Origin of the sequence: Frigoribacterium sp. Leaf8 (genome assembly GCF_001421165.1) — a bacterium.
In the GTDB taxonomy this organism is placed as follows: domain Bacteria; phylum Actinomycetota; class Actinomycetes; order Actinomycetales; family Microbacteriaceae; genus Frigoribacterium.
The window spans coordinates 838,317-879,867 of the sequence record NZ_LMKB01000005.1 but is presented as its reverse complement, the minus strand read 5'-3'; the positions used below and the strand labels follow the sequence as shown (position 1 = coordinate 879,867).

38 protein-coding genes and 1 pseudogene (1 of these 39 running past the window's edge) are annotated in these 41,551 nt (G+C 71.4%); 20 read left to right on the top strand and 19 right to left on the bottom strand.

All coding sequences use genetic code 11. The features are described 5' to 3' along the window. Positions 1 to 58 precede the first annotated feature (58 nt). The 7 genes and pseudogenes from ASL10_RS08790 to ASL10_RS08760 all read right to left on the bottom strand — a co-directional run bounded on the left by ASL10_RS08790 (position 59) and on the right by ASL10_RS08760 (position 7,078). Positions 59 to 1,405 (bottom strand): MFS transporter, encoded by a 1,347-nt coding sequence (locus ASL10_RS08790; RefSeq protein ID WP_056046434.1) that lies wholly within the window; start codon positions 1,403 to 1,405, stop codon positions 59 to 61. A 218-nt stretch (positions 1,406 to 1,623) separates the two neighbouring features. Then, positions 1,624 to 2,244: pseudogene (ribA, locus tag ASL10_RS08785) on the bottom strand (GTP cyclohydrolase II); the annotation flags it as partial. 17 nt (positions 2,245 to 2,261) lie between these two features. After that, complete coding sequence (ribD, locus tag ASL10_RS08780) at positions 2,262 to 3,263, bottom strand: bifunctional diaminohydroxyphosphoribosylaminopyrimidine deaminase/5-amino-6-(5-phosphoribosylamino)uracil reductase RibD (protein ID WP_082460417.1); 1,002 nt, start codon at positions 3,261 to 3,263, stop codon at positions 2,262 to 2,264. Between the two features lie 38 nt (positions 3,264 to 3,301). After that, a complete protein-coding gene (locus ASL10_RS16200; RefSeq protein WP_056046430.1) occupies positions 3,302 to 4,006 on the bottom strand; it encodes a GNAT family N-acetyltransferase in 705 nt (234 codons plus the stop codon). 2 nt (positions 4,007 to 4,008) lie between these two features. Continuing rightward, positions 4,009 to 5,013: a tryptophan--tRNA ligase gene (gene trpS / locus ASL10_RS08770; protein ID WP_082460299.1), complete on the bottom strand. Its 1,005-nt coding sequence runs from the start codon at positions 5,011 to 5,013 to the stop codon at positions 4,009 to 4,011. A 48-nt stretch (positions 5,014 to 5,061) separates the two neighbouring features. After that, on the bottom strand, positions 5,062 to 5,907 hold the full coding sequence (locus ASL10_RS08765; RefSeq protein WP_056046429.1) for an exodeoxyribonuclease III: 846 nt from the start codon (positions 5,905 to 5,907) through the stop codon (positions 5,062 to 5,064). A 10-nt stretch (positions 5,908 to 5,917) separates the two neighbouring features. After that, positions 5,918 to 7,078, bottom strand: a complete 1,161-nt coding sequence (locus ASL10_RS08760) for a YihY/virulence factor BrkB family protein (RefSeq protein WP_056046426.1) — start codon at positions 7,076 to 7,078, stop codon at positions 5,918 to 5,920. 164 nt (positions 7,079 to 7,242) lie between these two features. Between ASL10_RS08760 and ptsP the strand changes: the two genes are divergently transcribed. Further along, complete coding sequence (gene ptsP / locus ASL10_RS08755; RefSeq protein WP_082460298.1) at positions 7,243 to 8,892, top strand: phosphoenolpyruvate--protein phosphotransferase; 1,650 nt, start codon at positions 7,243 to 7,245, stop codon at positions 8,890 to 8,892. Positions 8,893 to 9,029: 137 nt separating this feature from the next. Here ptsP and ASL10_RS08750 read toward each other — a convergent pair whose 3' ends face one another. Beyond that, positions 9,030 to 9,773 carry a hypothetical protein gene (locus ASL10_RS08750; RefSeq protein ID WP_056046425.1) on the bottom strand — a complete coding sequence of 248 codons (744 nt, stop codon included), beginning with the start codon at positions 9,771 to 9,773 and terminating at the stop codon, positions 9,030 to 9,032. Positions 9,774 to 9,962: 189 nt separating this feature from the next. Between ASL10_RS08750 and ASL10_RS08745 the strand changes: the two genes are divergently transcribed. After that, positions 9,963 to 11,171: a DUF6177 family protein gene (locus tag ASL10_RS08745; protein ID WP_157485342.1), complete on the top strand. Its 1,209-nt coding sequence runs from the start codon at positions 9,963 to 9,965 to the stop codon at positions 11,169 to 11,171. Beyond that, positions 11,171 to 11,518 (top strand): hypothetical protein, encoded by a 348-nt coding sequence (locus ASL10_RS08740; protein WP_056046421.1) that lies wholly within the window; start codon positions 11,171 to 11,173, stop codon positions 11,516 to 11,518. The genes ASL10_RS08745 and ASL10_RS08740 overlap by 1 nt, the downstream gene beginning before the upstream one ends. Positions 11,519 to 11,619: 101 nt before the next feature. On the opposite strand, the gene ASL10_RS08735 is transcribed toward ASL10_RS08740, so the two are convergent. From ASL10_RS08735 to ASL10_RS08715, 5 genes are all read right to left on the bottom strand, one after another. Further along, the gene (locus ASL10_RS08735; protein ID WP_056046419.1) at positions 11,620 to 12,375 is read right to left on the bottom strand and encodes a succinate dehydrogenase iron-sulfur subunit; all 756 of its coding nucleotides are present in this window, start codon (positions 12,373 to 12,375) and stop codon (positions 11,620 to 11,622) included. Position 12,376: 1 nt separating this feature from the next. Beyond that, on the bottom strand, positions 12,377 to 14,185 hold the full coding sequence (gene sdhA, locus ASL10_RS08730) for a succinate dehydrogenase flavoprotein subunit (protein WP_056046417.1): 1,809 nt from the start codon (positions 14,183 to 14,185) through the stop codon (positions 12,377 to 12,379). Positions 14,186 to 14,243: 58 nt separating this feature from the next. Next, on the bottom strand, positions 14,244 to 14,693 hold the full coding sequence (gene sdhD / locus ASL10_RS08725) for a succinate dehydrogenase, hydrophobic membrane anchor protein (protein ID WP_056046415.1): 450 nt from the start codon (positions 14,691 to 14,693) through the stop codon (positions 14,244 to 14,246). A 4-nt stretch (positions 14,694 to 14,697) separates the two neighbouring features. Then, the gene (sdhC, locus tag ASL10_RS08720; protein WP_082460414.1) at positions 14,698 to 15,150 is read right to left on the bottom strand and encodes a succinate dehydrogenase, cytochrome b556 subunit; all 453 of its coding nucleotides are present in this window, start codon (positions 15,148 to 15,150) and stop codon (positions 14,698 to 14,700) included. A gap of 186 nt (positions 15,151 to 15,336) precedes the next feature. Further along, positions 15,337 to 16,479 (bottom strand): glycosyltransferase family 1 protein, encoded by a 1,143-nt coding sequence (locus ASL10_RS08715; protein WP_056046412.1) that lies wholly within the window; start codon positions 16,477 to 16,479, stop codon positions 15,337 to 15,339. 96 nt (positions 16,480 to 16,575) lie between these two features. Between ASL10_RS08715 and ASL10_RS08710 the strand changes: the two genes are divergently transcribed. The 10 genes from ASL10_RS08710 (at position 16,576) to ASL10_RS08665 (ending at position 27,002) form a co-directional block, all read left to right on the top strand. Continuing rightward, positions 16,576 to 17,694, top strand: a complete 1,119-nt coding sequence (locus tag ASL10_RS08710) for a mannose-1-phosphate guanylyltransferase (RefSeq protein WP_056046410.1) — start codon at positions 16,576 to 16,578, stop codon at positions 17,692 to 17,694. 167 nt (positions 17,695 to 17,861) lie between these two features. Continuing rightward, entirely contained in the window at positions 17,862 to 18,947 is a 1,086-nt protein-coding gene (locus tag ASL10_RS08705; protein WP_056047703.1) for a BMP family protein, read from the top strand. Between the two features lie 157 nt (positions 18,948 to 19,104). Beyond that, positions 19,105 to 20,625 carry an ABC transporter ATP-binding protein gene (locus ASL10_RS08700; protein WP_056046408.1) on the top strand — a complete coding sequence of 507 codons (1,521 nt, stop codon included), beginning with the start codon at positions 19,105 to 19,107 and terminating at the stop codon, positions 20,623 to 20,625. Continuing rightward, entirely contained in the window at positions 20,622 to 21,896 is a 1,275-nt protein-coding gene (locus tag ASL10_RS08695; RefSeq protein WP_056046406.1) for an ABC transporter permease, read from the top strand. The genes ASL10_RS08700 and ASL10_RS08695 overlap by 4 nt, the downstream gene beginning before the upstream one ends. Further along, positions 21,893 to 23,182, top strand: a complete 1,290-nt coding sequence (locus ASL10_RS08690; RefSeq protein ID WP_056046404.1) for an ABC transporter permease — start codon at positions 21,893 to 21,895, stop codon at positions 23,180 to 23,182. The genes ASL10_RS08695 and ASL10_RS08690 overlap by 4 nt, the downstream gene beginning before the upstream one ends. Continuing rightward, positions 23,179 to 23,616: a cytidine deaminase gene (locus ASL10_RS08685; protein WP_162234605.1), complete on the top strand. Its 438-nt coding sequence runs from the start codon at positions 23,179 to 23,181 to the stop codon at positions 23,614 to 23,616. The genes ASL10_RS08690 and ASL10_RS08685 overlap by 4 nt, the downstream gene beginning before the upstream one ends. Before the next feature lie 83 nt (positions 23,617 to 23,699). Beyond that, entirely contained in the window at positions 23,700 to 24,995 is a 1,296-nt protein-coding gene (locus ASL10_RS08680) for a thymidine phosphorylase (RefSeq protein ID WP_056046402.1), read from the top strand. Between the two features lie 132 nt (positions 24,996 to 25,127). Beyond that, positions 25,128 to 26,249 carry an adenosine deaminase gene (locus tag ASL10_RS08675; protein ID WP_056046400.1) on the top strand — a complete coding sequence of 374 codons (1,122 nt, stop codon included), beginning with the start codon at positions 25,128 to 25,130 and terminating at the stop codon, positions 26,247 to 26,249. A gap of 2 nt (positions 26,250 to 26,251) precedes the next feature. Beyond that, positions 26,252 to 26,698 carry a PTS sugar transporter subunit IIA gene (locus tag ASL10_RS08670; protein ID WP_056046397.1) on the top strand — a complete coding sequence of 149 codons (447 nt, stop codon included), beginning with the start codon at positions 26,252 to 26,254 and terminating at the stop codon, positions 26,696 to 26,698. A 31-nt stretch (positions 26,699 to 26,729) separates the two neighbouring features. Beyond that, positions 26,730 to 27,002: a PTS sugar transporter subunit IIB gene (locus ASL10_RS08665; protein WP_056046395.1), complete on the top strand. Its 273-nt coding sequence runs from the start codon at positions 26,730 to 26,732 to the stop codon at positions 27,000 to 27,002. A gap of 114 nt (positions 27,003 to 27,116) precedes the next feature. Here the strand turns inward: ASL10_RS08665 and ASL10_RS08660 are convergent, their stop codons facing one another. The 4 genes from ASL10_RS08660 to ASL10_RS08645 all read right to left on the bottom strand — a co-directional run bounded on the left by ASL10_RS08660 (position 27,117) and on the right by ASL10_RS08645 (position 32,250). Next, positions 27,117 to 28,820, bottom strand: coding sequence for a phospho-sugar mutase (locus ASL10_RS08660; protein ID WP_200922602.1), 1,704 nt, complete (start codon positions 28,818 to 28,820; stop codon positions 27,117 to 27,119). 8 nt (positions 28,821 to 28,828) lie between these two features. After that, the gene (locus ASL10_RS08655) at positions 28,829 to 29,662 is read right to left on the bottom strand and encodes a purine-nucleoside phosphorylase (RefSeq protein ID WP_056046393.1); all 834 of its coding nucleotides are present in this window, start codon (positions 29,660 to 29,662) and stop codon (positions 28,829 to 28,831) included. Between the two features lie 61 nt (positions 29,663 to 29,723). After that, positions 29,724 to 31,481, bottom strand: a complete 1,758-nt coding sequence (locus ASL10_RS08650) for a biotin carboxylase N-terminal domain-containing protein (RefSeq protein ID WP_056046390.1) — start codon at positions 31,479 to 31,481, stop codon at positions 29,724 to 29,726. 79 nt (positions 31,482 to 31,560) lie between these two features. Next, positions 31,561 to 32,250: a nucleoside triphosphate pyrophosphatase gene (locus tag ASL10_RS08645; protein WP_056046388.1), complete on the bottom strand. Its 690-nt coding sequence runs from the start codon at positions 32,248 to 32,250 to the stop codon at positions 31,561 to 31,563. Between the two features lie 26 nt (positions 32,251 to 32,276). Between ASL10_RS08645 and ASL10_RS08640 the strand changes: the two genes are divergently transcribed. From ASL10_RS08640 to ASL10_RS08625, 4 genes are all read left to right on the top strand, one after another. Continuing rightward, positions 32,277 to 33,518: a class I SAM-dependent RNA methyltransferase gene (locus ASL10_RS08640; protein ID WP_056046386.1), complete on the top strand. Its 1,242-nt coding sequence runs from the start codon at positions 32,277 to 32,279 to the stop codon at positions 33,516 to 33,518. 77 nt (positions 33,519 to 33,595) lie between these two features. After that, positions 33,596 to 34,300 (top strand): response regulator transcription factor, encoded by a 705-nt coding sequence (locus ASL10_RS08635; protein WP_056046385.1) that lies wholly within the window; start codon positions 33,596 to 33,598, stop codon positions 34,298 to 34,300. Next, positions 34,290 to 35,597: a sensor histidine kinase gene (locus ASL10_RS08630; protein ID WP_148053629.1), complete on the top strand. Its 1,308-nt coding sequence runs from the start codon at positions 34,290 to 34,292 to the stop codon at positions 35,595 to 35,597. The genes ASL10_RS08635 and ASL10_RS08630 overlap by 11 nt, the downstream gene beginning before the upstream one ends. Next, complete coding sequence (locus ASL10_RS08625; RefSeq protein ID WP_056046380.1) at positions 35,594 to 36,640, top strand: hypothetical protein; 1,047 nt, start codon at positions 35,594 to 35,596, stop codon at positions 36,638 to 36,640. The genes ASL10_RS08630 and ASL10_RS08625 overlap by 4 nt, the downstream gene beginning before the upstream one ends. A 273-nt stretch (positions 36,641 to 36,913) precedes the next feature. Here the strand turns inward: ASL10_RS08625 and ASL10_RS08620 are convergent, their stop codons facing one another. Next, positions 36,914 to 37,195 carry an acyl-CoA carboxylase epsilon subunit gene (locus tag ASL10_RS08620; protein ID WP_056046379.1) on the bottom strand — a complete coding sequence of 94 codons (282 nt, stop codon included), beginning with the start codon at positions 37,193 to 37,195 and terminating at the stop codon, positions 36,914 to 36,916. Then, a complete protein-coding gene (locus ASL10_RS08615) occupies positions 37,192 to 38,805 on the bottom strand; it encodes an acyl-CoA carboxylase subunit beta (RefSeq protein ID WP_056047698.1) in 1,614 nt (537 codons plus the stop codon). Before ASL10_RS08615 ends, ASL10_RS08620 begins: the two co-directional genes overlap by 4 nt. A 107-nt stretch (positions 38,806 to 38,912) precedes the next feature. Between ASL10_RS08615 and ASL10_RS08610 the strand changes: the two genes are divergently transcribed. The 3 genes in view from ASL10_RS08610 to ASL10_RS08600 are tightly spaced (at most 28 nt apart) and all read left to right on the top strand, a layout consistent with a single transcriptional unit that may run on beyond the window. After that, positions 38,913 to 39,692 carry a biotin--[acetyl-CoA-carboxylase] ligase gene (locus tag ASL10_RS08610; RefSeq protein ID WP_056046377.1) on the top strand — a complete coding sequence of 260 codons (780 nt, stop codon included), beginning with the start codon at positions 38,913 to 38,915 and terminating at the stop codon, positions 39,690 to 39,692. Between the two features lie 4 nt (positions 39,693 to 39,696). Then, positions 39,697 to 40,245, top strand: a complete 549-nt coding sequence (locus ASL10_RS08605) for a PH domain-containing protein (RefSeq protein WP_235452612.1) — start codon at positions 39,697 to 39,699, stop codon at positions 40,243 to 40,245. Between the two features lie 28 nt (positions 40,246 to 40,273). Then, positions 40,274 to 41,551 carry the 5' portion of a UDP-glucose/GDP-mannose dehydrogenase family protein gene (locus ASL10_RS08600; RefSeq protein WP_056046373.1) on the top strand. 27 nt of this gene lie beyond the right edge of the window, so 1,278 of the gene's 1,305 nt are visible here — the first part of the coding sequence; its start codon is at positions 40,274 to 40,276; the stop codon falls past the right edge of the window.

The following is a 41,551-nucleotide window of genomic DNA, read 5'->3' as shown; positions in this document are numbered from 1 at the left end:
CCGGCCCGCGCCTCCGGTCAGGAGGCGCGGGCCGGCCGGCAGGGCACGTCGCGTCCGGTCAGCCGGCCGTGTCGTAGTCGACGTCGCGGGTCTCACGGCTGAGCACGAGCGCGATCAGGGTCAACACCGCCATCGAGGACAGGTAGAGACCCACGAGCCAGGTGCTGCCGCCCGCGGCCGTCCAGAGCGCGACGGCGATGAACGGGGCCACGGCGGCACCGAGGATGCTCGCGACGTTGTAGCTGATCGCCGAACCGGTGTAGCGCACGCTCGTGGGGAACAGCTCGGGCAGCACGGCCCCCATCGGTCCGAAGGTCAGCCCCATCAGGACGAAGCCGATGATGAGCAACGCCTGCGCGCCGAGGGCCCCCGCGGCGAACAGCGGGGCGAACGTGAAGCCGAAGACGAGGATGCCGGCCGTCACGCAGATGAGCATCGCGCGGCGACCGTACTTCTCGGCCAGGGGCCCCGACACGAGGGTGAAGACGCCGAAGAACACCACGCCGAGGATCAGCATCCAGAGGAACTGCGTCCGGGGGATGCCCAGGCCGGCCGGGTCGCCCGCGGCGTCGGCCGTCCCGAAGGTCAGCGTGAACGTCGTCATCAGGTAGAAGAGCGTGTAGGTCGCCAGCATGATGAACGTGCCGAGCAGCAGGGGGCGCCAGCTCGACCGGAACACGCGGGCGAGCGGAAGGGTCGCGACGTTGCCCGAGTCGACGACCTTCTGGAACGCCGGCGTCTCGATCAGCTTGAACCGGACGTAGAGGCCGATGATCACCAGCACCGCGCTCGCCAGGAACGGCAGGCGCCATCCCCAGGCCATGAACTGCTCCTCGGTGAGGGTCGTGTTCAGCAGCACGAAGAGCAGGTTGGCGATGATGAAGCCGATGGGCGCACCCAGCTGGGGGAACGTGCCGTAGATCGCGCGGCGGTTCGCCGGCGCGTTCTCCGTCGCGAGCAACGCGGCACCGCTCCACTCGCCGCCGAGGCCCAGGCCCTGGCAGAAGCGCAGCACGACGAGGCAGGCCGGGCCGGCGACGGCCCAACCGGGCGTGGTGCCCGCCGGGATGCACCCGATCAGCACCGTGGCGATGCCCATCGTCAGCAGCGACGCCACGAGGGTGCCCTTGCGGCCGATGCGGTCGCCGAAGTGGCCGAAGACGATCGACCCGACGGGCCGGGCGATGAACGCGACGCCGAAGACCGCGAACGAGGCGAGGCGGGCCACGGCGGGGTCGTCGTTGGCGAAGAAGATGGTCGGGAAGACGAGCACCGCGGCGGTCGCGTAGACGTAGAAGTCGTAGAACTCGATCGAGGTGCCGATGAGGCTCGCGACGATGACGCGCGAACGCTTGTTGGTGGCGGGGACGGACGACGTCGACGGGTCGACGGTGGGGGCAGACACGGGGGCACTCCGAGGCAGGGGTCGAGGTCCCGGCGGACGTCGACGACCGGGCGCATGGTGCGGCGCAACGGGTCGGACGGAGGCGCGGTGCAGGGATCTGCGGATCGCTCGGCCGGGTGAGACGGTGGCCGCTCGTGACAGCCGTCGTCCATCGTACCCCGGCGTGTACCCCGGTGGGGACGCACGTCGGGGCCGCGGGAGCGGGGGCCGCCGCGGACTCAGTCGTCGGAGCCGAGGTGGCCGGGCAACTCGTGGCCCATGCGGTCGCGCTTCGTGTCGAGGTAGCCCTCGTTGAAGGCACCGACGCCGACGACGAGGGGCACCAGTTCGGTGACCTCGATGCCGTGCTCGCCGAGCTGACGCCGCTTCTCGGGGTTGTTGCTCAGCAGCCTGACGCGGCTGAGCCCGAGGTCGCGCAGCACGTCGGCCGCCGCCCCGTAGTCCCGGGCGTCCGCCGGCAGCCCCAGGGCGAGGTTGGCGTCCAGGGTGTCGAGTCCGTCCTCTTGCAGGCGGTAGGCCCGGAGCTTGTCGACGAGGCCGATGCCCCGACCCTCGTGTCCGCGCAGGTAGACGACGGCCCCGCCGTGGTCCCGGATGGTGTCGAGCGCGGCGTCGAGCTGCGGGCCGCACTCGCACTTGAGGGAGCCGAACGCCTCGCCGGTGAGGCACTCCGAGTGGACGCGCACGAGGGCACCGTCCGCCGGGGGGAGGCCGGCCGGGTCGCTCGCGATGATCGCCACGTGGTCGGCGCCGGTGAGGGTGTCGCGGTAGGCCCTCATGCGGAACGTGCCGTGACGGGTGGGGACCGTGGTCTCGACCTCGAACGACACCTGGGACGATGCGGCGGGCGTGGTGGTCATGCGGGGCTCCTGGGGGTGTCGCGGGCGACGACCACCAGGTCGTCGCCGAGGGGGTGCGCATCGGTGACGCGCAGTCGTCGTTGCCCGTCGATGTGGTCCACACCGAGGTCGTCGAGGGCCGTCCGGGGGCCGCCGAGCAGCGTGGGCGCGAGGTACACGACGTAGTCGTCGACGAGCCCGAGCCGGACGAACGCGCTGGCCACGGTCGGTCCGCCCTCGACGAACACGCTGCGGACCCCGCGGGCGCCGAGGTCGTCGAGCACGGCCTCGAGGTCGTGCGTCCCCGTCTCGACGATGTCGCGGGGGTGCCGACGCAGGGCGGCGTCGGCCGGCACGGTGCGCGTGCCGACGACGACGGGCAGGGGCTGGTCGGGGAGCAGTTCTCCGCCGTCGCCGCGGGCGGTCAGGCTGGGGTCGTCCGCCAACACGGTGCCCGTGCCCACCAGGATCGCGTCGTGGGCCGCTCGCTGCTCGTGAACGTGCTGCCGTGACGCCGTTCCGGTGATCCAGCGGCTGCTGCCGTCGGACGCCGCCGTGCGACCGTCCAGGCTGGACGCCCACTTGAGCGTCACGAACGGTCGGCCCGTCCGGGCCGTCACCAACCAGCGGCGAGCCATCTCGGTGGCCTCGTCGGTGAGCACGCCGTCGACCACCTCGACGCCGGCGCGGCGCAGCCGCTCGGCCCCGCCTCCGGAGGACGCGCCGGGGTCGGCGACGGCGTGGACGACGCGGGAGACGCCCGCCTCGATCAAGGCGACGCTGCACGGACCGGTGCGGCCCACGTGGTCGCAGGGTTCGAGCGTGACGACGGCGGTCAGACCCCGCGCCTCGCCGGGGGAGAGGTGCGAGAGGGCGTCGACCTCGGCGTGTGGCGTGCCGGCGCCCCGGTGCCATCCCTCGGCCGCGACGCTGCCGTCGGGACGCAGGAGGACGCAACCGACCTGGGGGTTGACGCCGCGGACCGGCCCACGTCGCGCGAGCGTGACGGCCCGGCGCATGGCGCGTTCGAGGACGTCGTGGTCGATCGGATCGATGCTCACTGTGCCTCCGGGACGGAACGGTCGCGCGCCGGGGCGTGCGCGGTGGGGGACGGGCGGGCGACGCCGTCGACGGCATCGGTGAGGGAGTCAACGCCGTCGGCCACGGGGTATTCCGCCGAGCCGCCGGGACGGACCCCGGGGCGCCCCAGGTCGGGCCAACCGGCTCGCGCCGACCGAGCGTCGCCCGGTCGTAGGCGGGCCTTCCAGCAGAGGGGGTGGCCTCCGTCACGGTCCGGGTGGAGCCCCGGACCGACGCCCTGGTAGGTGAACCCCGTCCGGCGGGCGACGGCCGCGGAGGCGTCGTTGCCCACGTAGCCCTCCCAGAAGAGTTCTCGGAGCCCTCCGGCGCCGAACGCCCAGTCGGCCACCAGGCCGAGCGCCTCGGTCATCATCCCCTGACCCCGCGAGGCGGGGGCCGTCCAGAAGCCGACGTCGGACGACCGGAGCCGAACGCTGACCACGCCCTCGAGCAGACCCGAACCCGAGCGGCGCAGCCCCCAGGTGAACTCGCGTCCCGTCGCCCACCCGTCGTCCACGATGCGTCGCAGGAAGAACTCGGCGTCGGACCGTCCGTACGGCACGGGCACCGTGGTGAAGCGCTGCAGGGTCTCGTCGCGGCAGGCGTCGACGATGGCCGGCACGTCGGCCGCGCTCGGCACCCGTAACTCGAGGGTCGGCGACGCGAGCACGAACGGCAGCACGATCAGGCCTTGCGGACGAAGCCGATGCGGTCGTACACGGTGTCGATCGTGGCCTGGGCGATCTCGTTCGCCCGATCGGCGTTGACGGCGAGGATGCGGTCGAGCTCGGCCGGGTCGTCGAGGAGTTCGAGGGCTCGGGCGCGGACGGGCGCGAAGGTCTCGACGACGACCTCGGCCACGTCCTTCTTGAGGTCGCCGTAGCCGCGACCCGCGTAGCGCTCCTCGAGGTCGGCCACGCTGGCGCCCGAGAACGACGACAGGATGGTGAGCAGGTTGGAGACCCCCGCTTTGGCCCCGCGGTCGAAGCGGATCTCGCGCTCGGCGTCGGTGACCGCCGACTTGATCTTCTTGGCGGTGCGGCCCGGTTCGTCGAGCATCCACACGACTCCGGAGTCGGTGGCCGCCGACTTGCTCATCTTCGACTCGGGTGACTGCAGGTCGTAGATGCGCGCGGATTCTTTCTGGATCACCGCCTCGGGCACGACGAAGGTCTCGCCGAAACGGGAGTTGAACCGGGTGGCGAGGTCGCGGGTGAGCTCGACGTGCTGACGCTGGTCGTCTCCGACGGGAACCGTCTCGGCCTGGTAGAGCAGGATGTCGGCGGCCATCAGGGTCGGGTAGGCGAACAGGCCGAGCGAGGCCGCGTCGGACCCCTGCTTGGCCGCCTTGTCCTTGAACTGCGTCATGCGGCTGGCCTCGCCGAAGCCGGTCAGGGTGTTGAGCACCCAGGCCAACTGCGTGTGTGCCGGCACGTGCGACTGGATGAACAGCGTCGACTCCGCCGGGTCGATGCCCGCGGCGATGTACTGGGCGGCGGTGCCGCGGATCTGCGCACGCAACGCGGCGGGGTCTTGGGGGACGGTGATGGCGTGCAGGTCGACGACGCAGAACAGGGCGTCGTGCGTCGCCTGCAGCGACTTCCACTGCTGCAGGGCGCCGATGTAGTTGCCGACGTGGAGCGAGTCGGCGGACGGCTGCATGCCGGAGAAGAGACGGGGCTTGGTCATGAGGTCCTCGGTCGGGGTGGTGCGAGAAGAGAAGGGGTGGGACGCGGGTCAGAGCCGGTAGTCGACGACGACCGGGGCGTGGTCCGACCAGCGCTGGTCGTAGGCGGCCGCCCGGTCGACCACGTAGTGCTCGACGGTCTCGGCCAGCGCCGGGGTGGCCAGCTGGTAGTCGATGCGCCAACCGGCGTCGTTGTCGAAGGCCTGACCTCGCCAGGACCACCACGAATAGGGCCCCTCGACCTCGCCGGCGAAGCGTCGACCCACGTCGACCCACCCGAGGCCTTCTCCGCCGGTGCCGTCGACGGTCACGACCTGCTCGCCCGCGGGCCCCAGGAACCGGTCGAAGTACGACCGTTCGCGCGGGAGGAAGCCGGCTCGCTTGACGTTGCCCTTCCAGTTCTTGATGTCGAGTTCGCGGTGGCCCACGTTGAGGTCGCCCGTCACCACCGAGAGCTCGTTGTGGGCGGCGAGCTCGGGGAGCCGCGCCGACATGGCGTCGAGGAACTTCCACTTCTCGTCCTGCTTGGGGGTGTCGACCTCGCCCGAGTGGACGTACGTGCTGACGACGGTCACGACGGTGCCGTCGATCTCGTAGTCGGCCTCGAGCCACCGCCCGGCACTGTCGAAGTCGTCGGGGCCGAGCTCGACGCGGTGCACGTGGGCCTTGCCCCGGCTGGCGATGGCCACACCGGCCCGCCCCTTGGCGGTGGCCGGGTCGTGCACGACGTTCCACTCGGGGCCGAGCAGGCCCTCGAGGTCGTCGGTCGAGGCGCGCACCTCTTGCAGCGTGAGGACGTCCACGTCGCGAGCCGAGAGCCAGTCGCCCATGCCCTTGCGGAAGGCGGCACGGACGCCGTTGACGTTGACGGTGGCGAGACGGAGGCGCGTGGACATGGGCTCCAGACTAGCGGCGGGCACCGTCACCGGGGTCGTCGGGAGACCCCGTGCCCGGGGCGTCGGACGGGTCACCCCGACGGACGGCCCGCAGCGACCGCGAGAGCAGCCCGCGGGCGCCGTCCACCAGACGACCGCCCCGCGACCGGGCCCGCGCCTCCTGGGCTCGCCGTTCCTCCTCGAGGCGGCGGAGGCGGGCCGCCTCCTGATGCGGGTCGGCGAGCACGCCGAGGTCGTCCATGCCGACGGCGATCCAGCCGGCGCTGAGCAGCAGGACCTGGCACAGCAGGTTGATCACGATCAACAGTCCGACGACGGCCGCGAACGAGGCGACCAGGGGGTTCGACCCCGTGGCGCGGAGCACGACGCCGCCGACCACGGTCAGCGAGACGAACCCGGCCGCTCCGAGCATCGCCCCCGCGAGCAGTCGACGGAAGGGGATGTGCAGCCCGGCCAACACGCGGAACAGGACGGCCAGCACCGCGGTCTCGAAGACGAACACGAGCACGATGCCGACCCCGCGCAGGGTCGCCTCGCCCGCGATCGACCGGGTCGAGACGCCCACCCCGGACAACAGGCCCGAGACCGCCGTGGTGCTGAGCAGCGACAGCGTCGCCGACACGACGACCGCGGCCCCGAATGCGAGGGCCAGGCCGAGGTCGCGCACGATCAGTCGGCCGAGCGGCGTGACCGGTTGCGGTGCCCGGAACACGATGCGCACGCAGTCGCGCATGCTGCCGAGCAGCGTGACGGACGACACCAGCAGGCCGAGCAGGGCGACCGCGCCGGTCCAACCGAAGACCGACGCGTCGAGCAGCAACTCGGGGTCGACGACGCCCGTGCCGTCGACGTCCTGGATGAGCCCGGGGACGGCCGAGCGGATGAACACGATCAACTCGTCACGGAGCACCTGGTCGCCCGAGACGACGAACCCCGCGACCGAGAAGCCCACCCACAGGGCCGCGAACAGGGCGAAGAGCGCCTGGTAGGTCAACCCGGCCGCGAGCAGCGGCCCCTTCGCCGTGACGTGCCGCGCCAGCACCCGGGTCGGCCGCGACCCCACGACGCGTGAGCCGGCCCGCCGGGCGCGTCCGGACGGGCGTCCCGCCGCGGAGGCGCGGATCGCCTCGGCCGGGTCGGGCGTCGGTTCTCGGGTCCACGGCGCGCGCATGCGTCCAGGGTAGGGGTGGCCGGGCGACGCGGCCCGGCCACCTCGGTCGAGCCCGGGATCGGCGCTGACCGGACGTCCGGACGTTCCGTCTACGATGGACCGACCGTGGGCGTGCCCGGCGTCCTGCCGCACGTCCCCACCATCGAGACTCGAAGAGGTTCACCGTGGCACTACAGGGCGTTGGCGTCGGACGTGGAGTGGCCGTCGGCCCCGTCAAGAAGATGCCCGATCCGCTGCCCGAGCCGGGCACCGACCCCCGCACCGCCGACGCGGCTCTCGAGTACGACGCCGTGCTCACCGCCCTCTCCGCGGTCGCCGCCGACCTCACGGCCCGCGGCGAGAAGGCCGGCGGCGAGGCGAAGGACGTCCTCGACGCCCAGTCGCTGATGGCCCAGGACCCCACCCTCACCGACGACGTGAAGGCCCGCATCGACGACGGTCGCACCGGTGAACGCGCCGTGCACGAGGCGTTCGCCGCCTTCCAGGACCTCCTGATCGGCATGGGGGGCTACATGGCCGAACGCGCGACGGACCTCGGCGACGTGGCGCAGCGCGTCATCGCCTCGCTGCGAGGCGTCCCGGCTCCCGGGGTGCCCGAGAGCGACACCCCGTTCGTGCTCGTCGCGCCCGACCTCGCGCCTGCCGACACCGCCCTGCTCGACCTCGACAAGGTGCTCGCACTGGTCACGCGTGATGGCGGACCCACGTCGCACACGGCCATCCTCGCCCGGTCCAAGTCGATCCCCGCGATCGTCGGGGTGACCGGTGCCCTCGACCTCGCCGACGGCACGATCGTCGTCGCCGACGCCGCGACCGGCGTCGTCACGGTCGACCCTTCCGCCGACGAGGTCGCCGACGCCGAGAAGCGCATCGCCGACCGCGCCGCCGCCGCTGCCGCGCCGCTCACCGAGGGCGCGCTGGCCGACGGCCACACCGTCCCGCTGCTCGCGAACCTCGGCGCGCCGGCCGAGGCGGCCGGGGCCATCGAACTGGGTGCCGAAGGCGTCGGACTGTTCCGCACCGAGTTCCTCTTCCTCGGCAATTCCACCGCGCCCACCGTCGAGAGCCAGACGGCGAGCTACACCGCCCTGCTCGAGGCCTTCCCGGGCAAGAAGGTCGTCGTGCGCGCCCTCGACGCGGGCGCCGACAAGCCGCTCAGCTTCCTGAACGACGCCCACGAGGAGAATCCCGCGCTCGGCCTGCGCGGCCTCCGCGCCCTGCGCGTCAAAGAAGACATCCTGCGCGACCAGCTCACCGCCTTGGCGCAGGCACAGGCGGCGACCACCGCCGACCTGTGGGTCATGGCGCCCATGGTCAGCGACGCCGAAGAGACCGAGTACTTCGTCGCCCTCGGCCGAGAACTCGGCCTGAAGACGGTCGGCGTGATGGCCGAGGTCCCCTCGCTCGCGGTGCTCGCGGACCAGATCTTCGCCAGCGCCGACTTCGTCAGCGTCGGGACGAACGACCTCACCCAGTACACGATGGCGGCCGACCGCATGCTCGGCTCCGTGGCCGCCTATCAAGACCCCTGGCACCCCGCCGTGCTGCGTCTGGTCAAGTCGCTCGGCGACGCCGGTGCCGCAGCCGGCAAGCCGGTCGGCATCTGCGGCGAGGCCGCGGCCGACCCCCTGCTGGCCGTCGTGCTCGTCGGTCTGGGGGCGACCACGCTCTCGATGACGCCGGCCGCGTTGGCCGACGTGCGCCTCGAGCTCTCCCGGTACACCCTCGACCAGGCTCGCGAGCTCGCGGCCGCCGCCGTCGCGGCGACCACCGCCGCGGGCGCGCGACAGGCAGCCGAAGCCGTCACCGTCTGACGGTCGGGATGGCGTCGCCCCTCCCGGGGGGCGGCGTCGTTCGTCGTCCGTCCGACCTCGGGGCCGTCGGGCCTCGGGGCGTTCCGGCCTCAGGACGGTCGGGCCTCAGAACGGTCCGGCCTCAAGACCGTCCGGCTTCAGCGTGCCCCGGTCTCAGCGCGTCGTTCGTCGAGGTGGTCGGCCAGTTCGCCCCAGGCCACGACCACGTCGCGCAGCGCACCGGCCGTGCTCTCGTCGAGCACCGAGACGAGGCCGCGAGGATCGTCGACGAGGACGAGTGCGCTCGACCTCGACAGCACCGCGTACGACGACGACCGGTCGCCGACGGGTGCGTTCGTGCCCCGCAGTTCGAGGTGCAGGCGACCCGACGACCGCGTGAGACGTGCCCGCACCGGATCGCCGTCCGAGGCGAAGAACTCGGCCAGCGCCTCTCGGTCGTCCGAGAGGACGTCACGCTCCCACCCGTTCTCGGCGAGCCGCGAGTCGGCACCGGCCACCGACTGCCAGAGGACGACCGACCTCTCGGTCGGGGATGCTCCCGCACGCAGGCCGAAGCGCGCCTCCAGGTTGTCCGCGACGGCGGCGGACACCGCCGCGCGGTCGACCGACGGCGGCGGATCGAGCCGGTCCACCACGACCGCGACGACGGCGTCCAGTTCGCGAGGCCAGGTCGACACCCGCGTCTCGTCGAGCAAGCGGTCGTGGTCGCCCGAGAGCAGGACCTTCTCGACGAGCTCGTCGAGGCGCGCGAGAGCCCGACCGAACTCCCGGTCGGCGGTGGGTCGGAGGGGCGGCCTCGTCCGGACGGCTGCCGCGAACGCTCGTCGGCGTTCCCGCTGGTCGAGGGGGCGTTCGCCGTTGCGGTACGGGCGTCGTCTCACGAGATCGCTCGCGGAGCGGGCCTACAGGGCCGTCGGTCGAGACGTCGGACGTCGTTCATGGCAGGCCTCTCGAGGGTCGTTGGCGATGACGGGGACCCAGCCTAGGCCGCGCGGGCCGTCTCGGGCCGGGCTGGTCCGAGTCCGCCGTGCATCCGGTCACGGCCCTCCGCCACGGAGCAGAATCGACGGGTGGGCACCCCAATCCGACACCCGTTGGTCGACGCGATCTCGTCGCGCGCCGTCCGGGTCGACAGCAGGGCCCGCGTCGTCCGACTCAGTCGTCCGCTCGCGGACCTCCTCGGTCGACCCCCGACGAGTCGACGTGTCGTGCTCGTCACCAGCGAACGGTCGCGCCTCACCGTCGGCCTCCGGGCCGCCCTGGTCGCCGCCGGGGGCGTCTGGGCCGTGCACGACGACCAGGACCGTCTCCGGGACGGCCTCACGGGCCTGCCCTACGCCGACGTCGACGCCGCGGCCACCGAGCCCGACGCCTCGGTGCCCGCCGCGCCGTCCGCCGGGTGGCTGCCCCTCATCGCCGACGCCGTCGACACCACCTGCCAGCTCAGCGTCGACCTCACGGTGCTCCACAGGGCGTCCCACGACACGAGCCTGGGAGGTGCGGTCGAGACCCTGGGAGCGGCGGTCTCGGGCACCGTCCCGACCCGATGGGGGGCGACCGAGCCCCTGGGCCACGGCTGGGACCGCTGGGTCCTCACCCAACACGCCCGTCACCAGGCTCCCGAGACCGTCCGGGTCGTCGTCGAGGGGCCGCACCTGTCGGCGACGATCACCGCACGGGTCACCGACCACGGCATCGAGGAGACCACGGCGTTGACGGTCGACGTGACCGAGGGGACGCTCGACGAGGCCATCGCCCGGCTGACCGACGCTCTCGGCCACATCGCCGAGTCGTCCCTGCCGACCTTCGCCCTCGTCATCGCCCGCGAGGGCGAGTCCGATCGGTGCGTCCGGGCCGTGACCTACCCCCCGCCGAACCCGGTCGCCCTCTTGATCGGCGCACCGTCCGTGCGTCGGCTCGGCCTCGAACGCTCCGCCCTCGACGCCGGACGTCCGGTCGTCGTGGTCGGCCGACCGCGCCTGCCCGCCTACGTCGTGCCGCTGGGTGACGAGGCCACGTCGGGCTGGAACGCCCTGCACCGCACGCTGGAGGCGGTCGGCCCCGAGAGGCTCGCCCAGCTCGTCGCCAGCCCTCTGCTCCAGGCGTGGGAGGAAGACCTGCACGAACTGGACCTGCTGCACGAGAGCACGGCCGAGGCCGAGGCCGAGGCCATCACCGAGGCCGATGCCGGGACGGGCAGCCGGTCCGGCGGCCAGACCGACGGCATCGAGTCCCAGGCCGGAACCGAGCGTCCGCGTCCGGCCGAGGACGAGAGCTGATGCCCCGCGACATCACCATCCTGAGTCCGCACGTCTACGACCAGCTCGACCTCGCGACGGCGGCCCACGCGGTCGACGGTTCGCTCGGCGTGCGCGAGATCGACGGCGGCGACGCCCTCCAGGTGTTCGGGGCGGGTGGGGTTCCGCTGCTCACCGTCTACCAGGCGGCCGAACTGACCGAGGCGGACGAGGTCCACCGTCTGCTGCCCGACCCGCCCTCGGTGCCCCTACCGGTGTTCTGGATCGACGCCGTCGCCCCGATGGGCGACGAAGGCGAGACCGGGGTGTCGGTCGCGCTACGACTCGCCCTCGGCCTCGAGGCCGCCTGCATCGTCGAGGACGACTGACCAGGTCGTCGACGTGCGTCCATGCGCCGCCGCGACCCGTCGTACGAGAGAGGGCCCGACCACATGGTGGTCGGGCCCTCTCTCGTGGAGGTGGCTCGGTGTCAGGCCCGTCCGCGCAAGACGGCCTGCTTGACCTCGGCGATGGCCTGCGTCACCTGGATGCCGCGCGGGCAGGCCTCGGTGCAGTTGAAGGTGGTGCGGCAGCGCCACACGCCTTCTTTGTCGTTCAGGATGTCGAGGCGCACCTGCGCACCCTCGTCGCGCGAGTCGAAGATGAAGCGGTGCGCGTTGACGATGGCGGCCGGACCGAAGTACTGGCCGTCGGTCCAGAACACCGGGCAGCTCGACGTGCAGGCGGCGCAGAGGATGCACTTGGTCGTGTCGTCGAAGCGCTCACGCTGGGTGGCGCTCTGCAGGCGCTCCTTCTCGGGCTTGGACGAGGCCATGAGGAACGGCTGGATCTCGCGGTACGACTGGAAGAAGGGCTCCATGTCGACGACGAGGTCCTTCTCGAGGGGAAGCCCCTTGATGGCTTCGACGTAGATCGGCTGCGAGATGTCGAGGTCCTTGATCAGCGTCTTGCAGGCCAACCGGTTGCGACCGTTGATGCGCATCGCGTCGGAGCCGCAGACGCCGTGGGCGCACGAACGACGGAAGGTCAGCGAACCGTCCTGCTCCCACTTGATCTGGTGCAGGGCGTCGAGCACCCGGTCCGTCGGCAGCACCTGGACGTCGAAGTCCTGCCAGCGGGGCTCGTCGTCGACCTCGGGGTCGAACCGGCGGATGATCAGGGTCGCCGTGAACGTGGGGACGGCGTCGGCGCCCTGGGGCTTGTTCTCGAGGACAGCGGTGCTCATGTCAGTACTTCCGTTCCATCGGCTGGTAGTTCGTGATCACGACGGGTTTGGTGTCGAGGCGGATGTGGTCGCCGGCCAGGGACGAGTGGGCGTCGCCCGTCAGGTACGCCATCGTGTGGACGAGCCAGTTCTCGTCGTCGCGCGTGGGGTAGTCCTCGCGGAAGTGCCCCCCGCGGCTCTCCTGACGCGAACGAGCCGAGTAGACGACGACCTCGGCGAGGTCGAGCAGGAAGCCCAGCTCGATGGCCTCGAGCAGGTCGGTGTTGAAGCGCTTGCCCTTGTCCTGCACCGAGATGTTCTTGAACCGGTCGCGGAGGTCGGCGATCACGTGGGTGACCTCGTCGAGGGTCTCTTCGGTACGGAACACCTGGGCGTTGCGGTCCATGCTGTCTTGCAGCTCCTTGCGCAGCGTCGCGATGCGCTCGGTGCCCGTGGCGTTGCGGACGTCCTCGACGAGACCGCGCACGAAGCCGGCCGGATCGTCGGGCAGCGGCACGAAGGGTGCGTCCTTCACGTACTCGACGGCGTTGTTGCCGGCGCGCTTGCCGAAGACGTTGATGTCGAGCAGCGAGTTCGTGCCGAGGCGGTTCGAGCCGTGCACGCTGACGCAGGCGCACTCGCCGGCGGCGTAGAGGCCCGGCACGACCGTCGTGTTGTCGCGGAGCACCTCGGCCTTGACGTTCGTCGGGATGCCACCCATGGCGTAGTGGGCGGTCGGCAGCACGGGGACGGGCTCGGTGTAGGGCTCGACGCCGAGGTAGGTGCGGGCGAACTCCGTGATGTCCGGCAGCTTGGCGTCGATCACGGCCGGGTCGAGGTGGGTGATGTCGAGGTAGACGTAGTCCTTGTGCGGTCCGGCCCCACGGCCCTCGCGGATCTCGGTCGCCATGCAGCGCGCGACGATGTCGCGGGGCGCCAGGTCCTTGATGGTGGGGGCGTATCGCTCCATGAAGCGCTCGCCCTCGCTGTTGCGCAGGATCGCGCCCTCACCGCGGGCGGCCTCGCTCAGCAGGATGCCGAGCCCGGCGAGGCCGGTCGGGTGGAACTGGAAGAACTCCATGTCCTCGAGCGGCAGGCCCTTGCGCCAGATGATGCCCACGCCGTCGCCGGTCAGGGTGTGCGCGTTGGACGTCGTCTTGTAGATCTTGCCGAAGCCGCCGGTGGCGAAGATGACGGCCTTGCCCTGGAACACGTGCAGGTCGCCGGTCGAGAGCTCGTAGGCGATCACGCCGGCCGGGCGCTCTTCTCCGTCGATCTCTCCCATGATGAGGTCGAGGACGTAGAACTCGTTGAAGAAGTTGATGCCGTGCTTGACGCAGTTCTGGTAGAGCGTCTGGAGGATCATGTGACCGGTGCGGTCGGCCGCGTAGCAGGCTCGCCGGACGGGGTTCTTGCCGTGCTCGGCCGTGTGGCCGCCGAAGCGACGCTGGTCGATCTTGCCCTCGGGGGTGCGGTTGAACGGCAGCCCCATGTTCTCGAGGTCGAGGACGGCGTCGATCGCCTCCTTGGCGAGGATCTCGGCGGCGTCCTGGTCGACGAGGTAGTCGCCGCCCTTGACGGTGTCGAACGTGTGCCACTCCCAGTTGTCGTCCTCGACGTTGGCGAGGGCCGCGGCCATGCCGCCCTGGGCCGCACCGGTGTGCGAACGGGTCGGGTACAGCTTCGAGATCACCGCGGTGCTGGCGTTCGGGCCGGCCTCGATGGCCGCCCTCATGCCCGCACCCCCGGCCCCGACGATGACGATGTCGTGCTGGTGGTAGTGGACGCCGTCGACGACGGTGCTGGCGGGGGCGGGGGAGGGTGTGGTCACGGTTCTTTCCGGTGGGGGACGTGCGGCCGGTGGCCGGAGTGGACGGTGGGCCGGGTGGCTAGCCGGCGGTGCAGAACGACGGCAGCAGGTCGGCCGGGGCGTTCGCGGGGCACGGGTCGAACGTGTAGATCACGAGCGTGCCGAGGACGAGCAGGACGACGGTCGAGGTGACGAGCGTGACGAGCAGGACCTTGCGCACCGTCGGCTTCGAGACGTAGTCGTTGACGATCGTCCGCATGCCGTTCGTGCCGTGGATCAGCGCGAGCCAGAGGAGGAGGGTGTCGTAGACCTGCCAGAACGGGCTGGCCCACTTGCCGGCCACGAAGGCGAAGTCGATGGCCTTGACGCCGCCCTCGCTCGCGAGCAGGTTGATGAACAGGTGGCCGAACACGAGCACGACGAGCAGCAGGCCGCTGGCGCGCATGTAGATCCAGCCCCACTTCTCGTAGTTGGTGGAGCGCTGGGCCGCACGGGCCGAGCGCGGGGCTTCGACGGTCTGGGTGGTCATGGCTCTACTCCGAGAAGACGTTCATCAGGTGGCGCGGGGCGAAACCGGCGAACAGGACCACGGCGAGGCCGATGACGACCCAGAACATGACGCGCTGGTACTTGGTGCCGGGGCCCCAGAAGTCGATGAGGATGATCCGCAGGCCGTTCAGGGCGTGGAACAGGATCGCGGCGACGAGGCCGGTCTCGCCGAGCCCCATGATCGGGTTCTTGTAGGTGCCGATCACCGCGTTGTAGGCCTCGGGGCTGATCCGCACCAGGGCGGTGTCGAGGATGTGCACCAGCAGGAAGAAGTAGATGCTCACGCCGGTGATGCGGTGGAGGACCCACGACCACATGCCCTCACGGCCCCGGTAGAGGGTGCCGGCGATCTTCCCGGGCGCCTTGGGCGCACTGATCTTCGGTGCACCCGGTCTGCCTGCCGGTGATGCGACCGTTCGCGTCGACTGCTCGGCCATGAGCACTTCTCCTCGCGGATGGGGCGGACGACGCTCTCGCTCGATCGGTACGAGGGACAGCCGTGTCCGCTGGTGGCGTTCTCAGAACCTGTCCAGTCTATGTTCCCGCCGAGTGCGGACGCGGCCCCGCCCCTCCGAAGTCGTTCGACGTCGAGACAAGACGGACCCGTCGGCCCGGCCCCGCGATCAGCGGACGGAGGCGCGCTCAGCCCCGTCGCGGACGCTCGCCATCGCCCGTCGGTAGTGCTCGACGAGCTCGTCGCCGAGCGTCTCCCACGTGCGTCCGACGACCGCCCGCCTGCCGGCCTCGCCGAAGCGGGCCCGCAGCTCGTCCGACGCGACCAGGGTGCGGACGCTCCGGCGGAGCGAGTGGTCGTGGCGGGGCTCGAAGAGGAACCCGTCGACCCCGTGCCGCACCAGGTCGAGGGGCCCGCCCGCGGCCGGGGCCACGACCGGCAGTCCGCTGGCGTGGGCCTCCTGGACGGTCTGACCGAAGGTCTCGGTCGAGCCGGTGTGCACGAACACGTCGAGCGCCGCATAGGCGTCCGCGAGGTGCTCACCGTGCAGAGGGCCGGTGAACACCGGGTCGAGCTGTCGCAGGCGGCGGCGGAGGGCGGGCAGTGAGGGGCCGCCCCCGACGACCACGAGGCGGGCCTCCCGCAGGGGGCGCAGGGCGGCCAGCCGCTCGACCTGTTTCTCGGGGGCCAGCCGGCCCACGTAGCCGACGAGCACCTGATCGGGTGCGCCCCAGGACTCCCGCAGGGCGCGCACCGCGTCGCCCGACTTGCGGTTCGGGTGGAACAGGGCCGAGTCGACTCCACGCCCCCAGGTCGCGAGCCGGCCCACGCCGGCCGTCTCGAGGTCCCGCAAGGAGGCGCGCGAGGGGACCAGCGTCGTCGTGGCCTGGTCGTGGATCCGGCGCACGAGCCGCCAGGCGACGGCCGAGCCGAGCCCGAGGCCGTTCGTCCCCGCGTACCGGGCGACGTCGGTCTGGAAGACGGCGACCGAGGGCACGCCCAGGCGTGCCGCCGCGGCGATGGCCTGGGCGCCGAGCAGGAACGGCGAGGCGACGTGCACGACGTCGGGTCGGAACCCGGCGATGGCGGCCGCGACCTGCGGGTTCGGCAGACCGACCGGGAACTGGCGGTAGGCCACGGACGGCACCCGGTGGACGGGGAAGCCGGCGTAGCTCGTGGTCCCGCGGCCCGCCGGGGCGATGACCATGGCCTCGTGTCCGCGTCGGGCCAGGTGGTCGAGCACGCGCAGCACGCTCGTGGTGACCCCGTTGACGGTGGGTAGGAAGCTCTCGGTCACGATCACGACTCGCATCGGTCCTCCTCGGACTGCTCGTGCTGCGAGCCTCGACGGCGACGGTGGCGCGAGGGGATCGGAGGCATGGAGGAGGGGCGTCGATAAGGTGAACTCATGACGATCCAGGAAAGCCTCGACCGGTTCTACAGCATCATCCCGGCGGGTGGCATCGGGTCCCGTCTCTGGCCGCTCAGCCGCGCCGACGCGCCCAAGTTCCTGCACGACCTCACCGGCAGCGGGTCGACCCTGCTGCGCGGCACCTGGGACCGCCTCGCCCCGCTCAACGGCGACCAACGCATCATGGTCGTCACCGGGCGGGCACACCGAGCAGCGGTCGAGTCGCAGCTGCCCGGCCTCGCCGACCACAACGTCGTCCTCGAGAGCGAGCCGAAGGACAGCACCGCGGCCATCGGCCTCGCCGCCGCCGTCCTCCGTCGTCGTGAGCCGGACGTCATCATCGGCTCGTTCGCCGCCGACCACGTCATCGCCGACACCCGCGGTTTCGGTCGGGCCGTCCGCGAGGCCATCGTCGCCGCCGACGAGGGCTACATCGCCACGATCGGCATCACCCCCACCGAACCCGCGATCGGGTTCGGCTACATCCATGTCGGCGCACCGCTCGACATCGAGGGCGCACCGAGCGCCCGCACGGTCGAGTCGTTCGTCGAGAAGCCCGACCTCGAGACGGCCGAGCGCTACGTCTCCGGCGGCGACTACCTCTGGAACGGCGGCATGTTCATCTCGCGGGCCGACCGGTTGCTCGAGCAGCTGGGCGAGACCCGTCCCGACCTGCTCGAGGGCATCGAAGAGCTCGCGGCGGCGTGGGACACCCCGAAGCGCGGCACCGTCGTCGACAAGGTGTGGCCCGGCCTCGAGAAGATCGCCATCGACTACACCGTGGCCGAACCCGCCGCCGCGGCGGGCCGGCTGGCCGTCGTGCCCGGCGACTTCGACTGGGACGACGTCGGCGACTTCGCCTCCATCGCCAAGCTGCACGCCGGCGGTCGCAAGAGCGACCTGGCCATCCTCGGCGAGAACGCCCGCGTGCTCGCCGACAGCTCGAGCGGCATCGTCGTCGGCAACAGCGGCCGGCTGATCTCGCTGATCGGCGTCAACGACATCATCGTGGTCGACACCCCCGACGCCCTGCTCGTCACGACGACGGCGAACGCCCAACGCGTCAAGGGCGTCGTGGACGCCCTCAAGCTGAGCGGTCGCAGCGACGTCCTCTGACCCGCTCCGGGCCCGTGGACGTTTCGTGCTCGTTACGTCGTGGTCGCGACTGTGTAACGCCTCGGCATCACTACCACCCGTCGGTCGGAGGCGCTCGTCACAGTAGGTAACCTGTCAGCCATACCCACCCGGCGCGCCTCGTGCCGGGCTGCACCCTGGAGGACAACTTGACTACAACTGCGCGCAAGGCCGTGCTCAGCGGCCTCGCCCTGGCGAGCACCGCCGTCATCCTGGCCGGCTGTGCCTCGGCCCCCGAGAGCGGCTCTGGCTCGACCAGCGGCGCCTCGAGCGACTTCGTCCCTTGCATGGTCTCCGACGCCGGCGGCTTCGACGACAAGTCGTTCAACCAGCTCGGCTACGAGGGCCTGACCGAGGCCGCGAAGACCATCGGGTCCACGCCCAAGACGGTCGAGTCCGCCGACGAGACGGTCTACGACGCCAACCTGTCGAACCTCGCCGACCAGGGCTGCAACCTGATCGTCACGGTCGGCTTCGCGCTCGCCGACGCCACCAAGTCGGCGGCCGAGGCGAACTCGGGCATCAACTACGCCACCATCGACGACTCGTCGATCACGGCCGACAACGTGCAGCCGATCACCTTCAACACGTCCGAGGCCGCGTTCCTCGCGGGCTACGCGGCGGCGAGCTACTCGAAGACCGGCGTCGTCGGCACCTTCGGCGGCATGCAGTTCCCGACCGTCACCATCTTCATGGACGGCTTCGCCGACGGCGTGAAGTACTACAACGAGCAGAAGAGCAAGGACGTCAAGGTCGTCGGCTGGGACGTTGACGCCCAGAACGGCACCTTCACCGGTGGCTTCGAGGCCGGCACCACGGCCAAGCAGAGCGCCCAGACCCTGATCGACCAGAACGCCGACGTCATCCTGCCGGTCGGTGGCCCGATCTACCAGAGCGCCGCCGAGGCGATCCGCGACTCCGGCAAGGACGTCGTCCTGGTCGGTGCCGACAGCGACACCTACGAGACCGACAGTGCCAACAAGGACCTCTTCCTCACCTCGGTGCTCAAGGGCATCAAGCAGGCGACCGACGCGGTCGTCACGCAGGCCAGCGAGGACAAGTTCTCGAGCACGCCCTACGTGGGCACGCTCGAGAACGACGGCGTCGGCATCGCCCCGTTCCACGACTACGCCGACAAGGTCGACTCCGGTCTGCAGGACGAGCTCGACACCATCAAGGCCGGCATCATCGACGGCTCCATCGAGGTCGAGTCCCCGTCGGCGCTCACCAGCTGACGAAAGCACCTCCCGTCATCGATTAGCATCGACTGACCCAGGGCCGGGAGCGACGGTCACCCCGTCGCTCCCGGCCCTCTCAACGCCTGTGGGCGGGCCGCCGACCCGGTGCCGCCCGTCCCCACCCGAATGCCTAGACCCGAGGTAGCCACCTGAGATGAAGCTCGAACTGCGGGGCATCACCAAGCGATTCGGCGCGCTGACCGCCAACGACCACATCAGCCTGACCGTCGAGCCCGGCGAGATCCACTGCCTGCTCGGCGAGAACGGTGCCGGCAAGTCCACGCTGATGAACGTGCTCTACGGGCTCTACCAGGCCGACGAGGGCGAGATCCTGCTCGACGACGCCGTCCAGCACTTCTCGGGTCCGGGCGACGCCATGGGCGCCGGAATCGGCATGGTCCACCAGCACTTCATGCTGGTGCCCGTCTTCACCGTCGCCGAGAACGTCATGCTCGGCCACGAAGAGACCAGGTCCGGCGGCCGGCTCGACCTCGCCGCGGCACGCGCCAAGGTGCGAGAGATCAGCAGCCGGTTCGGCTTCGACATCGACCCCGACGCCCTCGTCGAGGAGCTGCCCGTCGGTGTGCAGCAACGCGTCGAGATCATCAAGGCCCTGTCCCGTGACGCCAAGGTGCTCGTGTTCGACGAGCCCACCGCCGTGCTCACGCCGCAGGAGACCGACGAGCTCATGGTGATCATGCGTCAGCTGCGCGACGCCGGCACCGCCATCGTCTTCATCACCCACAAGCTGCGCGAGGTGCGCGAGGTCGCCACCCGCATCACCGTCATCCGACTCGGCACGGTCGTCGGCGAGGCCGAACCGACCGCCTCGAACGCCGAGCTCGCCTCGCTCATGGTCGGTCGCGCCGTCGAGCTCACCGTCCAGAAGGCCCCCGCCGAAGCCGGCGAGCCCGCCCTGGTGGTCGAGAACCTCCGGGTGGTCGACCCCATCGGACAGGTCGTCGTGGACGACGTCTCGTTCGAGGTCCGCCGGGGCGAGATCCTCGCCATCGCCGGCGTCCAGGGCAACGGCCAGACCGAACTCACCGAGGCCATCCTCGGCCTCCAGCCCCGGGTCGAAGGGCGGGTCTCCCTGGACGGGCGCGACATCACGGGCCGCAGCGTGCGCCAGGTCCTCGACGCGGGCGTCGGTTTCGTCCCCGAGGACCGCAACCAGGACGGCCTCGTCGGCGAGTTCACCGTGGCCGAGAACCTCATGCTCGACCGCTCGCAGTCCGGTCCCTTCGTGAAACGCGGCTCGCTCAAGCTCGCCGAGCTCGCGGCGTTCGCCGTGGCCAAGGTGAAGGAGTTCGACATCCGCACCCAGGGCATCACGACGCCTGCCGGCCGCCTCTCGGGCGGCAACCAGCAGAAGGTCGTTCTGGCGCGCGAGCTCAGCCGCGACCTGCGGCTCTTCGTGGCCGCCCAGCCCACCCGCGGCATCGACGTCGGGTCGATCGAGTTCGTGCACAAGCGCATCGTCGAGACCCGCGACCAGGGCGTGCCCGTCATCGTCGTCTCGACCGAGCTCGACGAGGTCGCCGCCCTGGCCGACCGCATCGCCGTGATGTACCGCGGCACCATCGTCGGCATCGTGCCGGCGGACACCCCTCGCGACGTGCTGGGGCTCATGATGGCCGGCGAGATGCCGCAGGGAACGGAGCAGGCAGCGTGAGCGACGCCACGACCACCACGACGGGCCCGGGCACGCCACCCGCCCCGTCGTCACCGGAGTCGACCGAGGGACGCGGCTCGCGCCTCCTGAGAGAGATCACGACCGGCAACGCCGCCATCTCGGTACTCGCCGTCGTGTTGGCACTCGTCGTCTCGGGCCTCCTCATCGGGTTCACCGACACCACGGTGCAGGGCACGCTGGGCTACTTCTTCTCGCGCCCGGCCGACTTCTTCCAGGCGTTCTGGACCGCGGTCGGCGGGTCGTACTCGTCGCTCTTCCAGGGCGCGATCTACAACTTCCGGGTCGACGGCTTCGCGGCGGGCATCCGTCCGCTGACCGAGACGCTGAACTACGCCGTGCCCCTCATCGCCGCGGGCCTCGGCGTCGCGGTCGCGTTCCGCGTGGGCCTGTTCAACATCGGTGCCCGCGGGCAGATGCTGATGGCCTCGGCCGCCGCCGGCTGGGTGGGCTTCTCCTTCCACCTGCCGCTCGCCGTGCACCTTCCCCTCGCCCTCGCCGCCGGCATCGCCGCGGGTGCCCTGTGGGGCGGCATCGTGGGCCTGCTCAAGGCCCGCACCGGCGCCCACGAGGTGATCCTCACGATCATGCTCAACTACATCGCCTTCTACCTGTTGGCCTTCATGTTGCGGACGCAGGGCCTGCTGCAGGCTCCGGGCAGCGCGAACCCCAAGTCGCCCGCCACGCTCGACACGGCGATCCTGCCCGACCTGTTCGGCGCCCGGTACAACCTCAACTGGGGCTTCGTGCTGGTCATCGTCATCACCGCCGTCGTCTGGTGGCTGATCAACCGGTCGACGCTCGGCTTCCGGTTCCGTGCCGTCGGCGAGAACCCGCACGCAGCCCGCACGGCCGGCATGAACGTCAAGAACATCTACCTCTACGCGATGCTCATCTCGGGTGCGCTCGCGGGCGTCGCCGGGTCGACCCAGGTGCTCGGCACGCTGACCAGCGGCTTCACCTCGGGCATCGACGCCGGCATCGGCTTCGACGCGATCACGGTCGCGCTGCTCGGTCGTTCGCGGCCGTGGGGAGTGTTCGGCGCCGGCGTCCTCTTCGGCGCGCTCAAGGCCGGCGGGTACTCGATGCAGGCCGCCAACGGCGTACCGATCGACATCGTGCTCGTCGTGCAGTCCCTCATCGTGTTGTTCGTGGCCGCGCCCCCGCTGGTCCGAGCGATCTTCCGTCTGCCGGCCCCGGGCCTCCGCCCGGTGCGCAAGGCCTCGAACAAGGAGGCGGTGGTCACCAAGTGAGCACGCTCACCCCCGACACCGCGGTCCCCGCCGCGCCGTCGCCCGACCTGGCGCGGGCCTCCTCCCGCAGCCTCAAGGCCCCGATCGCGTTCGCGATCTTCACGGTCGTGGCCGCCGTGCTGTTCCTCGGCCTCGCCCGGGACGGCGAGAGCACCTTCCGCCTGTCGACGACGACGGACTTCTTCGCCCTGCCCGACGCGGTCCTGCCGGCGGCCGGCACCGGCATCGTGCTGACGGTGCTCCTGGCCGTCATCACGGTGGTCGCGGTGCTGCGCGCCGTCCGCTTCGAGAAGGTGCCGATCTGGCTGATCGCCGTGTTCGGCGTCCTCTTCCTGCTCGGCTTCCTCACGTGGGCGAGCGCCGGTCAGACCATCCCGGTGCCCGGTCTGCTGCTCGGCGCCCTCGCACTCAGCACCCCGCTGATCTTCGGTGCCCTCGGCGGTGTCATCAGCGAGCGGGTCGGTGTCGTCAACGTCGCGATCGAGGGGCAGTTGCTCGCCGGAGCCTTCGTCTCGGCCATGGTCGCCTCGGCGACCGGGTCGGCCTACGTCGGCCTGGTCGGGGCGATGATCGCGGGCGTGCTCGTGTCGATGGTCCTGGCGGTCTTCAGCATCCGCTACATCGTCGACCAGGTCATCGTCGGCGTCGTGCTCAACGTGCTCGTCACGGGCCTCACCAGCTTCCTGTACTCGCAGGTGCTGTCGAAGTCCGAGTCGCTGAACCGCGGCGTGCGGTTCCCGCAGCTCGACATCCCGGTCCTCAGCCAGATCCCGATCGTCGGGCCGGTCTTCTTCCGTCAGACGATCATCGTCTACCTGATGTACATCGCGATCGCGGTCGTCTTCTACGGTCTCTTCCGCACGCGGTGGGGGTTGCGCCTCCGTTCGGTGGGCGAGCACCCGCAGGCGGCCGACACCGTGGGCATCAAGGTCAACGCCACCCGGTTCTGGAACGTCTCCCTCGCGGGGGCGATCGCCGGCCTCGGCGGGGCGTACTTCACGCTCGGTTCGCTCGGCAACTTCCAGAAAGAGATGACGGCGGGCGCGGGCTTCATCGCCCTGGCCGCGGTCATCTTCGGTCGGTGGGACCCAATCCGGGCCACGCTCGCCGCGCTGTTGTTCGGCTTCGCGAGCAACCTGCAGAACGTGCTCGGCGCCATCGGTTCGCCGGTGCCCAGCGAGTTCATGCTCATGCTGCCGTACGTCGTGACGATCTTCGCGGTCGCCGGCCTGGTCGGGCAGTCCCGGGGCCCCGCGGCCTCGGGCAAGCCTTACATCAAGTCGTGACCGCCCGCAGCAGCGAGTCCGTGCTCGCCGAGACCGACTGGGACGCCCTCCGCGGGGCGGCTCGCGACGCCATGCGCAAGGCGTACGTCCCCTACTCGAACTTCCCCGTGGGGGCCGCGGCCGTCACGGACGACGGTCGGATCGTCTCGGGCTGCAACGTCGAGAACGCCTCGTACGGCATCACCCTCTGCGCCGAGTGCTCATTGGTGTCCGACCTCGTCATGTCGGGAGGGGGCCGTTTGGTCGCCTTCGCCTGCGTCGACGGCAACGGCGGGGTCCTGATGCCCTGCGGGCGGTGCCGTCAGCTGCTCTACGAACACTCCGACGAAGCCATGGTCCTCGACACCGTCTCGGGCTTCAAGACCATCGACGAGGTCATCCCCGACGCGTTCGGACCGCGGCAGCTCGAGGCGTACCGCGCCTCGCAGGGCTGACCCGCGCCTCCTCGTCCCTCCCGGTCGCGACCCCGTGGTCGCGCCCTCGCACCACCCATCGCACCACTGCTAGGAGCCCCGCCGTGACCCAGAACGCCGTCGAACCGTTCGACACCGTCGACCTCATCCGCGTCAAGCGGGGCGGCGACGCCCTCAGCACCGCGCAGATCGACTGGCTCATCGACGCGTACACGCGCGGGTACGTCGCGGACGAGCAGATGTCGGCGCTGACCATGGCGATCTTCCTCAACGGCATGGAGCGCCGAGAGATCCGAGACATGACGATGGCCATGATCCGGTCGGGCGAGACGATGGACTTCGCCGGGCTCGGCAAGACGACCGTGGACAAGCACTCCACCGGTGGCGTCGGTGACAAGATCACCCTGCCGCTGGCTCCGCTCGTCGCCTCGTTCGGCGTCGCCGTGCCCCAGCTCTCGGGCCGGGGCCTCGGCCACACCGGGGGAACACTCGACAAGCTCGAGTCGATCCCCGGCTGGCAGGCCTCGATCTCGAACGACCGCATGCGCGAGATCATGGCCGACAGCGGCGCCGTCGTCTGCGCCGCCGGGTCGGGCCTCGCCCCCGCCGACGGCAAGCTCTACGCGCTCCGTGACATCACGGGCACCGTCGAGGCCATCCCGCTGATCGCGTCGTCGATCATGAGCAAGAAGATCGCCGAGGGCACCGCCGCCCTCGTCCTCGACGTCAAGTTCGGGTCGGGCGCCTTCATCCAGGACATCGAGCGGTCGCGTGAGCTGGCCCGCACCATGGTCGACCTCGGCACCGACGCCGGCGTCGCGACCACCGCCCTGCTGACCGACATGAACGTGCCGCTCGGGTTGACCATCGGCAACGCCCTCGAGGTCCGTGAGTCGGTCGAGACCCTCGCCGGAGGCGGCCCCGCCGACATCCGCGAGCTCACGGTGGCACTCGCCCGCGAGATGCTGACCCTCGCGGGGAGACCCGACGCCGACGTCGAGGCCGCCCTCGACGACGGACGCGCCATGGACGCCTGGAAGCGCATGATCCGTGCCCAGGGCGGGGACCCCGACGCCGCGCTGCCGACCGCCCGCGAGACGCACGTCGTCACCGCCGGGCGCAGTGGTCACCTGACCGAGCAGCACGCGCTGCCCTTCGGCATCGGTGCCTGGCGCCTCGGTGCCGGTCGCGCCCGCAAGCAGGACCCCGTGCAGGCGGCCGCCGGCATCGAGCTGCACGCGAAGCCGGGCGACCGGGTCACCGAGGGCCAGCCCCTCTTCACCCTGCACACCGACGAACCCGAGCGGTTCGAGCGTGCCCTCGAGGCCGTCGACGGGGCGTGGACGATCGGCGACGAGGCTCCGGCGGCGCGCACGATCGTCGCCGAGCGCATCGGCTGACGACCCGCCCGAGCACGTCCCACCGGCACCGCGCCTCCGTCCAGGAGGCGCGGTGCCGGTTCTCGTGGAGAGCGCACCTCTCTCGTGGCGCGCGTCCAGAGTCGCCGCCCGGAGCGCTAGTAGATTGAGGGCATGAGCGCTCCCGACAAGGACTACCGGCTGCCGAACGGGGGCCCGCGCCTCGCGGCCCTGCCGAAGGTCTCGCTGCACGACCACCTCGACGGCGGACTCCGGCCCGAGACCATCGTCGACCTCGCGGTCGAGGCCGGCGTCGATCTCCCCGCGTCCGAACCCGAGGCGCTGCGCCGCTGGTTCGTCGAGAACGCCGACTCCGGCACCCTCGTCGACTACCTCGCGACCTTCGAGCTCACGGTCGCGGTCATGCAGACCCGCGAGCAGCTGACCCGGGTCGCGCACGAGTTCGTCCTCGACCTGGCCGCCGACGGCGTCGTCCACGCCGAGGTGCGCTGGGCCCCCGAGCAACACCAACGGCAGGGGCTCACCCTCGACCAGGCGGTGGAGGCCGTGCAGGCGGGCTTCGCGTCGGCCGTGCAGTCGCTGGCCGACGACGGGTACGAGATCTCGGTCGGGCAGATCCTGAGTGCGCTGCGCCAGGGCGAGCGATCGCTCGAGATCGCCCAGCTCGCCGTGCGCCATCGCGAGAACGGCGTGCTGGCCTTCGACATCGCCGGTCCCGAGGCGGGGTACCCGGCCGCCGACCACAGGGTCGCCTTCGACCTGTTGGCCCGCGAGTTCATGCCCGTCACGGTGCACGCGGGCGAGGCCGACGGTCTCGACAGCATCCGGGGTGCGCTGATCGACGGGCGGGCCCTCCGGCTCGGCCACGGGGTCCGCATCGCCGAAGACATCCGCGTCGTCGCGAGCAAGGGGTCGACCTCCACCGTCGAGATCGGGCCGATCGCGTCGTGGGTGCGCGACCGCGAGATCCCGCTCGAGTTGTCGCCGCAGTCGAACCTGCAGACCGGTGCCATCGCCGCCTGGGGAACGGACCTCGACGACCACCCCTTCGACCTGCTGTACCAGCTCGGCTACGGCGTGACGGTCAACACCGACAACCGCCTGATGAGCGACACGAGCCTCTGCAAAGAGCTCGCCCTGCTCAGCCAGGCCTTCGACTACGACCTCGACGACCACGAGACCTTCCAACTCAACGCCGCCGCGTCGTGCTTCCTGCCCCTCGAGGACCGCGAGGCGCTGGCCGACCGCATCACCGCCGGCTTCGAGGGGGCCTGACCATGGCACTCCCGCCGCTGCCGGACGAGGCCGTCGTCATCGGCGCCCAGGTCGTCGACTGGCGTGAGGCCGTCCGAGTGGCCGGTCGTGCCCTGGTCGACTCCGGTGCCGCCCGCGAGGGCTACGGCGACGAGATGGTCCGCATGATCGACGAACACGGCCCCTACGTGGTCATCGCCCCCGGTCTCGCCCTGGCCCACGCACGGCCCGGTGACGACGTCGTCCGCGACGGCCTGGCCGTCGTGACCCTGGCCGAGCCCGTTCCGTTCGGGCACCCGCACAACGACCCGGTCAGCGTGGTCCTCGGCCTCGCGATCGTCACCGTCGGCGGCCACCTCGAGTCGATCGCCGACCTGGCGAACGTCTTCAACGAGGCCTCCGTCATCCCCGCCCTCGCGGCCGCCTCCTCGGTCGACGAGGTGCGGCGGCTCATGGGCGTCCCCGCCTGATCGCCCTCCCACGGATCGAGACCTCCCCACAATGAAGATCGTCACCATCTGCGGCGCCGGCATCGGCAGCAGCGGAATCCTCAAGGTCAACGCCGAGCGGGTCCTGGCCAAGCTCGACATCGAGGCCGACGTGGTCGCAGCCGACATCGGCTCGATCGCGACGGTCGGTGACGATGCGCAGGTGATCCTCACGTCGGCCGAGTTCGTCGAGGCCATCGGCTCCACGTTCGCCGACGTCATCGTCATCCAGAACCACTTCGACCAGGCGGAGCTCACCGAGAAGCTGCAGAAGTCGCTCGGCTGACCGCGGCGTGCGGCACCGGGGCGAACCTCACCGGCCACGACGAGAGAGACCCCGGAGGCGCAGCTCGCGCCTCCGGGGTCTCTCTCGTCGTCCGGGCGGTCACCGCCCCGACCGTCAGGCCAGGAGGTCGCGCATGCCCGCGTCGAGATCGGCCACGGCCGCCTCGGCGGCGGCTCGACGGGCGACGGCGTCGCCCTCGGTGCTCGACGCGTCGATGTAGACCTTGAGCTTCGGCTCGGTGCCGCTCGGGCGGACGATGACGCGTGAGCCGTCGGTGAGCCAGTAGCGGAGGATGTCGCCCGCGGGGAAGGCTCCGAACCCGTCCCGGAAGTCGTCCACCCGGTCGACGCGGTGCGAGCCGATCGTCGACGGCGGGCGCCGGCGGAGACCGTCGGTGAGGTCCGTGATGGTGGCGAGGTCCTCGACCCGGATCGAGATCTGCGAGGAGGCGTAGGCGCCGAACCGCTCGTCGAAGGCGACGAGGTGCTCGGCCAGGCTCGACCCGGCCGTGTGCAGCTCCGTGGCGAGGGCGAGGAGGTCGACCGCGGCCGAGATCCCGTCCTTGTCGCGGACGACGTCGGGGTCGACGAGGTAGCCGAGTGCCTCTTCGTAGCCGTAGAGCAGCCCTCCGACGCGGGAGACCCACTTGAATCCCGTGAGCGTGTCGACGTAGTCGAGTCCGTGTACCCGGGCGATCTCGCGCAGGGCGGGCGACGAGACGATGCTCGCGGCCAGGGTGCCGTCGCGGTCGTCCCGTCGTGCCCGTTCTGCGGCGCGCCAGCCGAGCAGCGAGCCGACCTCGTTGCCGCTGAGTCGACGCCAGCCGCCGTCGACGGGGATCGCGACCGCGAGCCGGTCGGCGTCGGGATCGTTGGCGATGACCAGGTCGGCCTCGACGCGGCCGGCCGTGGCGTACGCGAGGTCCAGGGCGCCGGGCTCTTCCGGGTTGGGGAAGGCCACGGTCGGGAACGCCGGGTCGGGGGCGCTCTGCTCGCCGACCGGGATCGGCTCGGTGAAGCCGGCGGTCGCGAACACGCGGCGTGCGACCTCCCACCCGACGCCGTGCATCGCGGTGTAGACGACCCGTGGCTGACGACCGTTCGCCGCCGTGCCGGCCACCGCGGCGGTGCGACGGACGTACTCCATGACGAGGTCGTCACCGGCCTCGCGGTAGTCGTCGGAACGGGCCAGTCGCGTGACGGGGGACTGCGCGGCCTCCTCGATCTCGGCGGCGATCTCGCCGTCGACCGGGGACACGATCTGCGAGCCGGCGTCGACACCGCCGAGGTAGACCTTGTAGCCGTTGTCCTGCGCCGGGTTGTGGCTCGCGGTCACCATGACGCCTGCGCTGACGTCGAGGTGGCGCACGGCGAAGGCCAGCACCGGGGTCGGGAGGGCGCGGGGCAGGATCGTGGCCGCGACGCCCGCGGCGGCCATGATCTCGGCCGTGTCCCGCGCGAAGACGTCGGAGTTCTTGCGCCCGTCGTAGCCGATGACGATGGAGGGGCTCGACTCGCGGCCCCGCAGGAAGGCCGCGAAGCCGGCCGCGGCCTGCGCCACGAGCACGCGGTTCATGCGGTTCGGACCCGAGCCGAGGGCGCCGCGCAGGCCGGCCGTGCCGAACTGCAGGCGACCGGCGAAGCGGTCGGCGAGTTCGGACGAGGCGTCGGCGTCGTCGGAGCCGGCCCGGGTCAGCAGTCGGTCGAGCTCGTCGCGCGTCTCGTCGTCGGGGTCCTGGTCGCGCCAGGCGGTGGCCGACGCGATCAACCGCTCGAGGTCGGACGAGACCGGGGAGCCGTCGCTGCCGGACCCCGTCACGTCGCCGCTCACAGGGCCGCCACGATGCGGGCGAGCAGGTCGCTGATCTTGGCCTCGGCCTCGCGCCCGGCCTCGAGCACCTCGGCGTGGCTGAGCGGCGTCTTCTGGATGCCCGCGGCCAGGTTGGTGATCAGCGACATGCCGAGCACCTCCATGCCGGACTGGCGCGCGGCGATGGCCTCGAGGGCCGTCGACATGCCCACGATGTGCCCGCCGATGGCCTTGGCCATCTGCACCTCGGCCGGCGTCTCGTAGTGCGGGCCGCGGAACTGCGTGTAGACGCCCTCGTCGAGCTCGGGATCGATGCCGCGGGCGACGTCGCGGAGGCGCGTCGAGTAGAGGTCGGTCAGGTCGATGAACGTCGCGCCCTCGAGGGGCGAGTCCGCCGTGAGGTTGATGTGGTCGCTGATCAGCACCGGCGTGCCGGGCTTCCAGGTCTCCTTGATGCCCCCGGCACCGTTCGTCAGGATCATGGTCGTCGCGCCCGTGGCGGCGGCCGTGCGCACGCCGTGCACGACCCGACGCACGCCGTGGCCCTCGTAGTAGTGGGTGCGGGCGCCCATGACGAGGGCCTGCTTGCCCGAGGGCAGTGCGATGCTGCGGATCGAGCTCGTGTGGCCGACGACGGCCGACGCGGCGAAGCCGGTGATCTCGGTCGCGGGGACCTCGGCGACGGTCTCACCGATCAGGTCGGCGGCCTTGGCCCAACCGCTGCCCAGCGTCAGGGCGATGTCGTGTCGGGCGACGCCGGTCTTCTCGGCGATCTCGGCGGCGGCGGTGCGGGCGACCTCGAAGGGGTCGGCGGCGCGGTCGTCGAGCGGGTGCGTGGTGGTCTCAGACATGGCGTCCACTCTAGGGTCTGCCGACGCGCGTCCCCGGTCGCCGCCGGGCCCGGCGCGGGGGTCAGTCGATGCTGAGCAGGACGTGACCCGACGAGACCGTCTCGCCGACGACGGCCGCGATGCCCGAGACGGTGCCGTCGCGGTGGGCGGCGACGGGCTGCTCCATCTTCATGGCCTCGAGGACGAGCACCAGGTCGCCCTTGACGACCTGCTGACCGGCCTCGACCGCGAGCTTGACGACGGTGGCCTGCATCGGAGCCTTGACCTCGGCACCGGTCGCGGTGACGACCGACGACCGGGGCGCGCCCCGGCGCTTGGGCGCGACCGCAGGAGGCGCGGTGCGCGACCCGAGGCCCGCCGGCAGCGAGACCTCGAGGCGCTTTCCGCCCACCTCGACCACGACGGTGTCGCGTTCGTCGGCCGGCCGGGGGGCCTCGGCCTCGCCGCTCCACGCGGGGATGGTGTTGTCGAACTCGGTCTCGATCCAGCGGGTGTAGATGGAGAACGCTGCACCGTCGGCCGGCGCGAAGGCGGGGTCGTCGACGATGGCACGGTGGAACGGCAGCACGGTCGGCAGGCCGGCGACCTCGAACTCGGCCAGGGCGCGACGGGAACGCTCGAGGGCGTCCTCGCGCGAAGAACCCGTGACGATCAGCTTGGCGAGAAGCGAGTCGAACGACCCGCTGATCTCGTCGCCGGCCTGGACGCCGCTGTCGACGCGGACGCCGGGACCGCCCGGGGCCTTGAAGACGTGGATCGGACCGGGGGCGGGCATGAAGCCCCGACCGGCGTCCTCGCCGTTGATGCGGAACTCGAACGAGTGGCCGCGGGCCTCGGGGTCGTCGTAGTCGAGCACGCCGCCCTCGGCGAGGCGGAACTGTTCGCGGACGAGGTCGATGCCGGTGACCTCTTCGGACACGGGGTGTTCGACCTGGAGGCGCGTGTTGACCTCGAGGAACGAGACGGTGCCGTCCTTGCCGATCAGGAACTCGCAGGTGCCGGCACCGACGTAGCCGACCTCGCGGAGGATGGCCTTCGACGACTCGTACAGCTTCGTGGTCTGCTCGTCGGTGAGGAACGGTGCGGGGGCCTCTTCGACGAGCTTCTGGTGACGGCGCTGCAGCGAGCAGTCGCGGGTCGACACGACGACGACGTTCCCGTGTGCGTCGGCCAGGCACTGGGTCTCGACGTGGCGGGGCTGGTCGAGGTACTTCTCGACGAAGCACTCGCCGCGTCCGAAGGCCGCGACGGCCTCGCGGGTGGCCGAGTCGAACAGCTCGGGGACCTCTTCGCGGGTGCGGGCGACCTTGAGACCGCGTCCGCCGCCGCCGAAGGCCGCCTTGATCGCGACGGGGAGGCCGTGCTGGTCGACGAACTCGAGCACCTCGTCGGCGCCCGAGACGGGGTTGAGGGTGCCGGGGGCGAGCGGGGCGCCGACGCGCTCGGCGATGTGCCGGGCCGAGACCTTGTCGCCCAGCTGCTCGATGGCCTCGGGCGACGGGCCGATCCAGACCAGGCCCGCGGCCTGGACGGCCCGGGCGAAGTCCGCGTTCTCGGCGAGGAAGCCGTAGCCGGGGTGCACGGCGTCGGCACCCGAGCGACGGGCGATCGAGAGGATCTTGTCGATGACCAGGTAGGTCTCGGCGCTCGTCGTCCCGCCCAGGGCGTAGGCCTCGTCGGCGAGGCGGGCGTGTTGGGCGTCGCGGTCCTGGTCGGCGTAGACCGCCACCGAGCCGATTCCGGCGTCACGCGCGGCCCGGATCACGCGGACGGCGATCTCTCCACGATTGGCGATGAGGACCTTGCTGATACGCGGCATAGTTCCCCACCCTATTGCGCCCTCCCCGTCCGCCTTTGGCTGACGTGCACAAAAAGGACGAGGAGGCGCGAGGCAGAACCTACAAGGAGCCGGCGGTCGGCGAGGTCCACAGCTCGTGCCACGGCACGCCGAAGCCCCGGACGAGCGACCGCAGCACGGGCACCGAGAGTCCGACGACGGCGCTCGGGGTGCCCTCGATGTGCGTGATGAACGCGGATGCCCGACCGTCGATCGTGAAGGCCCCCGCGACCTCGAGCGGCTCGCCCGTCTCGACGTAGGCCGCGAGCTCGCGCGGGTCGAGGTCGTCGGCGAAGGTGAGGGACGCGCTCCCGACCCGGCCCGCGCCTCCTGAGGGGGTCTCGGCGGTGACGCGCGGAGCGCCACCGCGGTGGTCGACCAGCCAGTGACCCGACCAGAGGGTGCCGTGGCCGATCTCGGCCATGCGGCGCCACCGGTCGAGCGCCAGGGCGGGCTCGTGGGGTTTGCCGTGCACCTCGCCGTCGAACTCGAAGGCGCTGTCGCCCCCGAGGACCAACCCGTCGAGGGGGCGGCCGTCGACGACCGTGTCGAGCACGGCCTCGGCCTTGAGCCTGGCGAGGTGCTGCACCGTCTCGGCCGCCGTGAGCGCTCGGCCGAGCCGTGTCGACTCGACCGCGACCGCGGCTTCTTCGTCGACACCGGGACTGATCAGCACCGGCTCGACGCCGGCGGCGCGCAGCAGGGCGAGACGGGCGGGGGAGGTGCTGGCCAGGTAGAGCGGGACGGTCATGCCGCCCAGCCTGTCAGACTCGACGCATGGGAGACATGCTGGGCCGCGAGGTCGAACTGGACGTGACGGGCATCGCACACGGGGGCATCTCGGTGGCCAGACTCGACGGGCGGGTCGTGTTCGTGACCGACACCCTGCCCGGCGAGAAGGTCGTGGCGCGCATCACCGACGACCGCAAGAAGGCGTTCTGGCGGGCCGACACGGTGCGCGTCCTCGAGGCGAGCGAGCACCGTCGACCCCACGTGTGGGGCGCGGCCGCCCTCGAGGTCGATCCGACCGACCGTGCCGGCGGCGCCGAGTTCGGGCACGTCGAGCTCGGCCACCAGCGCGAGCTGAAGCGACGCGTGGTGGTCGACGCGCTGACCCGCATGGGCGGGATCGCCGACGCCGACGGCCGCGTCTCGGTCGAGGCCCTGCCCGGCGACGACGAGCGCGGCGGCACCGGGTGGCGCACGCGCCTGCGCCTGCACCTCGACGCCGAGGGGCGTCCCGGTCAGTACGCGGCTCGGTCGCACCGGGTCGTGCACGTGCCCGACCTGCCGCTCGCGTCGCCGGAGGTCGCCGAGGTGGCGCCGCTGGGTGACGCCTTCCCCGGCGAGGAACACGTCGACGTCGTCGCCCCGAGCGGCGGAGGCGCGCGTCTGATCATCGGGCGGCAGGCCCGCTCGACCATCACCGAGGTCGTCGGCGACCGCGAGTTCCGGCTCGACGACGGCGGCTTCTGGCAGGTGCACCGCGAGGCAGCGGCCACGCTCACCGCCGCCGTGCAGACCATGATCGACCCCGAGCGCTTCGACCCGAAGGGCGCCAACCTCGACCTGTACGGCGGGGTCGGACTCCTCGCCGCCGCCGTGGGGGACCGCTTCGGTGCGGGGACGCGCATCACGAGCGTCGAGAGCGACGAGCGGGCCACCGAGCACGCGTCCGAGAACCTGGCCGAGTGGATCGGCGCGTCGGCCGTGACGGGACGCGTCGAGCGCTGGTTGCGCCAGACCGCGTCGCAGGCGAGCGACGCCGAGCGCGAGCGCCTCGCCGCCGCGACGGTCGTGCTCGACCCGCCCCGCTCGGGCGCCGGGCGCGACGTGGTGTCCGAGATCGCGGCCCTCCGCCCGGCCCAGGTCGTCTACGTCGCGTGCGACCCGGTCGCCCTCGCCCGGGACGTGGCCCTCTTCGCCGAGCGGGGCTACGCGCTCGACGCCCTGCAGGCGTACGACCTCTTCCCGAACACGCACCACGTCGAGACGGTGGTGCGCCTGCTGCCGGCCTGAGCCGCCGTCCGGTTACGATGTACCCCGTGCACGCCCGGGATTCAGGGACCAGGGCACACGCCGACCGAAGGATCACCGTGTCAGACATCACGACCGAGACCCCCATCGCCACCCGCCAGACAGGACCCGTGAGGGTCGCCGTCGTCGACGACCACGAGTCGGTGCGGCTCGGCATCCAGGCCGCGTGCCAGAACGAGGGCTTCGAGGTGATCCTCACCGCCGCCGGCGTGCAGGAGTTCGTCGAGAACCTCGCGGGTCGCGAGGTCGACGTCGTCGTCCTCGACCTGTCGCTCGGCGACGGCTCGACCGTCACCGAGAACGTCAAGCGCGTCCAGGCGACGGGGTCGGCCGTCCTCGTGCACAGCATCGCCGACCGGGTCGCCTCGGTCCGTGAGGCGCTCGCCGCGGGGGCGGCCGGCGTCATCCCGAAGTCCTCCGCCACGAAGACCGTCATGGCCGCGGTCGCCACGGTCGCCCGCGGCGACGTGCTCAACAACCTCGAGTGGGCGAGCGCGATCGATGCCGACCGCGACTTCGCCAAGGCCCAGCTCGGTCGTCGCGAGCGCGAGATCCTGCACCTCTACGCCTCGGGTCTGCCGCTGAAGCTGGCCGCCCAACAGCTCGGCATCGGCTACTCGACGGCCCGCGAGTACCTCGACCGCATCCGCGTCAAGTACGTCGAGGTCGGACGCCCGGCACCCACCAAGGTCGACCTCCTCCGTCGCGCCGTCGAGGACGGCATCCTGCCGGGGCTCGACGCGGACGGTGGCGATGGCCGGTGAGGGTCGGCTGACCGGCCCGCTCCCGCTCGGACCCTTGCGGCCCCCGCGCAACCCGATCAGTCGTGCCCTGCTCGACAAGGTGCTGGGGCGCATCATCGCCGCGGCCGGTCTCGTGTTCGGCCTGCAGGCCCTGCCCGGGATGATCGGTCAGGTCGGGAGCATGCAGCTCGCCTGGGCCTGGGTGATCGGCCTGGCCATGTTCGGCGGGTTCCTGGCGTTGGTCGTGGCGAGCCTCGTGCAGCGCGGCGTGACCACGGTCGAGGCCTTCGTCGCGATCGCCTACCTGATCGCGCTGGTCACCTGGCCCCTCGCCGTCGACGACCCCAGCGAGGTCCAGGCGAGCGTGCCCTGGCTCTGGTACCTGTGCACCGTCGCCACGGCCTCGGCCGCGTCGGCGTTCTCCACCTGGATCGCGACCGGCTACCTCTTCGTCGCCCCCGCCGTCTACGGCTTCATCCGCCTGACGCCGTCGGGCGGAGCGGTCTCCCCGCAGCGCGCGACCCTCGACTCCGTCTACGCGATCCTGCTCGGCGGTGCGGTCCTGATCCTCGTGGTGATCCTGCGCCAGGCGGCCGCGAACGTCGACCAGGCCCAGGCGACCGCGGTCGCGCGGTACTCCGAGGCGATCCGCGAGCACGCCACCGAGCTCGAGCGGGTGCAGGTCGACGCCATCGTGCACGACAGCGTCCTCACGACCTTCATCCAGGCGGCCAGGGCCTGGTCGCCCGAAGAACGTGAGCTGTCGACCAACATGGCCCGGAACGCGATGTCCCACCTCTCGGCGGCGGCGAGCACGACGCCGTTCGACGAGTCCGACACGACGGTCACGGGCATGGTCGACCGCATCGCGGCCGCCGTGTCGGACCTGGGCGTCTCGGTCGAGCTGCGCCGGGGCCCGATCGAGGGCGAGGGCATCCCGTCCACCGCCGCGGAGGCCCTCTACTCGGCCGCCGTGCAGGCCCTGGTGAACAGTTCCCAGCACGCCGGGGACGCGCCCGGTGTCCGGCGGTGGGTCGACGTCACCCGCGAGGCGACCGGCCTCACGACCGTCGAGGTCGGCGACACGGGCAAGGGCTTCGAGCCGGCGACGGTGCCGACCGAGCGTCTGGGTGTCCGGGTGTCGATCCACGAGAGGCTGAACAACGCCGGCGGACTCGCGACCATCGACTCGGCACCGGGGCGCGGAACCCTCGTGCGACTGCAGTGGCCGGTCGGCGCCCTCCTCGAGGGGGGATCGGCTCCCCGTCCCTCGCCCGACCGCGCCGACGAGACGGGCATCCCGGAGGGCGTCGCGTGAGGGTCTCCGTGCCGCGGTGGCTCATCGTCTCGCTCGCCGCCGTCTTCTCGGCCTACCATCTGGTCCTCGCCGTGGCCTCGTTGGACCGGTTCACCGATCCGCTTCCCGTCGTCGCGTGCATGGTGTTGTACGCCGCGGCGACCGTGGCCGTGCTGTGGCCCAGCCGCCACGTCATCATGCCCGTGTGGCTGGCCTCGTTCTGCCTCGCCGTAAGCATCGTCCTCCCGCTGGTCGTGACCTCCGAGCTCGACAGCTCGGTGAAGAACGGCTATGCCACGTGGTACGTGGCGGCCGTGGGCACGCTCATGGTGATCGTGTCGACGAGACGCCGCCAGGGGTTCGCCTGGCTCGGGGTCGGATTCATGGCGGCTCACGGGGTGCTCTGGGCCGGGGCCGAACAGATCGCCGACCTCGGCATCGTCGGCAGCGTGGTCTGGGTCGCCTTCAGCCACGCGATGTCGAGCACGCTGACGCGTGCCGGGCGCGAGACGCGGGAGTTCATCCTCGCCGAGCACGAGGCGGCGGACTGGCAGGCCGCGCAGGAAGCCCACGTGAACGAGCGGCAGTACCGGCTGCTGCAGACGGGCCGGACGGCACGGCCGATGCTCCAGACCATCGTCGATCGACACGGCGACCTGACCGCGGCCGAGCGCCAGGAGTGCCTGAACCTCGAGGGGGCCATCCGGGACGAGATCCGGGGACGCCGCCTCCTCGACGACGACGTGCGTCACGAGGTCATGGCGGCGCGTCGTCGGGGGGCCGTCGTCAGCCTACTCGACGAGGGAGGCCTCGACGACCTCGGGCCAACGGATCTGCGGCGGGTCCATGCCGTGCTCGCCGAGGCCCTCCGCGGCTCGCTCGCCGATCGCATCATCGTCCGGACCGTCCAGGGCGGGGGAGACGACGCCGTCACGGTCGTCGGGCTCGGTTCGCCGGACCTGTCGTCGAGCGCCCTCGGCCGGGGCGTCTCGGCCGACGCGGACGAGGACGACGACGCCGACGAGGTGCAGCTCTGGCTGCAGATCCCCCGCTCGGCCCCCTGATCATCCACCGGGCAGCCTCACGGCAGGGCCGGGGAAGAAGGAAGGGCCGGACGATCGTCCGGCCCTTCCGAGACCCTGAGTCAGGGCGGCAACCCGAATGTCGCCCTGACTCCCCCCGGCAGGAATCCACTACCCATGTGGTCCTGCTGGTGGTGTGACTCCTAGAGAGACACCTAGCAAGAGCAAGCATGGTGGGTCGGGGCCGCGGGTGCAGTCGTCATTTAGGGGGACAGGCGGGGGAAGATGACTGCGTCTACCCCCGTTCCGGGGGCGTCAGCCCTCGAAACCCCGCCAGCGGCCTTCTCCGGCCGTGATGACGGGACGCGGTGCCCGGGCCGATCGCGTCCAGCCCGACGTCGTGGGTCGGGAGGACGTCGTCGTCGCCGATCCGGCCCGGCCGGCCGCGACGGCGGCGAGCAGCGCCGTGACGGCCGCCAGTTCGTCGGGCGTCGGGTCCCCGGCGACGACCCTGATGAGGGGAGCCGACGGCTGCTCGACCGAGTCGGTGGGGGAGTCCGCCGGGTCGGGGGAGGCGGCGGCGTGGCGACCACTCACAGGGGGATGTTCCCGTGCTTCTTCGGCGGCAGGGTCGCCCGCTTGGTCTTGAGGGCCCGCAGTGCCTTGATGACGGCGACGCGGGTCGCGGCCGGTTCGACGACACCGTCGAGTTCGCCCCGCTCCGCGGCGAGGAAGGGACTCGCCACGTTGTAGGTGTACTCGTTGGCCAGTCGCGTGCGCACGGCCGCCACGTCTTCGCCCGCCTCGGCCGCCGCCTTGATCTCGTTGCGGTAGAGGATGTTGACGGCGCCCTGACCGCCCATCACGGCGATCTCGGCCGTGGGCCACGCGAGGTTGATGTCGGCACCCAACTGCTTCGACCCCATGACGATGTAGGCGCCGCCGTACGCCTTGCGGGTGATCACCGTCACGAGCGGGACCGTGGCCTCGGCGTAGGCGTAGAGCAGCTTGGCTCCGCGACGGATGACACCGGTCCACTCCTGGTCCGTGCCGGGCAGGTAGCCGGGCACGTCGACCAGGGTGAGGATCGGGATGTTGAACGCGTCGCAGAAGCGCACGAAACGACTGGCCTTCTCGCCGGCCTCGATGTTGAGGGTGCCAGCCATGGCGGACGGCTGGTTGGCGATCACGCCCACCGGACGGCCCTCCACCCGGCCGAAGCCCACGACGATGTTGGGCGCGAACAGCGGCTGGACCTCGAGGAACTCGCCGTCGTCGACGACGTGGTCGATGACCGTCATGACGTCGTAGGGCTGGTTCGGGCTGTCCGGGATCAGCGTGTTCAGCTGGCGGTCGTGGTCGGTGGTCTCGAGTTCGACCGGCACGTCGAAGACGTGCGGGTCGGCCAGGTTGTTGTCGGGCAGGTACGAGAGCAGCGCGCGGGCGTAGTCGAGGGCGTCGTCCTCGTCGCTCGCCAGGTAGTGCGAAACGCCCGAGACCTTGTTGTGGGTCAGGGCTCCGCCGAGCTCTTCGAAGCCCACGTCCTCGCCCGTCACGGTCTTGATGACGTCCGGGCCGGTGACGAACATGTGGCTGGTCTTGTCGACCATGATCACGAAGTCGGTCAGCGCGGGGGAGTACACCGCGCCTCCGGCCGCGGGGCCCATGATCAGCGAGATCTGGGGGATGACGCCCGAGGCGGCCGTGTTCAGTCGGAAGATCTCGCCGTACTTGCCCAGGGCGACGACGCCCTCCTGGATGCGCGCTCCGCCCGAGTCGAGGATGCCGATGATGGGCACCCCGGTCTTGAGGGCCAGCTGCATGACCTTGATGATCTTCTCACCCGCCACCTCGCCGAGCGAGCCGCCGAAGATGGTGAAGTCCTGCGAGTAGACCGCGACCTGGCGGCCGTGGATCGTGCCCGTTCCCGTGACGACCGCGTCGCCGTAGGGCCGTTTGGCCTCCATGCCGAAGGCGTGGGTGCGGTGTCGGACGAACTCGTCGAGTTCGACGAACGAACCCGGGTCGAGCAGCTCGTCGATCCGTTCGCGGGCCGTCTTCTTGCCCTTGGCGTGCTGCTTCGCGATCGCGGCCTCGCCGCTGGCCGTCACGGCCTCGTGATAGCGGGCCTTGAGGTCGGCGAGCTTGCCCGCGGTGGTGTGCAGGTCGGGCGCGGCGTCGGTGAGTGGCGCGGAGTCAGGAGTCACGCGCTTCACTCTACTGACCGACCCGCAGCCATCCGTTGGAGGTTTCCACGCGTGGACGGCGTCGCACGTCGTAGGAGTCGTCAACCGAGGCCGCCTAGGCTGACCCGATGGACTTCCACCTCAGCGCGTCCGTCAGCCCCCGTCTCGTGGTGCTCGAGTCCACCGGATCGACCAACGCCGACCTGCTGGCCGCCGTCGACGAGCCGCACCTGGCGACCTGGCTGACCCTCGACCAGGCCGCCGGGCGGGGCCGACTCGGTCGACGATGGGAGACCGCGCCCGGTCGATCCCTCGCGGCGAGCGTCCTGCTTCGCCGCGGCGACCTGCCGGTCGACTCGCTCGGCTGGGTGCCGCTCCTCGCCGGCGTCGCGATGCGCGCCTCCGTCCAGGGCCTGCTCCCGGGCGGCGACGTCACGCTGAAGTGGCCCAACGACGTGCAGGTGGCCGGCGGAAAGGTCTGCGGTCTGCTCGCCGAGCTGAGGCCCGACGCGAGCGCCGTGGTCGTGGGGGCCGGGGTCAACCTCACGGTGCCGGCGGACGAGCTGCCGACGCCGACCTCGACGTCGCTCGGTCTGCACGGTGCGCGGGGCACGGCTCTCGAGCTCGCCGACGCCGTGCTGTCGGCCTGGGTCTCCGGTCTGGCCCGGTTCGTCGCCGACCTCGTCGCGGCCCGGGGCGACGCCGTGGCGAGCGGCGCCCTGGCGCTGGTGCGCACGCACTGCGCGACGCTGGGGCGCGACGTCCGCGTCGAACTCCCCGGAGGCGCGGCTCTCGTGGGCGAGGCCGTCGACGTCGACGAGGCGGGCCGGTTGGTCGTGCGTTCCGCCTCGACCGGCGGGCTGACGGCCGTCGCTTCGGGTGACGTCACGCATCTGCGGTATGAATGAGCCTGTGAGCAGCGACGGACCACAGCCGACCGAGTACGTCGTCGCGCGGCTGCGTCCCCATGCCCGCGTGCTGTTCTGGCCGTCCCTCGGGCTCGTCGGCATCTGCGCGGCGACCGGCTACTTCGGAGGTCGCTTCGACGTCGCGTGGCAGAACTACGTCGTGCTGGGTGCGGCCGTCGCCCTCATCGTTCTGCTCTGGTTGGTGCCCGTGCTGATCTGGCTCGGCAAGCGCTACGTCATCACCTCGCGTCGCCTCGTCGTGCGCAAGGGGCTGTTCGTGCGCACTCGTCAAGAGTTGCTCCACAGCCGCGGCTACGACCTCACGGTGCGCAAGAACTCGGTCCAGAGCGCCTTCCGCAGCGGAGACGTCCTGATCAACACCGGCCTCGACCGTCCGCTCGTCCTCTGGGACGTGCCGTCGGCCGACCTCGTCCAATCGACCCTGCACGACCTGATGGAGTCGAACCTCAACAGCGTCGCGCAGCGTCGCCAACGCGAGCAGTCCGTCGGACACGCCGACACCACTTCATGGGGCGACGACCGGGTCGTCTGATCCGGCTCGCGTGATATAGGATATTACAATGCGAATCTCAGTCATCGGTTGCGGTTACCTCGGAGCCGTGCACGCCGCGTGCATGGCCGACCTCGGGCACGACGTGGTCGGCATCGACGTCGACCCGGGCAAGATCGCCCTGCTCTCGTCGGGTCACGCCCCGTTCTTCGAACCCGGACTGCCCGAGGCGCTCCGCCGGGCCCTCGACTCGGGGCGACTGCGGTTCTCGACCGACCCGGCCGACGCCGCCGGTTCGCAGGTCCACTTCGTCGCCGTCGGCACCCCGCAGACCCCGGGCAGCGACGCGGCCGACCTCACCTACGTCGACGCCGCGGTCCAGGGGCTCTTGCCCCACCTCGCCGACGGCGACCTCGTGGTGGGCAAGTCCACCGTTCCCGTCGGCACCGCGAGCCGACTCGCCGACCTGGTCCGCGCCTCCTCCGGGGCCGACCTGGCCTGGAACCCCGAGTTCCTCCGCGAGGGCTTCGCCGTGGCCGACACCGTCGCGCCCGACCGCTTCGTCTACGGAGTGCCCGAGGGCGACGCCGGTGAGCGGGCGACGGCCGTGCTCGACGAGGTCTACGCGACGGCTCTGGCGACGGGCACGCCCCGGCTCGTGACCGGGTACGCGACGGCCGAACTGGTGAAGGTCTCGGCCAACGCGTTCCTCGCGACGAAGATCTCGTTCATCAACGCGATGGCCGAGATCGCCGAGGCCACCGGTGCGGACGTGACGCAGCTGGCCGACGCGATCGGGCACGACGCCCGCATCGGCCGCCGGTTCCTCAACGCCGGCCTCGGCTTCGGCGGCGGGTGCCTGCCGAAGGACATCCGGGCGTTCCGGGCCCGATCGCGCGAGTTGGGGCTCGAGTCCCTGGACTTCCTCGCCGACGTCGACGCCGTCAACCTGCGCCGCCGCGACCGCGTCGTCGAGCTCGCGGGCGAGTTGCTCGGCGAGGTGCGCGGTGCGCGCGTCGCCGTCCTCGGGGTGGCGTTCAAGCCCGACAGCGACGACGTCCGCGACTCGCCGGCCCTCGACGTCGCCCGACGACTGCACGCCGCCGGGGCCGACGTGGTCGTCCACGACCCCGAGGCCAACGAGACCGCCGCCCGGCTGGCTCCCGACCTCACCTACGTCGGGGACGTCCCCACCGCCCTCCGCGACGCCGAGCTCGTGTTGGTCCTCACCGAATGGGCGCAGTTCAAGGCGCTGCGTCCGGCCGACGTCGTCGCCCTCGTCTCCCGGCGACGCATCGTCGACGCGCGCAACGTGTTCGACCCCGCCGAGTGGCGCGAGGCCGGGTTC

Coding starts and splice junctions, on each gene's coding strand:
- ASL10_RS08715 (WP_056046412.1), bottom strand. CDS start 16,479: ATGCGAGTCGTGATCGTGACCGAGAGCTTCCTACCCACCGTCAACGGG.
- ASL10_RS08640 (WP_056046386.1), top strand. CDS start 32,277: ATGGGAGACATGCTGGGCCGCGAGGTCGAACTGGACGTGACGGGCATC.
- sdhC (WP_082460414.1), bottom strand. CDS start 15,150: ATGGCCGAGCAGTCGACGCGAACGGTCGCATCACCGGCAGGCAGACCG.
- ASL10_RS08765 (WP_056046429.1), bottom strand. CDS start 5,907: ATGTCCACGCGCCTCCGTCTCGCCACCGTCAACGTCAACGGCGTCCGT.
- ASL10_RS08645 (WP_056046388.1), bottom strand. CDS start 32,250: ATGACCGTCCCGCTCTACCTGGCCAGCACCTCCCCCGCCCGTCTCGCC.
- ASL10_RS08740 (WP_056046421.1), top strand. CDS start 11,171: ATGCCCCGCGACATCACCATCCTGAGTCCGCACGTCTACGACCAGCTC.
- ASL10_RS08650 (WP_056046390.1), bottom strand. CDS start 31,481: ATGCCGCGTATCAGCAAGGTCCTCATCGCCAATCGTGGAGAGATCGCC.
- ASL10_RS08710 (WP_056046410.1), top strand. CDS start 16,576: ATGACGATCCAGGAAAGCCTCGACCGGTTCTACAGCATCATCCCGGCG.
- ribD (WP_082460417.1), bottom strand. CDS start 3,263: ATGCGCCGGGCCGTCACGCTCGCGCGACGTGGGCCGGTCCGCGGCGTC.
- ASL10_RS08655 (WP_056046393.1), bottom strand. CDS start 29,662: ATGTCTGAGACCACCACGCACCCGCTCGACGACCGCGCCGCCGACCCC.
- ASL10_RS08735 (WP_056046419.1), bottom strand. CDS start 12,375: ATGAGCACCGCTGTCCTCGAGAACAAGCCCCAGGGCGCCGACGCCGTC.
- ASL10_RS08630 (WP_148053629.1), top strand. CDS start 34,290: ATGGCCGGTGAGGGTCGGCTGACCGGCCCGCTCCCGCTCGGACCCTTG.
- ASL10_RS08675 (WP_056046400.1), top strand. CDS start 25,128: ATGAGCGCTCCCGACAAGGACTACCGGCTGCCGAACGGGGGCCCGCGC.
- ASL10_RS08610 (WP_056046377.1), top strand. CDS start 38,913: ATGGACTTCCACCTCAGCGCGTCCGTCAGCCCCCGTCTCGTGGTGCTC.
- trpS (WP_082460299.1), bottom strand. CDS start 5,013: ATGACCAAGCCCCGTCTCTTCTCCGGCATGCAGCCGTCCGCCGACTCG.
- sdhD (WP_056046415.1), bottom strand. CDS start 14,693: ATGACCACCCAGACCGTCGAAGCCCCGCGCTCGGCCCGTGCGGCCCAG.
- ASL10_RS08670 (WP_056046397.1), top strand. CDS start 26,252: ATGGCACTCCCGCCGCTGCCGGACGAGGCCGTCGTCATCGGCGCCCAG.
- ASL10_RS08700 (WP_056046408.1), top strand. CDS start 19,105: ATGAAGCTCGAACTGCGGGGCATCACCAAGCGATTCGGCGCGCTGACC.
- ASL10_RS08760 (WP_056046426.1), bottom strand. CDS start 7,078: ATGCGCGCGCCGTGGACCCGAGAACCGACGCCCGACCCGGCCGAGGCG.
- ASL10_RS08665 (WP_056046395.1), top strand. CDS start 26,730: ATGAAGATCGTCACCATCTGCGGCGCCGGCATCGGCAGCAGCGGAATC.